This window comes from Shinella sp. M31 (assembly GCF_049199205.1).
GTDB lineage: Bacteria > Pseudomonadota > Alphaproteobacteria > Rhizobiales > Rhizobiaceae > Shinella.
On record NZ_JBLZPH010000049.1, the window covers coordinates 1 to 56134 of the forward strand.

55 protein-coding genes and 1 pseudogene (1 of these 56 cut by a window edge) are annotated in these 56134 nt (G+C 64.1%); 39 read left to right on the plus strand and 17 right to left on the minus strand.

Annotated features, from left to right (window positions below):
* The 4 genes from rpoN to lptC all read right to left on the minus strand — a co-directional run.
* Nucleotides 1-1542: RNA polymerase factor sigma-54 (gene rpoN, locus ACOZKU_RS07840; protein WP_421578403.1), on the minus strand; the 1542-nt coding region annotated here is incomplete at its 3' end.
* A 140-nt stretch (nt 1543-1682) separates the two neighbouring features.
* Nucleotides 1683-2468 carry an LPS export ABC transporter ATP-binding protein gene (gene lptB, locus ACOZKU_RS07845; protein WP_421578444.1) on the minus strand — a complete coding sequence of 262 codons (786 nt, stop codon included), beginning with the start codon at nt 2466-2468 and terminating at the stop codon, nt 1683-1685.
* Nucleotides 2469-2502: 34 nt separating this feature from the next.
* Complete coding sequence (locus tag ACOZKU_RS07850; protein WP_314090450.1) at nt 2503-3060, minus strand: LptA/OstA family protein; 558 nt, start codon at nt 3058-3060, stop codon at nt 2503-2505.
* A 7-nt stretch (nt 3061-3067) separates the two neighbouring features.
* Nucleotides 3068-3736 carry an LPS export ABC transporter periplasmic protein LptC gene (gene lptC / locus ACOZKU_RS07855; RefSeq protein WP_421578404.1) on the minus strand — a complete coding sequence of 223 codons (669 nt, stop codon included), beginning with the start codon at nt 3734-3736 and terminating at the stop codon, nt 3068-3070.
* Nucleotides 3737-3946: 210 nt separating this feature from the next.
* On the opposite strand from lptC, the gene sppA reads away from it, so the two are divergent.
* The 3 genes from sppA to ACOZKU_RS07870 are packed head-to-tail and all read left to right on the plus strand — an operon-like array spanning nt 3947 to nt 5589.
* Nucleotides 3947-4897 (plus strand): signal peptide peptidase SppA, encoded by a 951-nt coding sequence (sppA, locus tag ACOZKU_RS07860; protein WP_421578405.1) that lies wholly within the window; start codon nt 3947-3949, stop codon nt 4895-4897.
* Nucleotides 4898-4906: 9 nt separating this feature from the next.
* On the plus strand, nt 4907-5224 hold the full coding sequence (locus tag ACOZKU_RS07865; RefSeq protein WP_158565422.1) for an integration host factor subunit beta: 318 nt from the start codon (nt 4907-4909) through the stop codon (nt 5222-5224).
* 26 nt (nt 5225-5250) lie between these two features.
* Nucleotides 5251-5589 carry a DUF1049 domain-containing protein gene (locus tag ACOZKU_RS07870; protein ID WP_314090441.1) on the plus strand — a complete coding sequence of 113 codons (339 nt, stop codon included), beginning with the start codon at nt 5251-5253 and terminating at the stop codon, nt 5587-5589.
* A 1-nt stretch (nt 5590) separates the two neighbouring features.
* Here the strand turns inward: ACOZKU_RS07870 and ACOZKU_RS07875 are convergent, their stop codons facing one another.
* On the minus strand, nt 5591-6037 hold the full coding sequence (locus ACOZKU_RS07875) for an SRPBCC family protein (protein ID WP_421578406.1): 447 nt from the start codon (nt 6035-6037) through the stop codon (nt 5591-5593).
* A 133-nt stretch (nt 6038-6170) separates the two neighbouring features.
* Here ACOZKU_RS07875 and ACOZKU_RS07880 point away from each other — a divergent pair, with 133 nt between their 5' ends.
* From ACOZKU_RS07880 to ACOZKU_RS07900, 5 genes are all read left to right on the plus strand, one after another.
* On the plus strand, nt 6171-7268 hold the full coding sequence (locus tag ACOZKU_RS07880) for a class I SAM-dependent methyltransferase (protein WP_421578407.1): 1098 nt from the start codon (nt 6171-6173) through the stop codon (nt 7266-7268).
* Complete coding sequence (locus ACOZKU_RS07885; RefSeq protein WP_421578408.1) at nt 7265-8119, plus strand: TrmH family RNA methyltransferase; 855 nt, start codon at nt 7265-7267, stop codon at nt 8117-8119. The genes ACOZKU_RS07880 and ACOZKU_RS07885 overlap by 4 nt, the downstream gene beginning before the upstream one ends.
* Entirely contained in the window at nt 8116-8607 is a 492-nt protein-coding gene (gene lspA / locus ACOZKU_RS07890; protein ID WP_421578409.1) for a signal peptidase II, read from the plus strand. The genes ACOZKU_RS07885 and lspA overlap by 4 nt, the downstream gene beginning before the upstream one ends.
* 56 nt (nt 8608-8663) lie before the next feature.
* Nucleotides 8664-10940 (plus strand): ATP-binding protein, encoded by a 2277-nt coding sequence (locus ACOZKU_RS07895; RefSeq protein WP_421578410.1) that lies wholly within the window; start codon nt 8664-8666, stop codon nt 10938-10940.
* An 84-nt stretch (nt 10941-11024) separates the two neighbouring features.
* The gene (locus ACOZKU_RS07900) at nt 11025-11903 is read left to right on the plus strand and encodes a GNAT family N-acetyltransferase (RefSeq protein WP_421578411.1); all 879 of its coding nucleotides are present in this window, start codon (nt 11025-11027) and stop codon (nt 11901-11903) included.
* Nucleotides 11904-12043: 140 nt separating this feature from the next.
* On the opposite strand, the gene ACOZKU_RS07905 is transcribed toward ACOZKU_RS07900, so the two are convergent.
* A complete protein-coding gene (locus tag ACOZKU_RS07905) occupies nt 12044-14326 on the minus strand; it encodes an NADP-dependent malic enzyme (RefSeq protein ID WP_421578412.1) in 2283 nt (760 codons plus the stop codon).
* A 137-nt stretch (nt 14327-14463) separates the two neighbouring features.
* On the opposite strand from ACOZKU_RS07905, the gene mutS reads away from it, so the two are divergent.
* From mutS to trmB, 18 genes are all read left to right on the plus strand, one after another.
* Complete coding sequence (mutS, locus tag ACOZKU_RS07910) at nt 14464-17202, plus strand: DNA mismatch repair protein MutS (RefSeq protein ID WP_421578413.1); 2739 nt, start codon at nt 14464-14466, stop codon at nt 17200-17202.
* A gap of 95 nt (nt 17203-17297) precedes the next feature.
* The gene (locus ACOZKU_RS07915; protein WP_421578414.1) at nt 17298-20141 is read left to right on the plus strand and encodes a [protein-PII] uridylyltransferase; all 2844 of its coding nucleotides are present in this window, start codon (nt 17298-17300) and stop codon (nt 20139-20141) included.
* Entirely contained in the window at nt 20138-21730 is a 1593-nt protein-coding gene (gene murJ, locus ACOZKU_RS07920) for a murein biosynthesis integral membrane protein MurJ (protein WP_421578415.1), read from the plus strand. The genes ACOZKU_RS07915 and murJ overlap by 4 nt, the downstream gene beginning before the upstream one ends.
* Nucleotides 21731-21817: 87 nt before the next feature.
* Nucleotides 21818-22885, plus strand: a complete 1068-nt coding sequence (trpS, locus tag ACOZKU_RS07925) for a tryptophan--tRNA ligase (RefSeq protein WP_298100541.1) — start codon at nt 21818-21820, stop codon at nt 22883-22885.
* Between the two features lie 36 nt (nt 22886-22921).
* A complete protein-coding gene (locus ACOZKU_RS07930; protein ID WP_314090414.1) occupies nt 22922-23413 on the plus strand; it encodes a universal stress protein in 492 nt (163 codons plus the stop codon).
* 96 nt (nt 23414-23509) lie between these two features.
* Complete coding sequence (locus tag ACOZKU_RS07935) at nt 23510-24079, plus strand: NifU family protein (RefSeq protein ID WP_421578416.1); 570 nt, start codon at nt 23510-23512, stop codon at nt 24077-24079.
* A 30-nt stretch (nt 24080-24109) separates the two neighbouring features.
* Entirely contained in the window at nt 24110-24751 is a 642-nt protein-coding gene (gene tsaB, locus ACOZKU_RS07940; RefSeq protein ID WP_421578417.1) for a tRNA (adenosine(37)-N6)-threonylcarbamoyltransferase complex dimerization subunit type 1 TsaB, read from the plus strand.
* Nucleotides 24752-24755: 4 nt separating this feature from the next.
* Nucleotides 24756-25250, plus strand: coding sequence for a GNAT family N-acetyltransferase (locus tag ACOZKU_RS07945; RefSeq protein ID WP_421578418.1), 495 nt, complete (start codon nt 24756-24758; stop codon nt 25248-25250).
* A gap of 37 nt (nt 25251-25287) precedes the next feature.
* Nucleotides 25288-25713, plus strand: coding sequence for a Fur family transcriptional regulator (locus ACOZKU_RS07950; RefSeq protein WP_421578419.1), 426 nt, complete (start codon nt 25288-25290; stop codon nt 25711-25713).
* A gap of 42 nt (nt 25714-25755) precedes the next feature.
* Nucleotides 25756-26544: a lysophospholipid acyltransferase family protein gene (locus tag ACOZKU_RS07955; protein ID WP_314090398.1), complete on the plus strand. Its 789-nt coding sequence runs from the start codon at nt 25756-25758 to the stop codon at nt 26542-26544.
* A gap of 80 nt (nt 26545-26624) precedes the next feature.
* Nucleotides 26625-28016 carry a tRNA (N6-isopentenyl adenosine(37)-C2)-methylthiotransferase MiaB gene (gene miaB, locus ACOZKU_RS07960; protein ID WP_421578420.1) on the plus strand — a complete coding sequence of 464 codons (1392 nt, stop codon included), beginning with the start codon at nt 26625-26627 and terminating at the stop codon, nt 28014-28016.
* Nucleotides 28017-28043: 27 nt separating this feature from the next.
* Entirely contained in the window at nt 28044-29096 is a 1053-nt protein-coding gene (locus ACOZKU_RS07965) for a PhoH family protein (RefSeq protein ID WP_314090393.1), read from the plus strand.
* 13 nt (nt 29097-29109) lie between these two features.
* Nucleotides 29110-29616 (plus strand): rRNA maturation RNase YbeY, encoded by a 507-nt coding sequence (gene ybeY, locus ACOZKU_RS07970; RefSeq protein ID WP_421578421.1) that lies wholly within the window; start codon nt 29110-29112, stop codon nt 29614-29616.
* A 13-nt stretch (nt 29617-29629) separates the two neighbouring features.
* Nucleotides 29630-30784 (plus strand): hemolysin family protein, encoded by a 1155-nt coding sequence (locus tag ACOZKU_RS07975; RefSeq protein WP_421578422.1) that lies wholly within the window; start codon nt 29630-29632, stop codon nt 30782-30784.
* Nucleotides 30785-30904: 120 nt separating this feature from the next.
* Nucleotides 30905-32491, plus strand: a complete 1587-nt coding sequence (gene lnt, locus ACOZKU_RS07980; protein WP_421578423.1) for an apolipoprotein N-acyltransferase — start codon at nt 30905-30907, stop codon at nt 32489-32491.
* A gap of 147 nt (nt 32492-32638) precedes the next feature.
* Nucleotides 32639-33058, plus strand: coding sequence for a helix-turn-helix domain-containing protein (locus tag ACOZKU_RS07985; RefSeq protein ID WP_314090381.1), 420 nt, complete (start codon nt 32639-32641; stop codon nt 33056-33058).
* 193 nt (nt 33059-33251) lie between these two features.
* Complete coding sequence (metK, locus tag ACOZKU_RS07990) at nt 33252-34490, plus strand: methionine adenosyltransferase (RefSeq protein WP_314090378.1); 1239 nt, start codon at nt 33252-33254, stop codon at nt 34488-34490.
* Between the two features lie 8 nt (nt 34491-34498).
* Nucleotides 34499-35200, plus strand: coding sequence for a tRNA (guanosine(46)-N7)-methyltransferase TrmB (gene trmB / locus ACOZKU_RS07995; protein ID WP_421578424.1), 702 nt, complete (start codon nt 34499-34501; stop codon nt 35198-35200).
* Between the two features lie 21 nt (nt 35201-35221).
* Here trmB and ACOZKU_RS08000 read toward each other — a convergent pair whose 3' ends face one another.
* Together ACOZKU_RS08000 and ACOZKU_RS08005 are read right to left on the minus strand one after the other, a co-directional pair.
* Entirely contained in the window at nt 35222-35482 is a 261-nt protein-coding gene (locus ACOZKU_RS08000; protein WP_314090372.1) for a DUF1150 family protein, read from the minus strand.
* Nucleotides 35483-35613: 131 nt separating this feature from the next.
* A complete protein-coding gene (locus tag ACOZKU_RS08005; RefSeq protein WP_117367731.1) occupies nt 35614-36045 on the minus strand; it encodes an Hsp20 family protein in 432 nt (143 codons plus the stop codon).
* 183 nt (nt 36046-36228) lie between these two features.
* Between ACOZKU_RS08005 and ACOZKU_RS08010 the strand changes: the two genes are divergently transcribed.
* Nucleotides 36229-37170 carry a nucleoside hydrolase gene (locus ACOZKU_RS08010; RefSeq protein ID WP_421578425.1) on the plus strand — a complete coding sequence of 314 codons (942 nt, stop codon included), beginning with the start codon at nt 36229-36231 and terminating at the stop codon, nt 37168-37170.
* Nucleotides 37170-37529, plus strand: coding sequence for a hypothetical protein (locus ACOZKU_RS08015; RefSeq protein ID WP_314090363.1), 360 nt, complete (start codon nt 37170-37172; stop codon nt 37527-37529). Before ACOZKU_RS08010 ends, ACOZKU_RS08015 begins: the two co-directional genes overlap by 1 nt.
* A 16-nt stretch (nt 37530-37545) precedes the next feature.
* On the opposite strand, the gene ACOZKU_RS08020 is transcribed toward ACOZKU_RS08015, so the two are convergent.
* Nucleotides 37546-38439 (minus strand): LOG family protein, encoded by an 894-nt coding sequence (locus ACOZKU_RS08020; RefSeq protein ID WP_314090361.1) that lies wholly within the window; start codon nt 38437-38439, stop codon nt 37546-37548.
* Nucleotides 38440-38613: 174 nt separating this feature from the next.
* Between ACOZKU_RS08020 and dapD the strand changes: the two genes are divergently transcribed.
* The 4 genes and pseudogenes from dapD to ACOZKU_RS08040 all read left to right on the plus strand — a co-directional run bounded on the left by dapD (nt 38614) and on the right by ACOZKU_RS08040 (nt 41726).
* Nucleotides 38614-39471 carry a 2,3,4,5-tetrahydropyridine-2,6-dicarboxylate N-succinyltransferase gene (dapD, locus tag ACOZKU_RS08025; protein WP_421578426.1) on the plus strand — a complete coding sequence of 286 codons (858 nt, stop codon included), beginning with the start codon at nt 38614-38616 and terminating at the stop codon, nt 39469-39471.
* Between the two features lie 3 nt (nt 39472-39474).
* Nucleotides 39475-39711 (plus strand): annotated as a pseudogene (locus tag ACOZKU_RS08030) (DUF805 domain-containing protein); the annotation flags it as partial.
* Nucleotides 39712-39949: 238 nt separating this feature from the next.
* Entirely contained in the window at nt 39950-41143 is a 1194-nt protein-coding gene (gene dapE, locus ACOZKU_RS08035) for a succinyl-diaminopimelate desuccinylase (protein ID WP_421578427.1), read from the plus strand.
* A complete protein-coding gene (locus tag ACOZKU_RS08040; RefSeq protein WP_421578428.1) occupies nt 41130-41726 on the plus strand; it encodes a hypothetical protein in 597 nt (198 codons plus the stop codon). The genes dapE and ACOZKU_RS08040 overlap by 14 nt, the downstream gene beginning before the upstream one ends.
* On the opposite strand, the gene truA is transcribed toward ACOZKU_RS08040, so the two are convergent.
* From truA to def, 3 genes are read right to left on the minus strand one after another with little or no spacing between them, the layout of a single operon-like run.
* The gene (truA, locus tag ACOZKU_RS08045; RefSeq protein ID WP_421578429.1) at nt 41723-42466 is read right to left on the minus strand and encodes a tRNA pseudouridine(38-40) synthase TruA; all 744 of its coding nucleotides are present in this window, start codon (nt 42464-42466) and stop codon (nt 41723-41725) included. The genes ACOZKU_RS08040 and truA overlap by 4 nt on opposite strands.
* Complete coding sequence (fmt, locus tag ACOZKU_RS08050) at nt 42466-43410, minus strand: methionyl-tRNA formyltransferase (RefSeq protein ID WP_421578430.1); 945 nt, start codon at nt 43408-43410, stop codon at nt 42466-42468. The genes truA and fmt overlap by 1 nt, the downstream gene beginning before the upstream one ends.
* Before the next feature lie 29 nt (nt 43411-43439).
* On the minus strand, nt 43440-43964 hold the full coding sequence (gene def / locus ACOZKU_RS08055; RefSeq protein WP_421578431.1) for a peptide deformylase: 525 nt from the start codon (nt 43962-43964) through the stop codon (nt 43440-43442).
* Nucleotides 43965-44086: 122 nt separating this feature from the next.
* Between def and ACOZKU_RS08060 the strand changes: the two genes are divergently transcribed.
* The 3 genes from ACOZKU_RS08060 to ACOZKU_RS08070 all read left to right on the plus strand — a co-directional run bounded on the left by ACOZKU_RS08060 (nt 44087) and on the right by ACOZKU_RS08070 (nt 48845).
* Nucleotides 44087-45280 carry a DNA recombination protein RmuC gene (locus tag ACOZKU_RS08060; RefSeq protein WP_421578432.1) on the plus strand — a complete coding sequence of 398 codons (1194 nt, stop codon included), beginning with the start codon at nt 44087-44089 and terminating at the stop codon, nt 45278-45280.
* A gap of 43 nt (nt 45281-45323) precedes the next feature.
* Nucleotides 45324-46226: a ribokinase gene (locus ACOZKU_RS08065; protein WP_314090335.1), complete on the plus strand. Its 903-nt coding sequence runs from the start codon at nt 45324-45326 to the stop codon at nt 46224-46226.
* 288 nt (nt 46227-46514) lie between these two features.
* Nucleotides 46515-48845, plus strand: coding sequence for a methyl-accepting chemotaxis protein (locus ACOZKU_RS08070; protein ID WP_421578434.1), 2331 nt, complete (start codon nt 46515-46517; stop codon nt 48843-48845).
* Between the two features lie 130 nt (nt 48846-48975).
* Here ACOZKU_RS08070 and ACOZKU_RS08075 read toward each other — a convergent pair whose 3' ends face one another.
* Both ACOZKU_RS08075 and ACOZKU_RS08080 read right to left on the minus strand, forming a co-directional pair.
* Entirely contained in the window at nt 48976-49941 is a 966-nt protein-coding gene (locus ACOZKU_RS08075; RefSeq protein WP_421578435.1) for an EF-hand domain-containing protein, read from the minus strand.
* Nucleotides 49942-50075: 134 nt separating this feature from the next.
* Nucleotides 50076-50771, minus strand: a complete 696-nt coding sequence (locus tag ACOZKU_RS08080) for a pyrimidine 5'-nucleotidase (RefSeq protein ID WP_421578436.1) — start codon at nt 50769-50771, stop codon at nt 50076-50078.
* A 102-nt stretch (nt 50772-50873) separates the two neighbouring features.
* On the opposite strand from ACOZKU_RS08080, the gene ACOZKU_RS08085 reads away from it, so the two are divergent.
* The gene (locus ACOZKU_RS08085) at nt 50874-51776 is read left to right on the plus strand and encodes an EamA family transporter (RefSeq protein WP_421578437.1); all 903 of its coding nucleotides are present in this window, start codon (nt 50874-50876) and stop codon (nt 51774-51776) included.
* 34 nt (nt 51777-51810) lie between these two features.
* Here ACOZKU_RS08085 and argB read toward each other — a convergent pair whose 3' ends face one another.
* Nucleotides 51811-52698, minus strand: coding sequence for an acetylglutamate kinase (gene argB / locus ACOZKU_RS08090; RefSeq protein WP_421578438.1), 888 nt, complete (start codon nt 52696-52698; stop codon nt 51811-51813).
* A gap of 124 nt (nt 52699-52822) precedes the next feature.
* Between argB and ACOZKU_RS08095 the strand changes: the two genes are divergently transcribed.
* From ACOZKU_RS08095 to ACOZKU_RS08105, 3 genes are all read left to right on the plus strand, one after another.
* Entirely contained in the window at nt 52823-53362 is a 540-nt protein-coding gene (locus ACOZKU_RS08095) for a sigma-70 family RNA polymerase sigma factor (RefSeq protein WP_421578439.1), read from the plus strand.
* Nucleotides 53359-54093 (plus strand): anti-sigma factor, encoded by a 735-nt coding sequence (locus ACOZKU_RS08100; RefSeq protein WP_421578440.1) that lies wholly within the window; start codon nt 53359-53361, stop codon nt 54091-54093. The genes ACOZKU_RS08095 and ACOZKU_RS08100 overlap by 4 nt, the downstream gene beginning before the upstream one ends.
* Nucleotides 54094-54285: 192 nt before the next feature.
* Entirely contained in the window at nt 54286-54843 is a 558-nt protein-coding gene (locus ACOZKU_RS08105; RefSeq protein ID WP_314091037.1) for a fasciclin domain-containing protein, read from the plus strand.
* A 102-nt stretch (nt 54844-54945) separates the two neighbouring features.
* On the opposite strand, the gene yihA is transcribed toward ACOZKU_RS08105, so the two are convergent.
* Together yihA and ACOZKU_RS08115 are read right to left on the minus strand one after the other, a co-directional pair.
* Nucleotides 54946-55599 (minus strand): ribosome biogenesis GTP-binding protein YihA/YsxC, encoded by a 654-nt coding sequence (gene yihA / locus ACOZKU_RS08110; protein WP_421578441.1) that lies wholly within the window; start codon nt 55597-55599, stop codon nt 54946-54948.
* Nucleotides 55600-55651: 52 nt separating this feature from the next.
* A protein-coding gene (locus ACOZKU_RS08115; protein WP_421578442.1) for a DMT family transporter crosses the window boundary here: on the minus strand, nt 55652-56134 show its 3' portion. It continues 432 nt past the right edge of the window; only the last 483 of its 915 coding nucleotides appear in the window; its start codon lies off the right edge, out of view — the gene reads right to left on this strand; it ends in the stop codon at nt 55652-55654.

Consider the following 56134-nt stretch of genomic DNA (forward strand, 5'->3'; position numbering starts at 1 on the left):
CGCCCGTTTTTCGCGCCGACGCTGCACGGAGGAGGGGATGTTCATCGCCTCGCGGTATTTCGCGACCGTGCGGCGGGCGAGCTCCACGCCACCCTTGCGAAGAATGTCGACGATATCGTCGTCCGAAAGCACGGCGTCAGGTAATTCTTGCGTGATCATGGCGCGAATGCGGTGACGCACGCTCTCCGCCGAGTGGGAATCACCACCCTCCGCCGAGCCGATCGAAACGGTGAAGAAATATTTGAGTTCGAACAGGCCGCGCGGTGTCAGCATGTATTTGTTGGAGGTGACGCGGCTCACCGTCGATTCATGCATCTTGATCGCCTCGGCGACCGTTTTCAGGTTCAGCGGGCGCAGATGGTCGACGCCGTGCATCAGGAAGGCGTCCTGCTGGCGCACGATTTCGGTCGCCACCTTCATGATGGTGCGGGCACGCTGGTCGAGGCTGCGGGTCAGCCAGTTGGCGGTCTGCAGGCACTCGTTGAGGAAGGCGTAGTCCTCGCTGTTGCGGTCCGTGTGGCGTGACACGGCGGCATAATAGTCTCGGTGGACGAGAACGCGCGGCAGCGTATCGGGATTGAGTTCCACCTGCCAGCTGCCGTCGGGCGCGGCGCGCACCACGATGTCGGGCATCACCGCTTCGGACGCGCTGGTCTCGTAGCGCGTGCCGGGTTTGGGGTCGAGCTTGCGAATCTCCGCGAGCATATCGAGCAGATCCTCCTCGCCGACGCCGCAGAGCTTTTTCAGCGTCGCAAAATCGCGCCGGGCGAGCAGTTCGAGATTGTCGATGAGGACGGCCATGGCCGGGTCGAGCCGGTCGCGCGCCCTGAGTTGGATCGCGAGGCATTCGCTGAGCGAACGGGCGAAGACGCCGGGCGGGTCGAGCTCCTGCAGGCGGGCCAGCACGCGCTCGATCTCGACGACGGGCTTGCCGAGCCTCAGCGCCGTCTCCGCCGTGCTGCCCTGGAGATAGCCGGCATCGTCGAGCTGGTCGACGAGATGCTGGGCGATCAGTCGGTCTATGGCGTCGGGGAGCACGAAGGGGATCTGCTCGTTGAGCACGTCGGCGAGCGTCTTGCGGCTCGCCACGAAGTCGTCGAGGTCGTAGCCCTCGCCATCCTCGCCGCCGCCGGGCATGGATTTCCATTGACCGAGCAGTTCCGGCGCATCCGCACTGCGCGGGCCGGCATCATCTGGGAAGACATTATCGAGCCCGCCATCGAAGGCGTCCGGCGCGCTGTCGGCGCCTCCCGTCGTGGCACTGTCGTAGAGGTCCGGTTGGAAGGCTTCGTCGCTGCCCAGGTTTTCGGCATGCCGGTGATCGTCGCTGCCATTGGAATAATCGTCGCTGCCGCGTTCGAGGTCCCGCACGCCGTCCTCGCTCGGGGCGATTTCCAGCAGAGGATTTTTTTCGACTTCCTGCTCGATGAACTGGTTCAGTTCGAAATGCGTCATCTGCAGCAGCTGAATCGACTGCATCAGCTGCGGTGTCATCACCAGCGACTGACTTTGGCGCAGGAAGAGGCTTGCGGCGAGGGCCATGCGGACGCACTACTCCTGGAAAAATCCGCCCGGAACCATGATGGTCCGGCGGCTAAACTCCAACTGGCCCAAAAATTGCTTTTTTGAAGAGTTTGGTCAAGCGTCGGCCGCCAACTTGGTGAAGATGGCGGCGATGGGTCTCAGAGGCTGAAATTATCCCCGAGATAGAGGCGGCGCACATCGGCATTGCTGACGATGTCGTTCGCCCTTCCATGCGTCAGCACTTCGCCGGCGTGGATGATGTAGGCGCGGTCGATCAGGCCGAGCGTTTCGCGCACATTGTGGTCGGTGATCAGCACGCCGATACCGCGCGAGGTGAGATGGCGCACCAGTGCCTGGATGTCGGCGACGGAGATCGGATCAACGCCGGCAAAGGGCTCGTCGAGCAGCATAAAGGTCGGGTCGGTCGCCAGCGCGCGCGCGATTTCGAGACGGCGGCGCTCGCCGCCCGACAGCGCGATGGCCGCGGACTTGCGCAGATGCGAGATCGAGAATTCGGCGAGCAGGCTGTCGAGCTTCTGCTCGCGCCGCGCCTTGTCCTTGTCGTGCACTTCCAGCACGGCGCGGATGTTGTCCTCGACCGTCAGGCCGCGGAAGATCGAGGCTTCCTGCGGCAGGTAGCCGACACCGAGGCGGGCGCGCCGATACATCGGCATCGTCGTCACGTCGTTGCCGTTGATCTCGATCGAGCCTTCATCGACCGGCACAAGGCCGGTGATCATGTAGAAGCAGGTCGTCTTGCCCGCACCGTTGGGGCCGAGCAGGCCGACGGCCTCGCCCCGGCGCACCACGAGCGACACGCCGTTGACGACGCGACGGTCTCGATAGGTCTTGGTCAGACCGCGCGCGATCAGCGTTCCCTCGTAGCGGGAGAGATCGACGGTGTGATGGGCTTCCTGCACACCCTTTTTCGGGCGGTGCTTCAGCCGGGAGAGGAGGGGCAACGACACGGGATGGCTATCAGTTGGTCGTCTTGCGCGACTTCGGGTCGAGCTGGATCATGACGCGGCCGCCGCAGGCATCGAGCTTGGCTTCGCCCGTGCGCATGGTGACGGCGAGCTGGCAGCCGACGAAGACGTTCTTGCCCTCCGACAGCACGACCTTGTCGCCCTTCAGCAGCAGCGTCTCGTTGACGAGGTTGAACGTGCCGGTATCGGCGGTCGCTTCCTGCGTGCCGGACTTGAGGTAAACCTTGCCGGAGACGTCGATCTTCTCGATATCCGCGTCGCCGCTCGCCACCGAGCCGCCGCCCGACTTGTAGAAGACGACCATCTTGCCGGCCTGCAGCGTCGTCGTGCCCTGCACGACCTTCACATTTCCGGTGAATTCCGCCTTGTTCTGCTGATCCTGAATCTCGAGCTTGTCGCTCTGGATCTGGATCGGCTGGTCGTTCGAAAGCTGCATGCCCTTCATGCGGCTCGTGGTCTGCTGCGCGCCCGCGGGGGCCGAAGCCAGCGCGAGGCCGGCGGCAAGAGCGAAAAGGCTGGCGGCCCGGAGGGGGGAGAGACTGGCGAACATGGCGCTCTTACTTTTCTCGGTTGCGGATGGCGGCGGGATCGACGTCGACGACGACCTTGCCTTCAAAGACGACGGTCCGGCCTTTATCCGTCATTCGCAGCGACTGCGCAACAATGGATGCTTCCGGGGAACGGATGGAAACCGGCTCTGTCGTCTGCATGCTGCCGCCGTTGATATCGAGATGGGCGGAGCGGAAGGCGGCTTCGAGACCGGTGTTGAGCGTGATGGTGAAGGGCGCGACCATGTCGAGCAGGTTCTTGCCGCGGTCGTAGATGCCGGTGGCGGCCACCACTTCGGCGATCGTCTTCTCGTTGACAGGCATCTTCGCCTTGATGTTCTCAAGCGTGATGACGTCGGGCTGCTTCATGTCCTGCAGCGCCCGCTCGGCCTTCATGGAGTAGCTGATGCCGGCATCGTTGCGGCCCGAGATCGCCGGATTGCGCATGACGATCTTGCCGTCCTCGATGGAGGCGCTTTCGACCTGCAGGTCGGCGGGGATCCAGGTGCGCACGATCGAGACGGCAACAAAAATGGCGCCGATGAAAAGGGCTGCGACCGGCAGCGCGACCTTCAGGAAGCGCACGCGCGAAGAATGCCGCTTGGCAAGGCGATACGCCTCGGCGGAAACATTCATGCCCGGTGCACCTGCCGGTGCCTCTGCCACGCTGTTGAGCATTCTGCCTGCTTGGTTCGAGCCGTCCGGCCTTCACTCGCGGAAGCGACGGGCCCAATGCATAACGGGGCCCATATGGCGATTATTCCTGAACAAACAATGGATGCGCAAGAAACTTCAGCGATGAATTGCCATTTGCGCCGGGAATGCCATATCGATAGGGCTGTCGGCAAGCCACGTTTTGCGGCAAAGCCAGCATATTGAGGACAGGGAATGGATCACGCCACCATCGCCGACCGCCGGCAATTGCGCCGCAAGCTGACCTTCTGGCGCATCGCGGCTGTTGTTATCGCGCTCATCGGCATCTTCATCGCCGCAAACTGGGGCCGCAAGGACATGGGCGTGGTCGATCACATCGCCCGCGTCAAGATTTCCGGCATCATCCAGGACGACACCGAGCTTCTCGAACGGCTTGACGGCATCGCCAAGAACGATCGCGTCAAGGCGCTCGTCGTGACGATCTCCTCGCCCGGCGGCACGACCTATGGCGGCGAGGTCATCTACAAGGCGCTGCGCAAGGTGGCGGAAAAGAAGCCCGTCGTCTCCGACGTGCGCACGCTCGCCGCTTCCGCCGGCTACATGATCGCGACGGCCGGCGACACGATCATCGCCGGCGAAAGCTCGATCACCGGCTCGATCGGCGTGCTCTTCCAGTATCCGCAGATGAAGGACCTGATGGACAAGATCGGGGTGTCGCTGGAGGAGATCAAGTCCGCGCCGCTGAAGGCCGAGCCCTCGCCCTTCCATCCGGCGAGCGAGGATGCCAAGGCAATGATCCGCGCCATGGTGATGGACAGCTACGATTGGTTCGTCGATCTCGTCGCCGAGCGCCGCAAGCTGCCGCGCGCCGAGGTGGTGCGTCTGGCCGACGGCAGCATCTTCACCGGCCGGCAGGCGCTGAAGAACAAGCTGGTCGATACGCTCGGCGGGCCGGAGGCGATCCGCGCCTATCTCGACGGGCGCAAGGTAGCGGCCGACCTTCCCTTCGTCGATTACGACGCGCCGAGCCGGTCCGGCTTCCCCTTTCTCGGCGGCAGCATTCACGAGTTTGCGCGCTCCATCCTCGGCCTGCCGCTCGATCTTCAACCGACGATCGAAAAGCTGACCGGCGAAAAGTTGTTTCTTGACGGTCTGGTCTCGGTTTGGCAGGTTGATCATGATTGAAAAACAAGAATTTTTGAGGGGGATACAGTGATCAAGTCGGAACTGGTTCAGATTGTCGCCGCGCGCAATCCCCACCTCTATCACCGCGACGTCGAGAATATCGTCAACGCGGTGCTCGACGAGATCACCGATGCGCTGGCCGCCGGAAACCGCGTCGAGTTGCGCGGCTTCGGCGCCTTCTCCGTCAAGAACCGTCCGTCGCGCTCCGGCCGCAACCCGCGCACGGGCGATGCCGTCTTCGTCGAGGAGAAGTGGGTCCCCTTCTTCAAGACCGGCAAGGAACTGCGCGAACGCCTCAATCCCGGTCAGGCCGACCAGGACGATTGAGGACTTCGCGCCAGACAGGTGACGCCATGATCAAGAGAATAGTCAACGTCCTCGTGCTTCTGCCGATCGCCATCGTGCTGATCGTGCTGTCGGTGGCAAACCGCCAGGCCGTGACGCTGGCGCTCAATCCCTTCCGCCCTGAGGATAGCGTGCTCTCGGTGACCGCACCGTTCTTCGTCTATCTCTTCCTCGCCGTGATCTTCGGCCTCGTCGTCGGCTCGCTCGCCACCTGGTTTGCCCAGGGCAAGCACCGCAAGCGCGCCCGCGTCGAGGCGGTCGAGGCGGTGAAGTGGCAGACGGAGGCGGAAAAGCACCGTACCCGCGCCGAGGCGATCGCTTCGCAGGCTGTCCTGCCCGCGAAATAAATCAGGGCGCGCCGTTCAGCCGCGCGCCGAAATCGGCAAAGAACTGGGTGGCGAGTTTCTTCGATGAGGAATCGATGAGGCGTGAGCCGAGCTGGGCGAGCTTGCCGCCGATCTGCGCTTTCACGTCATAGGCGAGGATCGTGCCGTCGCCGTCTTCGGTCAGCCGCACATCCGCGCCGCCCTTGGCAAAGCCGGCAATGCCGCCCTTGCCTTCGCCCGAGATCGTGTAGCTCTCGGGCGGGTTGAGGTTGGAGAGCGTCACTGCGCCGCTGAAGCTCGCCGAAACAGGCCCGATCTTGATCTTCACAGTCGCTTCCAGCTCGGTCGGCGATTTCATGGTCAGCGACTGACAGCCGGGGATACAGGCTTTCAGGATCTCCGGGTCGTTGAGCGCTGCCCAGACGGCGTCGCGCGGAGCGGCAATACGTTCTTCGCCGGTCATGTCCATGATCGATCCTCCCTTGGCGGTTCAATTTATCGCAATCGGAAAGCGCTTTGCCAAGTGGGGGAGGGATGGTATGGGAGCCGCTTGTTTTCCGGCACTGCCGGCACCCCATCCAACCGACGACGGACGACCCATCGTGAAGGACAGACCCCGCCGGCCGAAGAGCGGCCCCGCCGCGCCCGTGAAAGCCCGTACGCCTTCCAGCGCGCAGGCCTATAGACCGCCGGCCACCAAAACCCCTGCCTCGAAGCCCGCCTCTAGCAAGGAGACGCGCCCGGCCCCTGAGCTGCCTTCCCGTGCTTTGCTGCGCCGCGAGGGCGCAAAGCCGGCCGAACGCCTGCCGGTTATTCTGGAGACCGCCGGCTCCGACCAGTACCGCCTCATCGACAGCGGCGCCGGCGAGAAACTGGAGCAATACGGCCCCTATCGCATCGTGCGTCCCGAGGCCCAGGCGCTCTGGCAGCGCAGCCTGCCGGACAGCATCTGGGACAAGGCCGATGCGCTCTTCACCGGCGACACGGACGAGGACGGCATGGGGCGCTGGAAATTTCCGAGGGCCGCACTCGGCGAGACCTGGCCGATGCAGTTGCTCGGCGTCGATTTCCACGGCCGCTTCACCGCCTTCCGCCATGTCGGCGTCTTTCCTGAACAGCTCGCCCACTGGAGCTGGATGAAGGAGAAGGTCGAGACAGCGGGCCGGCCGGTCAAGGTGCTGAACCTCTTCGGCTATACCGGCGTCGCCTCGCTGGTCGCCGCCTCCGCCGGCGCGGAAGTGACCCATGTCGATGCCTCGAAAAAGGCGATCGGCTGGGCGCGCGAAAACCAGACTCTGGGCCGCATGGACAAACTGCCGATCCGCTGGATCTGCGAGGATGCGATGAAGTTCATCCAGCGCGAGGAGCGCCGCGGCAGCAAATACGACATCATCCTCACCGACCCGCCGAAATTCGGTCGTGGTCCCAATGGGGAAGTCTGGCATCTGTTCGATCACCTGCCGCTGATGCTCGACATCTGCCGCGAGATCCTGTCGCCCAAGGCGATCGGTCTGGTGCTGACGGCCTATTCGATCCGGGCGAGCTTTTATTCCATCCACGAGCTGATGCGCGAAACGATGCGCGGCGCCGGCGGCACGGTGGAATCGGGTGAACTCGTCATCCGCGAGAGCGGCACGGACGGCAAGGAAGCCGGCCGCGCGCTCTCCACCTCCCTCTTCAGCCGATGGATCAGCGCATGAGCCAGGAACACCAAGGGAGCCGCCGCGTCGGTCAGGTGAAGGAGGTCACGAGCCTTTCGAACCCCATCGTCAAGGACATCAAGGCGCTCGCCAACAAAAAGGACCGCGACGAGACCAGGAGCTTCATGGCCGAAGGCCTGAAGCTCGTCATCGACGCACTCGAACTCGGCTTCGAGATCAGGACGCTGGTCTATGCCAAGAACGTCAAGGACAAGCCGCAGGTCGTGCAATGCGCGACGAAGACGGTGGCGCGCGGCGGTCTGGTGCTGGAAGTCAGCGAAAAGGTGTTGGCCTCGATCACCCGTCGCGACAATCCGCAGATGGTCGTCGGCATCTTTTCGCAGCGCTGGACGAACCTGCGCGATCTCAGGCCCGGAAACGGCGAGACCTATGTGGCGCTCGACCGCGTGCGCGACCCCGGCAATCTCGGCACGATCATCCGCACGGCCGATGCGGCGGGCGCGAGCGGCGTCATCCTCGTCGGCGAAAGCACCGATCCGTTCTCGATGGAAACCGTGCGCGCCACTATGGGCTCGGTCTTCGCCGTGCCGCTGGTGAAGACCAGCGTGGCCGATTTCCTCGGCTGGAAGAAGGGCGCCGGCGTCTCTGTCGTCGCGACGCATCTCGCCGGTGCCGTCGACTACCGCACCATCGATTACAGGAAAAAGCCGATCGTGCTGCTGATGGGCAACGAACAGTCCGGTCTGCCGGAAGAGCTTGCCCGCGAGGCCGATGCGCTCGCCCGCATCCCGCAGGTGGGCCTGGCGGATTCGCTCAATCTCGCCATCGCCACGGGCGTCATGCTGTTCGAGGCGCGCCGTCATCTGCTGACGCTGGATGCGCGCGCATGAACGACCGCATTCCCCTGATGTCGCGGCCGCTGCCGGTCGTCGTCTTCATCCTGCTCGCGCTTCTCCTCGATCAGGCCGTGAAATTCGCCGTCGAGATGTGGCTGCCCTTCCAGGAAGCGGTGCATGTCATGCCGATGCTGGCGCTCTACCGTACCTACAATTACGGCGTCGCCTTCTCCATGCTGTCGGGCATGGAGGGATGGGTCATCGTCACGCTCCGGCTCTTCGTCGTCGGCTTCGTCATTTGGCTGTGGCGGCAGACGCCGAAGCAGCGCGGCCTTGCCCATGCCGGCTATGCCTTCATCATCGCCGGCGCCTTCGGCAATCTCATCGACCGCGCGCTGTTCGGCTACGTCATCGACTATGTGCTGTTCTACACCGAGACCTGGTCGTTTGCCGTCTTCAATCTCGCTGATAGCTTCATCACCATCGGCGCCGGCCTCGTCATCCTCGACGAACTGCTTCTGCTGCGCCGCCGGGATCGCTAAAATCTTAGCGACTTGCTGAAGCCGATTTGAACGGTCCGCATGATAAGCGGATCGTCATGAGCGAACCCGTCAAGCTACAGAACCGGCTCCAGGCCGAATTTGCGGAAGCGCCGCGCGGTTACACCCGCGCCCGGTCCGGGGAGGACGCGCCCGTCTCCCTCGACGGGGAGGCCGATATCGTCGTGCCGCGTCCGGAGCCGGAAAACCACGCGACGATCCGCAGCGTGATTGCCGGCGTCGGCTTGCTTTCGGCGGCCCTCGTGCTGGCGACCGGCATGGCGACGGGGTTCTATATCGCAGCCGCGATGCTTGGTCTCACGGGCCTTGCGGGCGCCGTTTTCCTCTATCGCACCCGACGCCCGGCCGCCGCCGAGACGGATCATGACCAGTCCTGGGAGCGCAGCGAGACCTCGCAAATCCTCTCGGCCATTCACGATGTTCTCGGCGATATCGTCGTCATGCGCGCGCTCGATGGCCGCATCCTGCGCGCCAATGCCGTGTTGTCCGATCTCACCGGCCTCACCGATATCCAAGGAAAGACCTGCGAAGCCATCGGGCTCACGTTCCGCTCGCAGACGATCGCCCATCGTTACGATGTCGATGTGAACGGCCCCGCCGGTAAACGCATCTATTCCTGGCACGACGTCACCGTTCGCGATCCTTCGTCCGGCGATCTTGTCGTGCATTCCATCGCCCGCGATGTGACGGAAGAGCGTCGGGCGGAAGGCGAGCGCGAGCGCGCCCGCCAGCGCGCCGAGGAGGCGAGTGCGGCGAAGTCCCGACTGCTTGCCACCGTCAGCCACGAGATCCGCACGCCCCTGTCCGGCATTCTCGGCATGTCGCACCTGATCGGCCAGACCCGCCTGACGGCCGAGCAGAAGAACTATCTCGCCGGCATCCGCCAGTCCGGCCATGCGCTGGTACAGCTCGTCGACGATCTGCTCGATTTCTCGACCATCGAGGCCGGCCGCTTCCAGCTGCGTCCTTCGGAAGAACCGGTGCGGCCGATGCTGGAAAGCGTCGTCGAAATGCTGTCGCACCGCGCCCATGAAAAGGGCATCGAGATCGGCTCCTTCGTCTCGCCCGAGGTGCCGGGCCTCTTGACCTACGACGCGCCGCGCCTGCGCCAGGTGCTTTACAATGTCGTCGGCAATGCCGTGAAGTTCACCCATACCGGCGGCGTCTCGCTGGAAACCACGCTGGAGCGCGGCGCGGCCGTCATCCGCGTCACCGATACCGGCCCCGGCATGAATGCCGAGGAACAGGCGCGTATCTTCGAGGAGTTCGAGCAGACCGGAAGTGCTGCCCAGCGCAGCGGCGGCACCGGCCTCGGTCTTGCCATCTCGGCCCGCATCCTCAACGAGGCCGGTGGTGCACTGACGCTCGAAAGCACGCCCGGCAAGGGCTCGACCTTCACCATCCGCATGCCCGTCGATGTGAAGAAGATGCCCGGCGTCTCGCGCAAGGGCGCGCTGAAGGGCAGTCTCGTCTTCCTGTTCGCTCCTGCCGGTCCGGCCTCCAAGGCGCTGGTGCGCACCATCGATGCGCTCGGCGGCGCCTGCCATCTCGCCAGTTCCATCGACGAGGCCTTTGATCTGTTGCAGGGCCTTGCCGGCCGCAAGGCGGCGCTGACCGATATCATCGTTGATAACAGGCTTGCCGGCGCCTTCCGCCGCGAGCTCGCCGATCTCGATGTGATCAAGGACAGCCGCGCGCGCCGCATTTATCTCGTCAATCCGGAGGAGCGCACCGGCCGCGCCATCGGCAATGGCGAGGGCTACGATTCCTGGCTCATCCGGCCGCTGCGCGAGCGGTCGCTCGTCGAGGTGCTGCGCGGCCGCATGAAGGGCATCGAGGTGCGCGATGCGATCAACGACAACCGCCCGATCCTGAAAGACCTGCCGCTTGAGGCCGATCCGATACCGGCGCCCGCGACCGGCGCGCGCATTCTGCTTGCCGAAGACGATCCGGTGAATGCCATGCTGGTGCGCTCGGTGCTCGAGCGGGCGGGCCATCAGGTGCGCCACGTGCCGGATTACCCTGCACTCGTCTCCGCCCTTGCCGGCGCCACCGATGCCGGCCCGTTCGCGGCCGATCTCATCGTCACCGACCTCGGCATGCCCGGCGGCGACGGCAGGGAGATGATCGCCCGCATCGTGCAGCGCGACTATGGCAATGCCCGTCTGCCGGTCATCGTGCTCACCGCCGACAGCCGCGCCGGGCTGGCCGAGGAGCTGCTGGCCGTCGGTGCCGAGGCGGTGCTCGCAAAGCCCGCCGATCCGCTGCAGCTGATTGCCGAAATCGCCCGTCTTAGCCGTTCTGTGACAGTCTGATCTTCTCAAGCCGGATTTGCGTCATTATCTTGTTGCAGAATCGTGGTTAAACCCCACGAAGTTCCTGACAACGGGTATACTGCCATGACGCTCGACCTTGCCCAGACCATCGCCCCGGTGGAGATCGCCCAGAAGACCGTCCCGGTCGCGGGGCGTTCGGGAACGGACGTGCTCGGCCGCATCGGCAACCTGGAAACCCGCATCGCCCGCTCGGTCTCCGAGATCGACGCCGCCCAGGCCGTGCGCTATCGCGTGTTCGCCGAGGAAATGAACGCTCGCCTGTCCTCCGACGCCGTGCGCCGAAAGCGCGACATCGACGCCTGGGACATGGTCTGCGATCACCTTCTCGTGCTCGATACGTCCATCGAGGGCGACGCTGAGGAGCAGATTGTCGGCACCTATCGCCTGTTGCGCCAGGACGTGGCGGCGGTCTCCGGCGGCTTCTATTCGCAGTCGGAATTCGACGTCGACGCGCTGATCGCCCAGCATCCGGAAAAGCGCTTCATGGAGCTCGGCCGTTCCTGTGTGCTGCCGGCCTATCGCACCAAGCGCACCGTCGAGCTGCTCTGGCAGGGCAACTGGGCCTATGCGCTGAAGCACGGCATCGACGTGATGTTCGGCTGCGCCTCCTTCCATGGCATCGTGCCGGAGGAGCATGCGCTGGCGTTGTCTTTCCTGCATCACAATGTGCAGGCCAAGGACGAATGGAGCGTTTCGGCCCGCCCGGAACTTTTCCGCACCATGGATCTGATGCCGCCGGAAGGCATTGACGCGCGCAAGGCGCTCTCCGCCATGCCGCCGCTCATCAAGGGTTATCTGCGCCTCGGCGCGACCGTCGGCACCGGTGCCGTCGTCGATCACGGCTTCAACACGACGGACGTGCTGATCGTTCTGCCGATCGGCAAGATCTCCGGCCGCTACCTCAACTATTACGGCGCGGACGCCGGTCGTTTCGCCAGCTAATCATTTTATGAAGGCCAGCACAGTTTGATTTGCCGCCCGTTCCCGATTTCGGGGACGGGCGGTTTTCTATGTCATAAACGTTCAAAGCCCTGTCGCCGCGGCGACAGGGCTTTGAAAACGCTGGGCTGGTCGCTGAGAGATCAGCCGGAATTGTAGGCGGCGAGCGTCGCCATGTTGACGATGTCGCTGTCCTTGGCACCCATCGAGACGATCTGCACCGATTTGTCGAGGCCGACGAGCAGCGGGCCGATGACCGTCGAGCCGCCGAGTTCCTGCAGCATTTTTGTCGAGATCGAGGCCGAGTGGAACGCCGGCATGACCAGCACGTTGCCGGGAGCGGAGAGGCGGCAGAACGGATATTGCTCCATGAGCCGCGGATTGAGCGCCACATCAGCCGCCATCTCGCCGTCATATTCGAAATCGACGCGGCGGCGGTCGAGGATCTTCACCGCTTCGCGCACGCGCTCCGAGCGTTCGCCCGAGGGATGGCCGAAGGTCGAATAGGCAAGCATCGCCACGCGCGGCTCGTAGCCGAGACGCCTGGCGAGGCCGGCGGCTTCCTCCGCGATGTCGGCCAGTTCTTCCGAGGACGGCATGTCATGCACGGCCGTATCGGCGACCAGCACCGCGCGGCCGCGGCAGAGCGCCAGCGAGGCGCCGATGACCCGGTGGCCGGGCTTGGCATCGATGCAGCGGCGCACGTCTTCCAGCGCTGTGGAATAGTTGCGCGTCAGGCCCGTCACCATGCCGTCGGCATCGCCAAGCGCCACCATGCAGGCCGCGAAGTGGTTGCGGTCGTTGTGGATCAGGCGCTGGGCATCGCGGTAGAGGAAACCCTTCCGCTGCAGGCGGGCATAGAGATAGTCGATATAAACGTTGTTGCGCTTGGAAATACGGGCGTTGACCAGCTCGATGCCGGGCCGGTCGAGGTCGATGCCGGCGCGTTCGGCCGTCTCGCGCATATGGTCCTCGCGGCCGAGCAGGAGGGCGGTGCCGAGCTGCTCGTTCACATAGGAGATGGCGGCGCGCATCATCTGCTCTTCCTCGCCCTCGGCGAAGACCACGCGCTTCGGCTGGCGGCGCACGCGGGCGTAGATCTGCTGCAGCGTCGAGGCGATCGGATCGCGGCGGGCGCGCAGGTCGCGGGCATAGGCGTCGAGGTCGGGAATGTCCTTGCGCGCGACGCTCGTCTCCATCGCGGCCTTGGCGACGGCGACCGGAATGGCAGAGATGAGGCGCGGATCGAACGGCACGGGGATGATGTATTGCGCGCCAAAACGCGGGCGAACGCCCTGATAGGCGGCGGCGACATCATCCGGCACGTCTTCTTTGGCGAGCTTGGCGAGCGCTTCGGCGGCGGCGATCTTCATCGCGTCGTTGATCGTCGAGGCGCGAACATCAAGCGCGCCGCGGAAGATATAGGGGAAGCCGAGCACGTTGTTGACCTGGTTCGGATAGTCCGAACGGCCGGTCGCGACGATCGCGTCGTCACGGATGCGGGCGACCTCTTCCGGCGTGATTTCCGGATCCGGATTGGCCATAGCGAAGATGATCGGGCGCGGCGCCATCGAGCGGATCATCTCTTCGGAGAACGCGCCCTTGGCGGAGAGGCCGAACACCACGTCGGCGCCGACCATGGCTTCCGCGAGCGAGCGGCGGTCGGTCTTGACGGCGTGGGCGGACTTCCACTGGTTCATGCCGTCTTCGCGGCCCTGGTAGATGACGCCCTTAGTGTCACAGAGGATGACGTTGTCGGGGGCGAAGCCCATCGACTTGATGAGTTCGATGCAGGCGATGGCGGCGGCGCCCGCGCCGTTGCAGACGAGCTTGGTCGTCTTGAAGTCGCGACCGGTCAGCGCCAGCGCGTTGATCAGTCCGGCGGCGGCGATGATGGCGGTGCCGTGCTGGTCGTCGTGGAAGACCGGGATGTCCATCAGCTCGCGCAGGCGCTGCTCGATGATGAAACAGTCAGGCGCCTTGATGTCTTCGAGGTTGATGCCGCCGAAGGAGGGGCCGAGATAGCGCACGCAGTTGATGAATTCGTCGACATTTTCCGTGTCGACTTCCAGGTCGATGGAATCGACATCGGCGAAGCGCTTGAAGAGGACGGACTTGCCTTCCATGACCGGCTTTGAGGCGAGCGCGCCGAGATTGCCCAGCCCGAGGATGGCGGTGCCGTTGGAGATGACGGCGACCATGTTGCCGCGCGTCGTGTAGTCATAGGCGGTTGCCGGATCCTCGGCGATGGCCTTCACCGGAACGGCGACGCCGGGCGAATAGGCGAGCGACAGGTCGCGCTGCGTGGCCATCGGCTTGGTCGGCGTGATCTCGAGCTTGCCGGGACGGCCGTTGGCGTGGAAATCCAGCGCTTCCTTGTCCGTGACGGTTGCCCTCTGGCGATCGGTCTTATCGGTTCCCGGCATAGTCCCCCCTTCACACTCTTGTGGGCGATAGGCCCATAGCTGCGGACAGCTGTTGTTTTCTATATCGCCGCGTGGCTAGGGTGACACCTCTTTTTTGGGAAGAACAGACCCCTCGTTTTAGAAGAAACAGAATCTCCGTGAACGATCAGATCGTGCGCCAGACCGATATCCTTTCAACATCAGAGCTTGCCAGCGACGAAAGCCGCGCCACGGCGACGCCGATGATGGAGCAATATATCGAGATCAAGGCGAACAACCCCGACAGCATGCTGTTCTATCGCATGGGGGATTTCTACGAGCTGTTCTTCCAGGATGCGGTGGATGCGTCGCGGGCACTCGGCATCACGCTGACCAAGCGCGGCCAGCATATGGGCCTCGACATTCCCATGTGCGGCGTGCCGGTGCATGCGGCGGACGATTATCTCCAGCGGCTGATTTCCGTCGGCTTCCGCGTCGCCGTCTGCGAGCAGGTGGAGGACCCGGCCGAAGCGAAGAAGCGCGGCTCCAAGTCCGTCGTGCGGCGCGATGTCGTGCGCCTGGTCACGCCCGGCACGCTGACAGAGGAAAAGCTGCTGTCGCCGTCGGACGCCAATTACCTGATGGCCGTCTCGCGCATTCGCGGCGGGGCCGAGCCGTCGATGGCGCTCGCCTGGATCGACATTTCCACCGGCATCTTCCGTCTGTCGGAGACGGCGCAAGGCCAGCTTCTCGCCGATATCCTGCGCATCGAGCCGCGTGAACTGATCGTGCCGGATACGCTGTTCTACGATCCCGAATTCCGCCCCGTGCTCGACGTGCTCGGCCGCGTCGCGGTGCCCCAGCCGTCCGTGCTCTTCGACAGCGCGACGGCGGAGGGCCGCATCGCGCGGTATTTCGGCGTCTCGACGCTCGACGGTTTCGGCACGTTTTCACGCGCGGAGTTTGCCGCCGCTTCCGCTGCCGTCGCCTATGTCGAAAAGACCCAGATCGCCGAGCGTCCCCCGCTCGGACGTCCGGAGCGCGAAAGCTCGGCCTCGACTTTGTTCATCGATCCGGCGACCCGCGCCAATCTTGAACTGGTGCGCACCCAGTCGGGTGAGCGTAGCGGCACGCTCTTGAAGGCCATCGACCGCACCGTCACGAGCGGCGGCGCGCGGCTTTTGGCCGAGCGCCTGATGTCGCCGCTGACCGATCCGGAGGCGATCAACGCCCGCCTCGATTCCATCTCGACGCTGGCCGACCGCCCATCGTTCTGCGAGGACCTGCGCCGGGCACTGAAACGTCTGCCCGATATGCCGCGCGCCCTGTCGCGCATCGCGCTCGGTCGCGGCGGCCCGCGCGATCTCGGCGCGATCCTGCAGGGCCTGTCCGCTTCCGCCGAGATCGCAGCACTGATGGCTGGCGAAAATCTCGATGGCGAGCTTGCGAGCGCCCGCACGGCGATTGCCGCGCTGCCCGTCGATCTATCGCACCGCCTGTCCTTCATGCTGGCCGATGAGTTGCCACTCCTGAAGCGCGACGGCGGCTTCATCCGCGCGGCGGCGGATGCGGAGCTGGACGAGGTGCGTGCGCTACGCGACCAGTCCCGCCGCGTCATCGCCGGCCTGCAGCTGCAATATGCCGAAGAGACCGGCGTCAAATCGCTGAAGATCAAGCACAACAACGTGCTCGGCTATTTCATCGAGGTCTCCGCCGGCAATGCCTCGGCCTTGACGGATGGCGATGAAGCGAAGGCCCGCTTCATCCACCGCCAGACCATGGCGGGCGCCATGCGCTTCACGACCACGGTGCTGTCGGAACTCGAAACCAAGATCGCCAATGCCGCGGACCGTGCGCTTGCCATCGAGCTTGCGGCCTTCGAGGGCCTGGTCGAGGCCGTCGTCTCAGAGGCGGAGGCCATCAAGGCGGCAGCCCGTGCGCTCGGCGTCGTCGATGTCTCGGTCGGTCTGGCGGCGCTCGCCGAGGAACAGGCCTATTGTCGCCCGGTGGTCGACAATTCCACCATGTTCGCCATCGTCGGCGGCCGTCATCCGGTCGTCGAGCAGGCGCTGCGCCGCCAGAACGCAGCGGCCTTCGTCGCCAATTCCTGCGACCTGTCGCCGACGGACAGCAAGGGCCACGGCGCGATCTGGCTGCTCACCGGCCCGAATATGGGCGGTAAATCGACCTTCCTGCGCCAGAATGCCCTCATTGCCATCCTGGCGCAGATGGGGTCCTACGTGCCAGCCGAAAGCGCCCATATCGGCATCGTCGACCGCCTGTTCTCGCGCGTCGGCGCATCGGACGATCTGGCGCGCGGCCGCTCGACCTTCATGGTGGAAATGGTCGAGACGGCAGCGATCCTCAACCAGGCGACCGAGCGCTCGCTGGTCATTCTCGACGAGATAGGCCGCGGCACCGCGACCTTCGACGGCCTGTCCATCGCCTGGGCCTCCGTCGAGCATCTGCATGAGGGCAACCGCTGCCGCGGTCTCTTCGCCACGCATTTCCACGAGCTGACGGTTCTCTCGGAAAAGCTCGGCCGCCTGTCCAACGCCACGATGCGCGTCAAGGAATGGGACGGCGACGTGATCTTCCTGCACGAGGTCGGCCCCGGTGCGGCGGATCGTTCCTACGGCATCCAGGTCGCGCGTCTTGCCGGCCTGCCGGCTTCTGTCGTGGCGCGGGCCAAGGATGTGCTTGCCAAGCTGGAGGATGCCGACCGCAAGAACCCGGCAAGCCAGCTCATCGACGATCTGCCGCTGTTCCAGGTCGCGGTGCGCCGAGAAGAGGCCAAGCGCGACGCCGGCCCCTCGAAGATCGAGACGCTCGTGAAGGGCCTCAATCCCGACGACATGACGCCGCGCGAGGCGCTGGATGCGCTCTATGTGCTGAAGAAAGAACTTGGCAATCGGTAACGGCTAGAATCATTGTCCTCGCATGCCGAAAGGGTCTATAGGCATGCGAACCTTACGGGCGATGGACGAGAAGCAGGACTCAAGGCCGGCATCTGATGGAACACAAGCTCTTGGCACCGGCTGAGTCCGGCCTTCTCGACGTGCCGGCGCTGCGCGCCAAATGCGAATTCATCGCCAGCACCAATGCAGAATATCGCGACCACATGCGCAGCGCGCTGCTCGCCGAGTTCAAGGCGGCCAATGCCGCCGGCCGCGCCCGCGCCCGCGAACTGCTTTTCGTGGACGGCAGCGGCCTGCAATGCGCTGCGCGCATTTCCTGGCTGCAGGACCAGCTGATCTCGGTGCTGCATGATTTCGCGCTGAACCACGTCTTCAGCGCCGGCCAGGCGCCGCCCGCGACCCGCATCACGGTGACGGCCGTCGGCGGCTATGGCCGCGGCACGCTCGCGCCGGGCTCGGATATCGACCTGCTCTTCCTCCTGCCGGCCAAGCCCGCCGCCTGGAGCGAGCCGGCCATCGAGTTCATGCTCTATATCCTGTGGGATCTCGGCTTCAAGGTCGGCCATGCCACGCGCACTATCGAGGAGTGCATCCAGCTCTCCAAGGGCGACATGACGATCCGCACGGCGATCCTCGAAGCCCGCTATATCGGCGGCTCGGCCGCGCTGTTCGAGGAGCTGGCGGTACGGTTCGACCGCGAGATCGTGCGCGGCACCGGCCCGGAATTCATCGCGGCAAAGCTTGCCGAGCGCGACGAGCGCCACCGCAAGGCGGGCGACACGCGCTACCTCGTCGAGCCGAACGTCAAGGAAGGCAAGGGCGGTCTGCGCGATCTGCACACGCTGTTCTGGATCGCCAAATATTTCTACCACATCAAGGATCCGGCCGAACTGGTGAAGCTCGGCGTGCTCTCCAGGCAGGAATACAAGCTCTTCCAGAAGGCGGACGATTTCCTCTGGGCGGTGCGCTGCCACATGCATTTCCTGACGGGCAAGGCGGAGGAAAGGCTATCCTTCGACATCCAGCGCGAGATCGCCGAATGCCTGGGCTACCAGCCGCATCCCGGTCTCTCGGCCGTCGAACGCTTCATGAAGCACTATTTCCTCGTGGCGAAGGACGTCGGCGACTTGACGCGCATCTTCTGCGCCACGCTGGAGGACCAGCAGGCCAAGGAAGCGCCCGGTATCACCGCCGTCATCAGCCGCTTCACGCGCCGCACGCGCAAAATTGCGGGAACGCTGGATTTTCTGGAAGACCGCGGCCGCATCACGATCGCCGATCCCGAGGTCTTCAAGCGCGACCCGGTCAACATCATCAGGCTCTTCCACATCGCCGATCTCAACGGCCTGGAATTCCACCCGGACGCGCTGAAGCTGGTGACGCGCTCGCTCGGGCTGATCAACGGCGCGGTGCGTGAGAATGACGAGGCCAACCGCCTCTTCCTGTCCATCCTTACCTCGCCGCGCGATCCCGCCCTTCTGCTGCGCCGCATGAACGAGGCCGGGGTGCTCGGCAGGTTCATCCCGGAATTCGGCAAGATCGTCGCGATGATGCAGTTCAACATGTATCATCACTATACGGTCGACGAACATCTGATCCGCGCGGTCGGCGTTCTTGCCAATATCGACCAGGGCCGCGAGAAGGAAGCGCATCCGCTGAGCTATCAGGTGATGCCCTCGATCGAGGATCGCATCCCGCTCTATGTCGCGGTGCTGTTGCACGATATCGCAAAGGGCCGCCCGGAGGACCATTCCGAAGCCGGCGCCAAGGTCGCGCGCAAACTTTGCCCGCGCTTCGGCTTGACGCCGAAGCAGACGGAACTGGTCGTCTGGCTGATCGAGGAGCATCTGACGATGTCGATGGTCGCGCAGACCCGCGATCTGAACGACCGCAAGACCATCGTCGATTTTGCCGAGAAGGTGCAGTCGATGGAGCGGCTGAAGATGCTGCTGGTCCTGACGGTTTGCGATATCCGCGCCGTCGGCCCGGGCGTGTGGAACGGCTGGAAGGGCCAGCTTCTGCGCACGCTCTATTATGAAACGGAACTCTTGATCTCCGGCGGCTTCTCCGAGCTGTCGCGCAAGGAACGCGCTCACGCGGCCCGTGAAATCCTCTCCGAGGCGCTGCCGGCCGAATGGAGCCAGAAGGACCGCAAGACCTATACGAAGCTGCATTACGATCCCTATCTGCTGACGGTGTCGCTGGAGGATCAGGTGCGCCATGCCGCTTTCATCCGCGAAACCGACAAGGCGGGCCAGACGCTGGCAACCATGGTGCGCACGCATTCCTTCCACGCCATCACGGAAATCACCGTGCTGTCGCCCGACCATCCGCGCTTGCTGACGGTCATTGCCGGCGCTTGTGCGGCGGCGGGCGCCAACATCGTCGACGCACAGATCTTCACGACTTCGGACGGGCGGGCGCTGGACACGATCCTCGTCAACCGCGAGTTCCCCAACGATGCCGACGAGACGCGCCGCGGCGGCACGATCGGGCGGATGATCGAAGACGTGCTGTCGGGCCGCAAGCGCCTGCCGGAGGTGATCGCGACGCGCACCAGGAGCCGCAAGCGCAGCCGCACCTTCACGGTCTCGCCGGCGGTGACGATCTCCAACACGCTGTCGAACAAGTTCACCGTCATCGAGATCGAGTGCCTCGACCGTCCGGGCCTGCTGTCCGAGGTGACGGCGGTGCTGTCCGATCTCTCGCTCGACATCGCCTCCGCGCATATCACCACCTTCGGCGAGAAGGTCATCGATACCTTCTACGTCACCGACCTCGTCGGACAGAAGGTCACCAACGACAACCGACAGGCCAATATCGTCGCCCGTCTGAAGGCCGTGATGGCCGATGAAGTGGATGAGCTGCGCGACCGCATGCCGTCCGGCATGATCGCGCCGGTTCCCGCCACACCGAAAAGGGTCAAGGCACAACAATGAGTCTGGTGAAAAAATTCGCGACGGTCGGCGGCGCGACGCTCGGCAGCCGCGTGCTCGGTTTCGCGCGCGAGACGCTGATGGCCGCCGCCCTCGGCACCGGCCCGATGGCTGATGCCTTCTACGCCGCCTTCCGCTTCCCCAATCTGTTCCGCCGTCTCTTCGCCGAGGGCGCGTTCAACGCCGCCTTCGTGCCGCTCTTTGCCAAGGAGATCGAGGCGGGCGGTCTCGACGGGGCGAAACGTTTTTCCGAAGAGGTCTTCGGCGTCCTGTTCTCCGTGCTGCTGATGCTGACCATCGCGATGGAGCTGCTCATGCCGCTCATCGTCGCCTGGGTCATCGCGCCGGGCTTCGTGGATGACGCGGAAAAGTTCGATGTGACGGTCAAGCTCGCCGTCGTCATGTTCCCCTATCTCATGTGCATGTCGCTGACGGCGATGCTGTCGGGCATGCTGAACTCGCTGCACCACTATTTCGCCGCCGCTGTTGCGCCCGTCTTCCTCAATGTCGTGCTGATCGGCGCGCTGGGCTATGGCCTCTGGCAGGGTGCATCGCCGCTCCAGGTAGCCTGGTATCTTTCTTGGGGCGTGCTGGTTGCCGGTCTTTTGCAGATGGCGGTGCTTTACGCCGGCGTGCGCCAGGCCGGCATGAAGATCGGCTTTCGCCGCCCACGCATGACGCCGAACGTCAAGCGCTTGCTGTGGCTTGCCTTCCCGGCGGCGATCACCGGCGGCATCACCCAGATCAACCAGCTGATCGGCCAGATGATCGCCTCCACCAAGGACGGCGCGATTTCCGCCCTGCAATATGCCGACCGCGTCTATCAGCTGCCGCTCGGTGTCGTCGGCATCGCCGTCGGCGTGGTGCTCCTGCCGGAGCTGGCGCGCGCCCTGAAGGGCGGCCATGAGCGCGAGGCCGGCAATCTCCAGAACCGCTCGATGGAATTCGTGCTCTTCCTGACGCTGCCGGCTGCGGGCGCTCTCTGGGTCATTTCCGACGAGATCGTGCGCGTGCTCTACGAGCGCGGCGCCTTCAGCCCGGAAACCACCTCCGTCGTCGCCGGCACGCTCGCCATCTACGGCCTCGGCCTGCCGGGCTTCGTGATGATCAAGGCGCTCAATCCCGGCTTCTTCGCCCGCGAGGATACCAAGACGCCGATGCGCATCACCATGCTCTCGGTCGTCATCAACTGCGTGCTCGCCGTCTCGCTCTTTCCGCTGTTTTACGAGCGCGGCATCGCGACCGCCGAAACCGTCTCCGGCTGGATTACCGCGCTGCTGCTCTTCGTGACGCTGGTGCGCCGCGGTCACTGGCCGCTGGAAAAGGCGCTTGCCTGGCGCGTCGCGCGGCTGCTGATCGCTACAGTCGTCATGGCCGTCTCGCTGGAATATGCCTCCGGCTATCTCGCGCATCGTCTGGCGCCCACCTCGTCGCTCTTCGAACAGCTGTCGGCGCTCGGCCTGCTGATCGGCCTTGCCATGGTGGTTTATTTCTCGGTCGCGTTCCTGATCGGCGGTGCCGATCTCGGCATGCTCATGCGCAACCTGAAGCGCGGTCGCGGCAAGCCACCGCCATCGGACCCGGCCACTTGATCGCCGCCCCGGCGGCGTGCATAAGCGCGTCCTATCGTTTTACTTAGAACAGGGTCAGGCCCTCCACCCGCCTGAAGGAACACCGTCATGAGCGCATTCAAGCCTCTCGTCTTCTCCGGCGTCCAGCCGACCGGCAATCTTCACCTCGGCAACTATCTCGGCGCGATCCGCAAATTCGTCGCCCTGCAGGCCGACAATGACTGCATCTATTGCGTCGTCGACCTGCATGCGCTGACCGCGCAGCTGGTGCATGAGGACATGCGCAACCAAATCCGCTCGATCGCCGCGGCCTTCATCGCCTCGGGCATCGATCCGAAGAAGCACATCGTCTTCAACCAGTCCGCCGTGCCGCAGCATTCGGAGCTCGCCTGGATTTTCAACTGCGTGGCGCGCATCGGCTGGATGGAGCGCATGACCCAGTTCAAGGACAAGACCGGCGGCAAGAATGCCGAACAGGTCTCGCTCGGCCTGCTCGCCTATCCGAGCCTGATGGCCGCCGATATCCTCGTGTATCGCGCGACGCATGTGCCCGTCGGCGACGACCAGAAGCAGCATCTCGAACTGACCCGCGACATCGCCCAGAAGTTCAACATCGACTTCGGCAATCACATCCGCAATGCCGGCACGGGCGTCGATATCGTCGTCGGCGAAGAGCCTGTCCATGCCTATTTCCCGATGGTCGAGCCGCTGATCGGCGGCCCGGCACCGCGCGTCATGTCGCTGCGCGACGGCACGAAGAAGATGTCGAAGTCGGACGCGTCGGACCTCTCGCGCATCAACCTGCTCGATGATGCCGACACGATCTCCAAGAAGATCCGCAAGGCCAAGACCGATCCGGATGCATTGCCGAGCGAAGTCGAGGGACTGAAGGGCCGCCCGGAAGCAGAAAACCTCGTCGGCATCTATGCCGCGCTCTCGGACAAGACCAAGGCGGAGGTGCTCTCGGAGTTCGGCGGCCAGCAGTTTTCGGCCTTCAAGCCGGCGCTGGTCGATCTCTCGGTCAACGTGCTCTCGCCGATCACCGACGAGATGCGCCGCCTGATGGACGACACGACCCATATCGACGCGATCCTCAGGGACGGCGGCGAGAGAGCGCGGGCGCGGGCTGAAAAAACCATGAAGGAAGTCCGCGACATCATCGGTTTTGTGCAGTAAGGTCGCCTCGAAACGTCTTTGAGAGAAGGGGGCCGTATGGTTTCTCGACGACTTTCCCGTATGGAGGGCCACCGCCGGAAATTTCTGGCTGTTATCGACGACACGCCGGAATGCCAGCGCGCCGTCCACTATGCGGGGATGCGGGCGAAGAACTCCAACGGCGCCGTCGTCCTGCTCTATGTGATCGCCAATGGCGATTTCCAGCAATGGCTGGGCGTCGAGGAGATCATGCGGGCGGAAGCGCGCGAAGCGGCGGAAGCCGTGCTCGCCAAGGCGGGCCAGGCGCTGCGCGAGGCGATCGGCATCGAGCCGGAAACGGTGATCCGCGAGGGGGTCGCCAGCGAGGCGATCAACGAGCTGATCGAGGAGGACCGCGACATTGCGATCCTCGTTCTGGCCGCCGGTTCCTCCAAGGAAGGGCCGGGGCCGCTGGTCAGTTCGCTCGCCAGCCGCGCGCAGGCGTTTCCGATCCCCGTCACGGTCATTCCGGACCAGCTGAGCGACGAGGAACTGGACGCGCTGAGCTGACCCCGCGGTCTTGAAGAGCGGCGGCAAAAGGCTTATCTTCTTTTGAATTATTCTAAGATTTTGGCCGCGAAGACGCCTGGCCGGACGGAGAAGACCATGTTCATCCAGACCGAATCGACGCCGAACCCGTCGACCCTGAAGTTCCTGCCCGGCAAGGTCGTGCTGGAAACCGGCACCGCCGAATTCCGCGACGAGACGGAAGCGCGCGCCGCTTCGCCGCTTGCCGCCCGCCTGTTCGGCGTTCCCGGTGTCACCGGCGTGTTCCTCGGCTATGACTTCATCACCGTCACCAAGGACAATGCCGACTGGCAGCATATGAAGCCGGCGATCCTCGGCAACATCATGGAACACTTCATGTCGGGCCAGCCGATCCTCGCCAGCGGCGCGCTCGGCGGCAGCGACGAGGATGAGGGCGAGTTCTTCGAAGCGGGCGACGAGACCATCGTCGCCACCATCAAGGAGCTGCTCGACAGCCGCGTGCGCCCGGCCGTGGCGCAGGACGGCGGCGACATCACCTTCAAGGGCTTCCGCGACGGCGTCGTCTATCTCAACATGAAGGGCGCATGCTCCGGCTGCCCGTCCTCCACGGCGACGCTGAAGCATGGCGTGCAGAACCTTCTTCGCCATTTCGTACCGGAAGTGCAGGAAGTTGAAGCCGTCGCATAAGGCCCGCTCCGCACATCGCAGGTGCCCGGCATGATCGTCCTTGCGATCGATACGGCGGGCACCGGCTGTTCGGCTGCCCTCTATGATTCCAATCGGGATGTCGTGCTCGGCGCTGCCGGCGCGGATATCGGCCGCGGCCATGCCGAACGGCTGATGGAATTCGTCGACGGCGCGCTCGCCGCTGCCGGCCTCGATCTTCCCGCAATCGACCGCATCGCCGTCACCATCGGCCCCGGCTCCTTCACCGGCATCCGCGTCGGCGTCGCCGCCGCGCGCGGTCTGGCGCTGGCGCTCGGCATTCCCGCCGTCGGCGTCAGCACGCTTTCGGCGCTGGCCGCCGCCCGGAGCGGTCCATTGCTGGTGGCGATCGATGCCAAGCGCGACGAGGTCTATTGGCAGGCGTTTACGGCCGATGGCAGCGAGGCCACGCAGCCGGCCATCGCCACCGTTGAAGAGGCACGCGCCATCGCGCAGGCGCATGATGGCGATATCGCCGGCTCGGCTTCGGCCCTGTTGCGCGAAGGCGCGGTTGCTGAGACGGACGGGGTTGATATCGCCACCGTCGCGCGCCTCGGTGCCCGCCTCGATCCGCAAAACCATCTGCCGAAGCCGCTCTATCTGCGCGGTCCCGATGCCAAGCCGCAGGCGGGTTTCGCAATCCGCCGAGCCTGATGCCATGTCCCTGAGCGACTATTTCACCCGCAAGCCTATCTTCGAGATATTTCCGCTCGAGACCGCCGATGCCGGCCTGGCCGCAGCGCTTCACCAGATGCGCTTTCCCCAGCCGTGGAACGACGGCGAATTCCATTCCCTGCTGTCACAGGAGCCGGTGTTCGGCTTTCTGGCGCTGAAGCAGGGCGTGACAGGCCGCACCGCCGGCGGCTTCGTGCTGGCGCGTGCCACCGCAGGCGAGGCGGAAATCCTGACGATCAGCGTCGATCCGCGTTTCGGCCGCTCCGGCCTCGGCTGGCGGCTGATGCTGGCGGCGCTCCGCGAGGCCAAGATGCGCGGTGCGGAAGATATTTTCCTCGAGGTCGATGAGGTCAACCACGCCGCGCGCGGTCTCTATGGCAAGCTCGGCTTCACCAAGGCCGGCGAGCGCAAAGCCTATTATGCCGCCGCCGATGGCAGCCGCTCCGCGGCGCTTGTCATGCGGCGCGATCTTCGCTAGTCCCCTATCAGGGGGCGACAAGAGAAGGGCAGACCGGATGGCGGACGCGGAAAAATCGCTGGAAGAGCTTTGTGTCGAGCGCGGCATGCGCATGACCGAGCAGCGCCGCGTGATCGCGCGCGTGCTGGAATCCTCCGCCGATCATCCCGATGTAGAAGAACTCTACCGCCGTTCGTCGGCGGTCGATGCGCGCATTTCCATCTCCACGGTCTATCGCACCGTCAAACTCTTCGAGGATGCCGGCATCATCGAGCGCCACGATTTCCGCGATGGCCGCTCGCGCTACGAGACGGTGCCGGATGAACATCACGACCATCTGATCGACCTGAAACACGGCAACGTCATCGAGTTCCATTCGCCCGAAATCGAGGCCCTGCAGGAGCGCATTGCCCGCGAGCATGGTTTCAAGCTCGTCGGCCACCGGCTGGAGCTTTACGGCATTCCGCTCAAGGAGGGCGAGTGAGGCGCGTCGCCACTCTCATCCTAAGTTTGGACCGGTGAGCGCTTGATCACCTGGCTGCGCATTGCCATCGCCCTCACCGTGCTTGTCGCGGTCACGCTCGTCTTGCTGCCGATCCAGCTTATCGGCCTGCGCTTCAACCTGAAAATTCGCCGCCGCCTTCCACGTCTCTGGCATCGCGTCGCCTGCTGGGCGCTCGGGCTGCGCGTGCGCGTGCATGGCACGCTCGAACCGAAGCGGCCACTGCTGCTTGCCGCCAACCACGCCTCCTGGAAGGATATCCTGGTGCTCGGCTCGGTGGCCGATGTTGCCTATATCGCCAAGGCCGAGGTGCGCGGCTGGCCGGTCTTCGGCCTGCTCGCCCGCCTGCAGGCGACGATCTTCGTCGAGCGCGAGCAGCGCCAGAAGACGGGCGATCAGGTGAACGAGATCGCCGAGCGTCTGACGGCCGGCGAGATCATCGTGCTCTTCCCGGAGGGCACCACCTCCGACGGCAACCGGCTGATGGAGATCAAGACCTCGCTGTTCGGCGCCGCCGCCTCGGCCGTGCCGCATGCGCCCGATGGCGTCGTGTTCATCCAACCCGTTTCGATCGCCTATACAGGCGTGCACGGCATGGCGATGGGCCGCTTCCACCGGCCGCTTGCCGCCTGGCCGGGGGATATCGAGCTCGGCCCCCACCTCTTGGGGGTGATGCGCGAAGGCGCGGTCGACGTGGATGTCGATTTCGGCGAGCGGGTGGATTATTCGCGGGCCAGCAACCGCAAGCAGGTGAGCCGCGACGTCGAGACGCGCATCCGCGCCATGCTGGGCGCACGGCTGCGCGGCAGGTAAGCGCGCAGCGATTTTGCGTCCGGGCTTGCAAAACAAAGAGACACTTCAAATTCCAGGACTTTTCCACTATGGAAGCGGCCATGAGCGAACAGTCCCTTTCCATGCCCGAAGCCCCCACGGCCACGTCGAACACGCGAAAAGTCTTTGTGAAGACCTATGGCTGTCAGATGAACGTCTATGACAGCGAGCGCATGACCGACGCCCTGTCGAAGGACGGTTATGAGGCTACGGACGTGCTGGAGGAGGCCGACCTCGTTCTCCTGAACACCTGTCATATCCGCGAGAAGGCGGCGGAAAAGGTCTATTCCGAACTTGGCCGCCTGCGCGACATGAAGAAGGCCCGCGCCAAGGACGGACGCGACATGGTGATCGGCGTCACCGGCTGCGTCGCCCAGGCCGAGGGCAAGGAAATCCTGCGCCGCGCGCCCGCCGTCGATCTCGTCATCGGCCCGCAGACCTATCACCGCCTGCCGGAGGCGCTGCGCCGCGCCAAGGGCGGCGAGCGTGTCGTCGAGACAGACTATGCGATCGAGGACAAGTTCGAGCATCTTCCCGCGCCGGAAAAGGCCAAGACACGCGCCCGCGGCGTCACCGCCTTTCTCACCGTGCAGGAAGGCTGCGACAAGTTCTGCACCTTCTGCGTGGTGCCCTATACGCGCGGCTCGGAAGTCTCCCGCCCCGTCGCGCAGATCGTTTCCGAGGCCGAGCGCCTCGTCGAGGGCGGCGTGCGCGAAATCACGCTGCTCGGTCAGAACGTCAATGCCTGGCACGGCCTCGGTCCCGATGGTGCCGAATGGAGCCTCGGCGACCTGCTCTGTCGCCTCGCGGAGATCGAAGGTCTGGCGCGCCTGCGTTATACGACCAGCCATCCGCGCGACATGGACGACAAGCTGATCGCGGCGCATCGCGACCTGCCCAAGCTGATGCCCTACCTGCATCTGCCGGTGCAATCCGGCTCCAACCGCATCCTCAAGGCCATGAACCGGCGCCACACGGCCGCCGAATATATCGCGCTGATCGAGCGCATCCGCGCCGTCCAGCCGGACCTCGCGATATCAGGCGATTTCATCGTCGGCTTCCCAGGCGAGACCGACCAGGACTTCCAAGACACGATGCGCCTCATCGAGGCGGTGGGTTATGCACAGGCATTTTCGTTCAAATATTCCATCCGCCCCGGCACGCCGGGGGCCGAGATGGACGGCCATGTCGAAGAAAGCGTGAAAGCCGAACGCCTTGAAAGATTGCAGGCTTTGCTGTTTCGCCAGCAGCGCGAATTCGCGAAAGGCTGCATCGGCAAGGAGATCGACCTGCTTCTGGAAAAGCCCGGCCGCATGCCCGGCCAGCTCGTCGGCCGCTCGCCCTGGCTCCAGCCTGTGAATGTTGATGCAAAAACGTCGGAAATCGGTGACATTATACGGGTACGAATCACCGATGCCGGGCCCAACAGCCTCTTCGCGGAAGCGATCGGGTGACGGGCGGATCGCAAGGAGCTTGACCGCTTGAACGGACACGAACTGATGACGTCCTCGCCGCGCCAGTCGAAGAACCAGACCGACGTAAATCAATTCGTGCTCACGTTCGAAAACAATCGATACGCAAGCGAGCTCTTCGGCCAGTTCGACCAGCATCTGAAGCTGCTCGAACAGCGCCTGCATATCGATGCGCGCGCGCGCGGCAATTCCGTTTCCATTTCCGGCGATGTGGTCGCGACCAGCCAGGCCCGCCGGGCACTGGATTATCTCTACGATCGCCTTCAGAAGGGCGGCTCGATCGAGCTGTCCGACGTGGAGGGCGCCATCCGCATGGCTATTGCCGCCGACGACCAGCTTTCGCTGCCCACCATGGAGCGCAAGGCCAAGCTCTCCATGTCGCAGATCTCCACCCGCAAGAAGACCATCGCCGCCCGCACGCCGACGCAGGATACCTATATCCGTGCACTGGAGCGGTCCGAACTGGTCTTCGGCGTCGGCCCGGCCGGCACGGGCAAGACCTATCTCGCCGTCGCCTATGCCGCCCAGCTTCTGGAGCGCGGCGCGGTCGATCGCATCATCCTGTCGCGCCCGGCCGTGGAAGCCGGTGAGCGCCTGGGCTTCCTGCCCGGCGACATGAAGGAAAAGGTCGATCCCTATCTGCGCCCGCTCTATGACGCGCTCTACGACATGATGCCGGGCGACAAGGTCGAACGGGCAATTGCCGCCAATGTCATCGAAATCGCGCCCCTTGCCTTCATGCGCGGCCGCACGCTCGCCAACGCCGCCGTCATTCTCGACGAGGCGCAAAACACGACGTCGATGCAGATGAAGATGTTCCTGACGCGTCTCGGCGAAAACGGCCGCATGATCGTCACCGGCGATCCGAGCCAGGTCGATCTGCCGCGCGGCGTCAAATCCGGCCTTGTCGAGGCGCTGCAGATCCTCAAGGGGGTCGAGGGCGTCTCGGTCGTGCGCTTCAAGGATGTCGACGTGGTGCGCCACCCGATGGTTGCCCGCATCGTCCGGGCCTATGAGGCGACAACCGCCGTACAGGACGAAAGCGAGCAGACCGACCGCTAGCGGTCCTGAAATCATGACCACGCTCGATATCCAGATTTCCATAGAGGAGGGCGCATGGCCCTCCGAAGAACGCCTTGCCGACATGAGCGCGCGCGTGCTCGGTTCCGCCGCGGACTATCTGCGCAAGACGGAAAAGCAGCCCTTTCCGAAAACCGGCGCGCCCGAAGTCTCCCTCGTCTTCACCAATGACGCGGAAATCCGCGGCATCAATGCCGAATGGCGCAGCCAGGACAAGCCGACCAACGTTCTGTCCTTCCCGGCCTTCCCGCTGACGCCCGGAAAAATGCCGGGGCCGATGCTCGGCGATATCATCTTCGCAGAGGAAACGCTGACCCGCGAGGCGGGCGAACTCGGCAAGTCCTTCGACGACCATCTCACGCATCTGATGGTGCATGGATTTCTGCATCTCTTCGGCTATGATCACATGGAAGACGAGGAAGCGGAAAAAATGGAGGGGCTCGAGACTCGCATTCTTGTCGGGCTTGGCCTATCTGACCCCTATGGGGATGACCCCGATTAACCAGTTTGGACCAATGAGCGACTTCAGACATCAGTCGGCAACGACGGAAAAGCACGAGGCGGACGCCTCCAGTCAGGACGAGGCGGGCAGTAGTAGCAGCGCGCCGAAGCAGGAAAGCGGGGGGCGGACATCGCTCTGGTCCCGCGCAGCCCGGCTCTGGCGCATGACGGGTGCCTCCACGCTCCGAAGGGACCTTGCCGAGGCATTGATGACGGAAGACACCGGCGGCGAGCCGGCCTTCCTGCCCGAAGAACGGGCGATGCTGCACAACATTCTCCGCTTCCGCGAAGTGCGGGTCGAGGATGTCATGGTGCCGCGCGCCGATATCGAGGCCGTCGACCAGGACATCACGATTGCCGAATTGATGGTGATCTTCGAGGATTCCGGCCGCTCGCGCATGCCGGTCTATAATGAAAGCCTCGATGACCCGCGCGGCATGGTGCACATCCGCGACCTGCTCGCCTATGTCACCAAGCAGGCGCGCAACAAGCGCCGCACCGGCGCCAAGGCCGCCACCGCCAATGGCGGCGAAAAACCCGCCCGCGCGCCAAAAGCTGAATTCGACCTCGGCCGCGTCGATCTGTCGAAGACTGTCGCGGAAGCCGGCATCATCCGCCAGGTTCTCTTCGTGCCGCCGTCCATGCTCGCCGCCGATTTGATGGCGCGCATGCAGGCCGACCGCACGCAGATGGCGCTCGTTATCGACGAGTATGGTGGCACGGATGGCCTTGCCTCGCTGGAAGACATCGTCGAGATGGTCGTCGGCAATATCGAGGACGAGCACGACGACGAAGAAGCGATGATTCAGCGTGTCAGCGACGACGTGTTCATCGCCGATGCGCGTGTCGAGCTGGAAGAGCTGGCCGAAGCCATCGGCCCGGATTTCGACATCCGTGAACAGCTCGAGGATGCCGATACGCTCGGCGGTCTGATCTTCGCCTCGCTCGGCCGTATTCCTGCGCGTGGCGAGGTCGTTCAGGCTGTGCCGGGCTTTGAATTCCACGTGCTCGATGCCGATCCGCGCCGCGTCAAGCGCGTGCGCGTCACCCGCAAGCGCGCGAGCTCGGTGCGCCGCCGCGAGCGCCGGCCGGAAGGTGAGGGGGCAAACGGTGCCGCCGATCGCGACAAGGCGCCGGAACAGCAGGCCGGCAAGGCGAGCGCCGACTGACGCCATCTGCCTGATCCCCAAAATGATCTACGCCTTGTCCTGTGTTACGGCAGGACAAGGCGTTGGTTTTTTGGAAGACTGGCGCGGCTGATTCGGGGATGGCAAAACAAAGGGGACGGCATGGAGCGGCTCGCGGGCACGGTCATGCTCCTGTCTGGAACGAGACGGGCGCTGGTGGCATTTCTTGCGGGTCTGATCGGGGTGCTGGCGCTGCCGCCCTTCGGCTTTTTCGCGGCTCTTTTTGTGTCCTTCACCCTGCTCGTCTGGCTGCTGGATGGCGCAAGTGCGGCACCGGAAGCCGGCTTCATCCGGCGTCTCGCGCCTGCCTTCCGTATCGGCTGGTTCTTCGGCTTCGGCTATTTCGTCGGCGGGCTCTGGTGGCTCGGCAATGCGCTGCTGATAGAGGCCGACGAATATGCCTGGGCGCTGCCGCTTGCCATTCTCGGCCTGCCCGCCTTTCTCGCGCTTTACTACGGTCTCGCCGCCGCCATCGCCCGCCTTCTCTGGTCGGACGGCATGGGCCGTATCGCCGCCCTTGCCTTCGCTTTCGGTGTGGGGGAGTGGCTGCGCGGCACGCTCTTCACTGGCTTCCCGTGGAATGCGGTCGGTTATGGTGCCATGCCGGTGCCGCTCCTCATGCAGTCGTCCGGCATTCTCGGCATCGCCACGATCAACGCACTCGCCGTCTTCGTCTTCGCCGCCCCGGCGCTGATCGGCACGCGGCGCGGCCGTGTTTCCGGGCTGACGCTCGCCGTCTTGCTGTTCGCGGCCCATGTCGGCTACGGCTATTATGCACTCAACATCGTGCCGCCGCCGCAGAGCGAGGCGACCGTCGTCCGCCTCATCCAGCCGGTCATCGACCAGGCGCTGAAGCTCGACGATTCCGCCCGCGTCGAGATTTTTGAGAAGCATCTGAAGCTGAGCGCCGAAAAACCGGCGGATGGCGGCAAACGGCCCGATATCGTCGTCTGGCCGGAGACCTCCATCCCCTTCATCCTCACGGACAATCCCGACGCGCTGGTGCGCATCGCCGATGTGCTGGAGGATGACCAGGTGCTGATCGCCGGCGCGGTGCGCACGGAAAGTGCCGGCTCCGGCAAGGCGCCGCGCTACTACAATTCCATCTATGTCATCGACGGCAAGGGCCAGATCATCGCCGCCGCCGACAAGGTGCATCTCGTGCCCTTCGGCGAATACATGCCCTTCGAGGAAATCTTCGAAAGCCTCGGCGTCTCGGCCGTCGCCGCCATGCCCGGCGGCTTTTCCGCTGCCCGCGAGCATCAGCTTCTGACCGCCGCCGGCAAGGGCTTCTATCCGCTGATCTGCTACGAGGCGATCTTCCCGTCGGAGATCAACGATACGGCGGAGCAGGCCGCCGCCTTGCTCAACGTGACCAATGATGCATGGTTCGGCAACACGCCCGGACCCTACCAACACTTCCTGCAGGCACGCCTGCGTGCCGTCGAACGCGGCCTGCCACTGATTCGCGCCGCCAACAACGGCATTTCGGCCGTGGTGGACGGCCGGGGGTCTATCGTGACGGGTATGTCGTATGATACGCCCGGATTTGTCGATGCAACTCTTCCGGGAAGAATTCGGGTCGATGACAGAGTAAAACGGCAGGGATGGTCGTTTCTAGCCGTGCTTGCTGTTCTCTTTGCGGCAGCGGCGTTTTCTCGCATTGGTTTTAGAAACAGGATGAATTGACCCAAAACCCCTAAAATAGCATAGTGCAACCCGCCGGCCGTTCTCCTGTATTGTGGTAGCCCTTAAGGGGTTGCGCATACAACGTGACGTTAAGTCTTCGTTGAGGCTGCCGGAAGGGTGGGGCCATTCCGCGTTAGGACGAAAGTGATGATGGAAAACAAAAAGAAGCCGAATCCGATAGATATTCATGTCGGCAGCCGGATCCGGCTTCGCAGGACCATGCTTGGCATGAGCCAGGAGAAGCTGGGCGAAAGTCTCGGCATCACCTTTCAGCAGATTCAGAAATACGAGAAGGGCACGAACCGCGTCGGCGCCAGCCGTCTGCAGAACATTTCGAGCATTCTCAACGTACCCGTCTCCTTCTTCTTCGAGGACGCGCCGGGCGAGCAGGCGGATGCTCAGGCCGGTCTCGCCGAAGCGTCGAGCTCCAATTACGTGGTCGATTTCCTGTCCTCCTCCGAGGGCCTGCAGCTCAACCGCGCCTTCGTGAAGATCAACGACCCCAAGGTCCGCCGCAAGCTTGTCGATCTCGTCAAGGCGCTGGCTGCCGAAATGGAAGTCGAGTGATCCTTCCAGCTTCGGCATGAATGAAAGGGCGGCGGGCAGGCCGCCCTTTTTTGTTGCGCATCGTGATTTTCGACAGGGCGGATCGCCCGGAAAACCGGGACATAAAGACATTCTTATGTCCTTGTGTGCTTGTCTTTCCCCGACGAACTGAATAACAACGTCGAAGTCATTTTTCTTTGAGGGGAATTCCCGCATGCGCAGCAGCTATCTCTTCACCAGCGAGTCCGTCGCCGAAGGCCATCCGGACAAGGTTTGCGATCGTATCTCCGACGAGATCGTCGATCTGGTCTATCGCGAAGCCGTGAAGTCGAAGGTCGATCCGTGGTCGGTCCGTATTGCCTGCGAGACGCTTGCGACGACCAACCGCGTCGTCATTGCCGGTGAAGTGCGCCTGCCGCCGAGTCTCCTGAAGAAAGACAAGGACGGCAAGGACGTCATCAACCCCTCCAAGTTCAAGTCGGCCGCCCGCAAGGCGATCCGCGACATCGGCTACGAGCAGGACGGCTTCCATTGGAAGACGGCGAAGATCGACGTGCTCCTGCATTCGCAGTCCGCCGATATCGCCCAGGGCGTCGACAACGCCGCCGACAAACAGGGCGACGAGGGTGCCGGCGACCAGGGCATCATGTTCGGTTACGCCTGCCGCGAAACGTCGGAACTCATGCCGGCGCCGCTCTACTATTCGCACCGCATCCTCCAGCTGCTCGCTGCTGCCCGCAAGAAGGGCGAAGGCGATGCCGGCAAGCTCGGTCCCGACGCCAAGAGCCAGGTGACCGTGCGCTATGTCGACGGCAAGCCGGCCGATGTGGCCTCGATCGTTCTGTCCACCCAGCATCTCGATGACAGCTGGGATTCCAAGAAGGTGCGCGAGGTCGTCGAGCCCTATATCCGCGAAGCCCTGCATGACATCAAGATCGCCGACGATTGCGTCTGGTACATCAACCCGACCGGCAAGTTCGTCATCGGCGGTCCCGATGGCGACGCCGGCCTCACCGGCCGCAAGATCATCGTCGACACCTATGGCGGCGCGGCCCCCCACGGCGGCGGCGCCTTCTCCGGCAAGGATACGACAAAGGTCGACCGTTCGGCCGCCTATGCCGCGCGCTATCTGGCCAAGAATGTCGTCGCCGCCGGTCTTGCCGACCGCTGCACCATCCAGCTGTCCTACGCCATCGGCGTCGCCCAGCCGCTCTCGGTTTATGTCGATCTGCACGGCACGGGCAAGGTCAGCGAAGACGCCGTCGAGGATGCGATCCGCAAGGTGATGGACCTCTCGCCGTCGGGCATCCGTCGCCATCTCGACCTCAACAAGCCGATCTATGCGAAGACCGCTGCTTACGGCCATTTCGGCCGCAAGGCCGGCCGTGACGGCTCGTTCTCGTGGGAGCGCGTCGATCTCGCCAAGGCCCTCAAGGACGCCGTAAAGAACTGAGACCCGATATGAGCGATGCCGAGCACCCCACCCGCGCAAGCGAGGCCTTTTTCGGCCGGCGCAAGGGCAAACCCCTGCGCGATCGGCAGGTGCAGCATCTCGAAACCCTGCTGCCGGAGCTGAAGGTCGACCTGTCGACCGAGGCTCCGGCAGACATCACCACGCTTTACGGCTTCAAGCCGGAGCGCATGCGCCTCGAAATCGGTTTCGGCGGCGGCGAGCATCTCATCCACCGCGCGCTGGAAACGCCCAAGACCGCCTTCATCGGCGTCGAGCCCTTCGTCAATTCCATGGCGAAGCTGGTCGGCCGCGTCGAGGAAACGGGCGCGAAGAACATCCGGCTCTATGATGACGATGCAACGGAGTTGCTCGACTGGCTGCCTGCCAATTCGATCGATCAGATCGACCTGCTCTATCCTGATCCGTGGCCGAAGAAGAAGCACTGGAAGAGGCGGTTCGTCTCCAGGGTTAACCTGGACCGCTTTGCCCGGGTGCTGAAGCCGGGCGGGCTCTTCTGCTTCGCGTCCGACATCGACACCTATGTCAACTGGACGCTGATGCACTGCGGGGCTCATCCCGCTTTCGTGTGGACCGCGGAAAACGCGGCCGATTGGCTGACGCCCTATGCCGGCTGGCCGGGCACGCGCTACGAGGCCAAGGCCAAGCGCGAAGGCCGCAAGTCGGCCTATCTCACCTTCCGCCGTCTCTGACGGAAGGTCCGGTCTTCAAGCTTAGTGCAGGCTGACGGTGCGCAGCTCGTCCTCGGCAGCCTTGTAGAAGGTGCTGGAACGGTTGTCGGTCAGCAGGATCGGTGTGCCGTCGGCGCCGAACAGGGCCCAGAGGTCCAGGCTCGGATCGATTTCCGGGGCTTCCGGGAAGACGCGCGACACTTCGTCGGCCTTTATCTTCCTGATGTAACCGACTTCGCCGGCGCCGAGATGCGCAAGGTCTGCCTTCGAGACGGTGGTCGGGGTTGCGATTTTCAGTCCCATCTTTGCCTCCATGGCAATGCCGGCAAATGCCGGCCGCTGGGCGCCCGCGGCCACAATGGCGCTCGGTGCGTCAGCGATCAGGTTACGCTCGAGACGGTCCGGCGGTTGTTCCCGCAGGAACGGCTCATGATCTAGTCTGATACGGAAATGTTAATTTTCTTTACCATTCGCACCGGCTCGGGCCGGACGAGATCCACCGAGAGGAGACCGTTCTTCAGCTCGGCGCCTTGAACGCGCATGCCGTCGGCAAGCACGAAGGTGCGCTGGAACTGGCGGGCGGCGATACCGCGGTAAAGATAATCCCGTTCGCCATTGTCGACCTGGCGGCCGCGAATGACGAGCTGGTTTTCCTCCGTCGTCACGTCGAGTTCCTCCTCGGAGAAACCCGCGACGGCGAGCGTGATGCGCAGGCGCTCGGGCGCGCCGGTATCGCCGTTGGGACGCAGACGTTCGATATTGTAGGGGGGATAGCCATCATTGCCCTTGGCGATGCGCTCGAGGGTCTTTTCCATGGCGTCAAAGCCCAGCATCAGCGGGCTGGCAAAAGGGGTCATGCGTGTCATCGTCTAGTCCTTGGCTTTCAAGCGACTGTGGCGGGACCCGGTCTCGGCATCCCGATGGCTGCAATATGGTGATTGCGCGTCGGCGGCGCAAGACGCTTGCGAACGGCGATTTCGCAAATATAGTCGCCGCTTCGCCCGCGCGAGGCGCGCCACGAATCATAAGAAACACGGGATGGAAACGGCATGTCCGAGCCACGGAAAATCATCATCGACACGGATCCGGGGCAGGACGATGCCGCCGCGATCATGCTGGCGCTCGGCAGCCCGGAACTCGAAATCCTCGGCATCACCACGGTGGCCGGCAACGTGCCGCTGTCGCGCACCTCGACCAATGCCCGCATCATCTTGGAATTCTGCACCCGAACAGACGTGAAAGTCTTTGCCGGCGCCGACAAGCCGATCGCCCGTCCGCTCGTCACCGCCGAGCATGTGCACGGCAAGACCGGCCTCGACGGTCCGGAACTGCACGAGCCGCAGATGCCGTTGGAGGAGCAGCATGCCGTCGATTTCATCATCGAGACGCTGCGCAGCGAGCCGGAGGGCACTGTGACCCTCTGCACGCTCGGCCCGCTCACCAATATCGCGACCGCCCTCCAGAAAGCGCCCGACATTGCCGGCCGCGTGCGCGAACTCGTCATGATGGGCGGCGGCTTCTTCGAGGGCGGCAACATCACGCCGACCGCCGAATTCAACATCTATGTCGATCCGGAAGCCGCCGCCGTCGTCTTCCAGTCCGGCATCCCCATCGTCATGATGCCGCTCGACGTCACCCACAAGGTGCTGACCCTGAAGAGCCGTGTCGCCAGGCTGCGCGACATCGGCAATCGCCCGGCGACGGCCCTTGTCGAGATGCTCGAATTCTTCGAGCGTTTCGACGTGGAGAAATACGGCTCCGACGGCGGCCCGTTGCATGACCCGACGGTCATCGCCTATCTCCTGAAGCCGGAGCTTTTTGCCGGTCGCGATTGCAATGTCGAGGTCGAGACGACCTCGCCGCTGACGGTGGGCATGACCGTCGTCGACTGGTGGCAGGTCACCGGTCGCAGGCACAATGCGCGTGTCATGAAGGATGTCGACGCCGACGGCTTCTTCGCGCTGCTCACCGAGCGCGTCGGCCGCCTGTGATGCGCGGCCCGCGCAGCGCCGGCCCCGCTGTGGAGGCCCGTTTCCACAAGGAGATGATGGGTCTCTACGACCGTTTCGCCGAACTCGGCTTCCGCCCGGTGCTGCTGCGTCGCTTCGTGCTCTTGAACGGCGGCGTGGCTGCCGCGAAAGATCTCGTCTTCAAGCCCGGCACGACGGGGCTTGAGCGCCTGCTCGACGCGGGCAAGGCCGAGCTTTCCATGGAAGCGCTGATGCTGCGGCCGGAATACCAGCCGCTTTTTACCGAGCTGGAGCTGAAGGAGGCGACGCAGCGCCTCGCCAGTGCGGCGCGCTCACGGTCGCGCGGCCGGCTGCAGGCACAGCCGACCGAACGCAAGTAGGCACGGGCGGAGCGCCTCAGCCGTGCGCGGCAGCCGCCTGCTCGGCTTCCATCTTTTCGTAGAATTTGACGATGATGTCCCAGGCCTCGTCGGCGGTCTCGACGAACTGCATCAGCTCGACATCGCCGGGCGCGATCGTTCCGAAAGCAGCGAGCGCGTCGAAATCGATGATCTTGTGCCAGAACTCCTTGCCGAACAGGATGAGCGGCACCAGCGCCATGCGGCCGGTCTGCATCAAGGTCACCGTCTCGAACAATTCGTCCAGCGTGCCGAAGCCGCCCGGAAACACCGTGACCGCCTTGGCGCGCAGCAGGAAATGCATCTTGCGGATCGCGAAATAGTGGAAATTGAAGCTGAGCTCCGGCGTCACATAGGGGTTCGGCGCCTGCTCGTGCGGCAGGACGATATTGAGGCCGATCGAAGGCGCGCCGACATCGGCCGCCCCGCGGTTGCCCGCCTCCATCACGCCCGGTCCGCCGCCGGTGACGACGACATATTCCTTGTAATCGAGCTCCGCCGACTTTTCCGAGCAGAGCCGGGCGAACTTCTGGGCTTCCGTATAATAGACCGAGGCGGCCTCGAGATTGGCGCGCTGCGTTTCGTTGCGTGCGGCCCAAGCTTCCTGGCCGGGCGCGGGGATGCGCGCGCCGCCGAACATCACGACGGTCGATTTGATGCCGCGCTCGGCGAGCATCATCTCGACCTTCAGGAGTTCGAGTTGGAGGCGCACCGGGCGCAGCTCCTCGCGGCAGAGGAAATCGTCGTCGACATAGGCAAGCCGGTAGGCGGGATGGGCCGATTGCGGCGTCTGCGGCACCACGGCGGCGCGGTGCTTGTCCTGCGCGCTGTCGGCCAACGGATCCCACACGCCGTCCTTGCGGCGCAGGCTCTTCTTCTTCAGTCTTGCCATGTCATGTCCTGCTTTCTTCGCCCACGGGATTACCATTTCGCCCGTGCGACAGTATCTGCCGGAAAGGGGCTTCATCTTTCCCGACACTTGCTCTAGAGCATCTTGCAGATTGATGAAATCGACCTTCCGGTATCCCGACAATCAAAAATAAGTGTCGAAGTTTAAGGAATTCCGATGAGCACGTCCAACCTGTCCGCATTGTCCGCAACCATCGACCGCGCCTTCGAGGAACGGGACGGCATCAATACCGGAACGCGCGGCGAAGTCCGCGATGCGGTGGAGACGGCGTTGAACCTGCTGGACACCGGCAAGGTACGCGTCGCCGAGCGAGGCGAGGACGGCAACTGGACGGTCAACCAATGGCTCAAGAAGGCCGTGCTGCTCTCCTTCCGCCTGAACCCGATGGAAATCGTCAAGGGCGGCCCGGGCGAATCCTCCTGGTGGGACAAGGTACCCTCCAAGTTCGACGGCTGGAGCGTCAACGAATTCGAGAAGGCCGGTTTCCGCGCTGTGCCGAATTGCGTGGTGCGCCGCTCGGCCTATATCGCGCCGAATGCCATCCTGATGCCCTCCTTCGTCAATCTCGGCGCCTATGTCGGCGAGGGCACGATGGTCGATACCTGGGCGACGGTCGGCTCCTGCGCGCAGATCGGCAAGCATGTGCATCTCTCGGGCGGTGTGGGCATCGGCGGCGTGCTGGAGCCCATGCAGGCCGGCCCGACCATCATCGAGGACAATTGCTTCATCGGCGCCCGTTCGGAAGTCGTCGAAGGCTGCATCGTTCGTGAGGGCTCCGTGCTCGGTATGGGCGTCTTCATCGGCAAGTCGACCAAGATCGTCGACCGCGCCACCGGCGAAGTGACCTACGGCGAAGTGCCGGCCTATTCGGTCGTCGTCGCCGGCTCCATGCCCTCCGACAAGACCATGCCGAACGGCCTGCCCGCGCCCGGCCTCTACTGCGCCGTCATCGTCAAGCGCGTCGATGCCCAGACTCGCTCGAAGACCGGCATCAACGAACTGTTGCGAGACTAAGCCATGGCCGCCGTCGAGGAGCAGGGGCCGAGCCTCACCTGGCTCTTCTTCGGTTGGTCCGGCCGCCTCAGCCGTGCGCCCTTCGCGCTCGGCTGGGCCTTCTGGCTGATGCTGCTTTCGGCCGCGCTGACGCAGATCGTCATGGTGCCCAAGGAAGACCCGACCTTCCTGTTCTGGTCCTTCGTCTTCGTCGGCGTCGGCCTCGTGTCGACGGTCTCCTCCATCCTTTTGACGATCAAGCGGCTGCACGACATGAACCTGCCGGTGCCGCTGATCATTTGCCTGTTCATTCCCGCCATCTCATCTTCGCGCTCATCGCCTTCCTCGTCTGGCCCGGCACCAACGGCCCGAACGATTACGGGCGCGCGGCCAATCGTCCGAAGGACTGACGCTCGCTGTCCCTGGCTGCGCGTGACAAATCCCCGGCTGATCGCTACATCTCGATTCTCCCTGTTCTCATGCCGTGACCGCGTGCCTCATGACCTCTGCCGATCCGATCCAGAACCTTGCAACGCTTATCCGTTGCCCCTCCGTGACGCCGGCCGAGGGCGGCGCGCTGACGGCGCTTGCCGCCATGCTGGAGCCGCTCGGCTTCACGGTGGAGCGCATGGTCGCGGCGGAGCCCGGCATGCCCGATATCGAGAACCTCTATGCCCGCATCGGCACCGAGGGGCCGCACCTGATGTTCGCCGGCCATACGGATGTCGTGCCCGTCGGCGATGCGGCCGCCTGGACGCATGATCCGTTCGCCGCCGAGATCGCCAATGGCGAGATGTTCGGCCGCGGCGCCGTCGACATGAAGGGCGGCATCGCCTGCTTCGTCGCCGCCGTCGCACGCCATATCGAGAAAAACGGCCCGCCGAAGGGCTCTGTGTCCTTCCTCATCACCGGCGATGAGGAAGGTCCCGCCGTCAACGGCACGATCAAGCTCCTGCAATGGGCCGCCGAGCGCGGCGAGCGCTGGGATGCCTGCCTCGTCGGCGAGCCCACCAATCCCGACCAGCTTGGCGACATGATCAAGATCGGCCGGCGCGGCTCCGTCTCCGGCACCATCACCGTTCACGGCGTGCAGGGCCACGCCGCCTATCCGCATCTCGCCGACAATGCCGTGCGCGGCATCGTCACGCTGACGGATGCCTTGATGTATCCGCCCTTCGACGCCGGAACGGAAAGTTTCCAGCCGTCGAACCTCGAAGTGACGACCATCGACGTCGGCAACCGGGCGACCAATGTCGTGCCGGGCAAGGCGACGGCTAGCTTCAACATTCGCTTCAACGACACCTGGACCGCCGACACCGTGATGGGCGAGATCGTGCGCCGGCTCGATGCCGCGGCCGCCGACGAGAAGCTGCGCCCCGGCCGCGCGCCGCTCTCCTACGACATCACCTGGGCCGAGCGCCCAAGCCATGTCTTCCTGACGCGCAACAACGGCCTGATCGCCTCCATGTCGGGTGCCGTCGAAGCCGTCACCGGCCGGGCGCCGAAACTCTCGACGACGGGCGGTACGTCCGATGCGCGCTTCATCAAGGACTATTGCCCTGTGCTGGAATTCGGCCTCGTCGGCCAGACCATGCATATGGTGGACGAGCGCGTGGCGGTCGCCGATCTGGAAACGCTGACCGTGATCTACGAAACGTTCATCGAACGCTGGTTCGGCGATGCCCGGGCTTGATGAGGTCCTGTATTATCTGACCGGTGTCTACCTGCTCCTGAAACAGAAGCAGGAAGGCTTCGGCTGGCTGGACCTGACGATGCGCGGGCTGACGCGGTCCTTCTGGGCTGTGCTCTGGTGCCTGCCCGCCTTCGCCGTCATCTGGGCCTCGTGGCGGCTCTATTACCTCGCCGGCATGCCGGCGGAAACGCATGCCGGTGTCACCTTCCTCGTGAAGCTCGCTTTCATTGATCTCGTCGGCTGGCTGCTGCCCCTGGCGCTGCTGGCCGCGCTCGCCCGACCGCTCGGTTACGGCCAATATCTCGCGACCGTCGTGACGGCGAGCAACTGGATTGCCGTGCCCTTCGCCTATGCCGCGGCCATTCCCTTCGCGCTGACCTTGGTCCTGCCCGCCAGCGCGCCCTTTGCCAGCCTGCTGCTTTATGCGATCTTCGGCGCAAGCGTCGTGCTTCAGTTCCGGCTGGTCTGGATGTGTGTCGGCAAGCAGACGCTGCTCGCTTCCGCCATCACGGCGATTTTCGTGCTGTCGCCGATGATCGCCGGGCAGGAATTGCAGGGGCTGCTTGGCACGCTGCCGGCTTAGTAATCCACAGCCATGAAGTAGAGCCCGTCCGGCGGCGCTACCGGTCCACAGGCCTTGCGGTCCTGGGCTTCCAGCGCCTTGCGCACATCGTCCGCCGTCCATTTGCCTTCGCCGGCGAGCTTCAGCGTGCCGGCAAAGGAGCGGATCTGGTTGTGCAGGAAGCTTTGTGCGGACACCCTCATCTCGATGAGATCGCCGCTGCGCGTCACCTCCAGCCGGTCGATCGTCCGGATCGGGCTGTTCGCCTGGCACTGGGCGGCACGGAAGGTCGTGAAATCATGCCGGCCGACCAGCATCTGCCCGGCTTCATGCATGGCCTCATGGTCGAGTTCCTTCGTGACGAACCAGGCACGGTTCGCCTCCAGCGCCAGCGGCGCCTTGCGCGAGATGATGCGGTAGAGATAGTGCCGCTTCTTCGCGGAAAACCGCGCGTCGAAATCGTCGGGCACTTCGGCCGCATCGAGAATGGCGACACGTTCTCCCGCCATGCCGAGATGGGCGTTCAGCGCATTGCGCAGCGTGTGGTCTTGCCAGCTGCGCATGAGATCGGCATGCGCGACCTGTCCCATGGCATGCACGCCGGAATCCGTGCGTCCCGCGCCGCGAATGGACACGGTCTCCCCCGTCAGCGACAAGATCGCCGCCTCGACGGCGCCCTGCACGGAGGGACCGTTGTCCTGCCGCTGCCAGCCGACATAGGGCGTGCCGTCATATTCAATGCGCAGGCGATAGCGCGGCATCAGGAAAGGACCTGGCCGGCCGCGACGGGCGTGCCGCGCAGGAAATCGCCGGCCTCGAGCGGCTTGCCGCCGGCCTTCTGCAAGCGCACGAGCCGCACTGTGCCGCCATCGCCGCAGGCGATGGTCATGATGTCATCGACCACCGTACCGGCTGGCTTGCGGGTCGTTTCAGCGGCAAGGGCGCTGGCCAGAACCTTCACGCGCTCCGGCTTGCCGGCAATCGGCAACTCGAACCACGCGCCGGGGAAGGGCGAGAGGCCGCGGATATGGTTATGCACATCCCTGGCCGAACGGGAGAAGTCGATGCGTGTCTCCGCCTTGTCGATCTTGGCGGCATAGACGACACCGTCATCGGCCTGCGGCGTCAGAGACAGTTCGCCGGCCTCGAGCTTCGCCATGGCGTCCGCCATCAGCCTGCCGCCCACTTGCATCAGCTTGTCGTGCAGTTCGCCTGCCGTCATGCTGTCGGTGATCGCGACACGGCTGGTCATCGCGACGGGGCCTGTGTCAAGCCCCTTGTCCATTTTCATGACCATCATGCCCGTCTCGGAATCGCCCGCCATGATCGCCCGCTGGATGGGGGCGGCCCCGCGCCAGCGCGGCAGGAGCGAGGCATGGCCATTGTAGCAGCCGAGACGCGTGCCCGAGAGGATCGCCTCCGGCAGCAGCAGCCCATAGGCGACGACGACCGCTACGTCCGCATCCAGTTCGCGAAACGCCTCGCGCTCGGCGTCGTCGCGGAAGTTGACGGGCGTGCGGACGGGAATGCCGAGCAGCTCGGCGGCCTGATGCACCGGCGATTTCACCAGTTCCAGGCCGCGCCGCCCGGCGGGGCGGGGCGGCTGCGAATAGACGGCAACGATCTCGTGGCCGGCCTGCTTGAGGGCCGCTAGCGTGGGAACGGAGAAATCCGGCGTGCCCATGAAAATAATGCGAAGGGCCATCGGTCAGCCTCCGTGAGGTTAAGGTGGCTTCAGAGCGCCTTGCTGCCGCGCATCTTCGCGGCTTTGGTGAATTTGCGGATCACCATTTCGCGCTTCAGCTTGGAAATATGATCGATGAACAGCACGCCGTTCAGATGGTCGATCTCGTGCTGCAGGCAGGTGGCGAGCAGGCCGTCGGCCTGCGTCAGCTGTTCCTTGCCGTCGCGGTCCAGATGCTTGACGGTGATGCCGGCCGGGCGCTCGACCTCGGCATAATAATCCGGGATCGACAGGCAGCCTTCCTCATAGACAGACCGCGCATCCGTGGCGGCGACGATTTCGGGATTGATGAAGACGAGCGGCTGCTTGTCCTCGCCGTCCTTCGACACGTCGAGCACGAGCATGCGGCGGGGCACACCGATCTGGATGGCGGCAAGGCCGATACCGGGGGCATCGTACATGGTTTCCAGCATGTCGTCGGCGAGCGTCTTCACCTCGCTGTCAATGGTCTCGATTGGGTTCGAAACCTGGCGAAGGATCGGATCGGGAAGGATAATCAGCGGCTTGATGGTCATGCGCCTCCTTAGCGCGGTTTTTTTGCGCTTTCAATCGGCTTGGCCGTTCCGAGGCGGTCGGTACATCGAATTTGTTCACGTTATGATCTGTTTTCCGCGGCAAACCATGGTATGGTCGCCGAATGATTGATCCTTCCTTCGATAGTCTCGTCGCCTCTCTGCTCGCGCGGTTCGGTGGTCCCGGCCCGGTGCTGGTGCTGCTTATGGCCGTGCTTCTCGGCATATTTGCTCTGCTGTCGGCACGCCGCAGCCAGGCACGCCGGCGCGAAGAGGCCGCGATGGCGGAGCTGCGGTTCACCGCGCTTCTGAAGGCGCAGACGGAAATGCAGGGGCGTGTCGCCGCCATGGCCGAGGTCTTCGGTGCCAAGCAGTCGGAGACCAACCAGGCGATCAACACGCGGCTCGACGGGCTGACCCAGCGGCTCGGCCAGTCGATTTCCGAACAGACCCGCGCCACACATGAGAACCTGCGCCGCCTGCAGGAGCGTCTTGCCGTCATCGACACGGCCCAGACCAATATCCAGTCGCTGGCCAAGGACGTTGTCGGCTTGCAGGCGATCCTCTCCAACAAGCAGACGCGGGGCGCCTTCGGCCAGTCGCGCATGGAGACGATCATCGCCGATGCCCTGCCGTCGGGCGCCTACCAGTTCCAGGCGCAGCTTTCCAACGGTGTGCGCCCCGACTGCACCATCCGCATGCCGAACGGCCAGCCGCCACTGGTCGTCGACGCGAAGTTTCCGCTGGAGGCCTGGAACGCCATGTCGGACGGGCGCTCGCCGGAGGCGGCCAAGGCCGCCGCCCAGCAGTTTCGCCGCGACATGGAAATCCATATCCGTGACATCTCGGAAAAATACCTCCTGACCGGCGAGACGCAGGACACCGCTTTCCTCTTCGTGCCCTCGGAATCGATCTTCGCCAGTATTCACGAGAATTTCGAAGCCGTCGTGCAGAAGGCGCACCGCGCCCGCATCGTCATCGTCTCGCCCTCGCTCTTGATGCTCTCCGTGCAGGTGCTGCAGGCGCTCCTGAAGGATCAGCGCATGCGCGAGCAGGCCCATGTCATCCAGGGCGAGGTCGTCAGGCTGATGGACGATTTGACGCGGCTCGATGACCGGGTGCGCAAGCTGCACGGCCATTTTACCTCCGCCCAGAAGGACGTGGACCTGATTCTCACATCGACGGAAAAGCTTGCGCGCCGCGGCGCGCGCATCGGCGAACTGGAATTCGAGACAGTTTCGGCGCCTTCTCCACAGGCGGAAACAACAGTTGAAAGCCGGTCGGGCCAGTTGCGCTTGAGGATAGTTGACGAGGACTGACCGCCTCAGGCAGTGTCCGTCGGAAACAACAGGGGCAACTCTCATGATCACCGTCTTAGGCTCCATCAACATGGACCTCATCGCCACGCCTAAACGCCTGCCGAAGCCCGGTGAAACCGTCATGGGCACAAGCTTCACAACTGCTGCCGGCGGCAAGGGTGCCAACCAGGCGCTCGCCGCCCGTCGTGCCGGCGCGATGGTGCGCATGGCCGGCGCCGTCGGCGATGATCGTCTCGGCAGCCAGGCGCTCGCGCTGCTCGCCGATGCGGCTGTCGATCTCAACGGCGTACGCTATGCCGCCGAGGCCACGGGCACCGCCCATATCCTCGTTGCCGAAGATGACGGTGAGAATGTCATCGTCGTCGTGCCCGGCGCCAACGCCACCGTTACCGGGGAGGATGCCCGCCGCACGGTCGGCGCCATGACGCGCGGCGACTATCTGATGCTGCAGTTCGAGATATTGAACAGCTCTATCGAGGCGGCCCTTGTCGCCGCCAAACAGAAGGGCGTGACCTCGATCGTCAACATCGCGCCCTTCGGCGCGGACGCCCGCCGTCTCGGCGCTATGGCCGATATCCTCGTCGCCAACGAGACGGAATTCGATCTCTATGTCGGCAAGGGCGAATTGACCGACGAGGCGCGCGAGGCGACCCTGCGGGCGCTGCATGCCGAAAGCAGCCAGACGATCATCGTGACGCTCGGCGCCGATGGCGTCATCGCCATCCGCAAGGGCGAGATCTTCCGCGCTGCCGGCCTTGCCATCGAGCCGGTCGATACGGTGGGGGCGGGCGATACGTTCTGCGGTTATCTCGCCGCCTCGCTCGATGCCGGCCTCGCTTTCAAGGATGCGTTGCGGCGTGCCTCCGTCGCAGGCTCGCTTGCCTGCCTCAAGCCGGGCGCCCAGCCGTCGATCCCCTTCGCCGCAACCGTCGATGCGAATATCTAGGGACGAAATACAACTGCGGCGTCACCAGGATTTCACAGATGGCAAATCAGGCGTCGCATTGCGCGCGACGCCTGAGAATTCAACCGGTTGAGCCGGTTCATAGCATCGACGCTTGGTTATTTATTAATATTTTATGGGTTACTGAAGTCTTCAGACGCCGCGCCTTCGAGGAAGCGGCCGTCTCTGGCGCTGGTCCTGCGCCCCGCCCTCCATGATGGAGATCCCCTGCCCAGTGAATGTGCTTCTTCGCGGCCGTCCGCCGCGGACGTCTATCATCGTGAGGATTTCATGTTCAAGTTCAAGGCCAAGTCGCTCGCGACGAAGCTTATCGTGGTCACCGGCGGCACGATCGCCCTGGTGCTGCTCGCTTCCAATACCGTCCTGATCGGCCAGACCCAGAGCCGCGTTTCCGATCTCGTCTATACGCAGGCCGATACCGAAGCGAAGGCGATCGCCTCTGACATCGCCGCCGATATCGGCGCGCTTGCCGGCGCCGCGCGCGCCATGGGCGGCGTCATCGAGCAGGGTCACACGGCTGGCTTCCTGGACCGCAAGGACGTCGTCGCCATCCTCAAGGCGAACACCGAGAAGAACAGCTTCGCGCTCGGCAGCTGGTTTGCCGAAGAGCCGAACGCCTTCGACGGCAAGTCGCGCGAGACGGCGGAACAGCTGGAGACCGGCACCCACAAGGACGGCTCGTTCAACCCCTACTGGACGAAGCGCAAGGACGGTAACATCACGCTGTCGACCTTCGAATCCGATTACAAGGCCGAATGGTATTCGCTCGCCGCCAAGAGCGGCAAGGGCGCCATGAGCCAGCCCTACCAGGAAACCTCCACCGGCGACGGCCTGACGATGGCTTCCATCGCCTATCCGGTCAATGTCAACGGCAAGATGATCGGCGTCACCGGCGTCGACGTATCGCTGAAGACCCTCTACGAGAAACTCAGCCAGCTGAAGCCCTTCGGCGAAGGCCGCGTCATGCTGGTCTCCCAGGGCGCCAAGTGGATCGTCGCCCCGACGGTCGAGCTGCTGATGAAGGAATATGACGGCGAAGGCAACGAGGTGGTGAAGGACTCGCTGGCGACCGGAAAGATCGGCCATATCGCCAACCTCACCTTCGGCGAACTCGCCTCCTTCGACCGCGTCGTCTATCCGTTCGCGCTGCCCGACATCAACACGACCTGGGCCGTCATTGTCGACGTGCCGCGCGCCGCGATCAACGCGCCGGTGCAAGATCAGACCTTTATGATGATCGTCGGCGGCCTGATCGTTCTGGGTGCCGTGCTCGCTGGCCTCTATTTCGCGGTGCGCACCTTCGTGCAGAAGCCGCTCGCCGGTCTCGTCGCCGACGTCGCGACACTGAGCAACGGCGTCTATACCCAGCCCATCGCCGGCCAGGATCGTTCGGACGAGACGGGCTCGGTCGCCAAGGCGCTGGAAGGCTTCCGTCATCAGCTGGCCGATACCAAGCGCCTGGAAGCCGAAGCCAACAGCCAGCGCCAGCTGACGGAGGCCGAACGCGGCCGTTCGGAAGCCGAGCGCGCCGAATCGAGCGCCCTGCAGCGCGATATCGTCGCCCGCCTCGGCGACGGCCTTGCACAGCTGTCGTCCGGCAACCTGACCTTCCGTCTGTCGGGCGATTTCCCCGGCGAATACGGCAAGCTCAAGACCGATTTCAACTCGGCCATCGCCAGCCTCGAAGAGACGATCCAGACGGTCAACACCTCGGTCGGCAATATCGGCGGCGGCACGGGTGAAATCTCCCGCGGCGCAGCCGACCTGTCGCACCGCACCGAACAGCAGGCCGCAAGCCTGGAAGAAACCGCAGCCGCCCTCGACGAACTGACCTCGCAGGTCAATTCGAGCGCCGACAATGCCCGCGTTGCCGCCAAATCCGTGGAAACGGCCAGCAGCGATGCCAGCAAGTCCGGCGAGGTCGTGCAGAAGGCGATCGCCGCCATGCATGGCATCGAGCATTCCTCGGGCGAAATTTCCAACATCATCGGCGTCATCGACGAGATTGCCTTCCAGACCAACCTTCTGGCGCTGAATGCCGGCGTCGAGGCGGCCCGCGCCGGTGAAGCCGGCAAGGGCTTTGCGGTCGTCGCACAGGAAGTGCGCGAGCTCGCCCAGCGCTCGGCCAAGGCGGCCAAGGAGATCAAGGCGCTGATCAACACCTCGGAAGTGCAGGTGCGTGAAGGTGTGGATCTCGTCGGCAAGGCCGGCGAGGCGCTGGAAAACATCGCCGACCAGGTCATCCAGATCAACGGCCTGATCCGCCAGATCTCGCAGTCGGCCTCCGAACAGGCCGTCGGCCTCAAGGAGATCAACTCTGCCGTCAATCAGATGGACCAGGTGACACAGCAGAACGCCGCGATGGTGGAGGAAACCACTGCCGCCTCGATGGCGCTGAACGACGAAGCGCAGACGCTGAAGTCGCTGGTTGCCCGCTTCCGCGCCGGCGCCGCTGCGGCAGCTGCCCAGCCGACGCAGCAGGCGGCGCGTCCGCAGGCTGCCGCGCGCAGCAGCTACCAGGCACCGCGCACCACCGCCCGCGCCATCCCGCAGGTCGCCGGCAACACCGCACTTGCCCAGGACAACTGGGAAGAGTTCTGAGGCGAAGCCGAGCGAACCAAACAGAAAGGCCGGCTGAAACGCCGGCCTTTTTCGTTTGCGATGCCGGCGTAAAAAGACGCCCCGGTTTTGAGGCCGGGGCGTTCAGTCGGACGTGCTGTTGCGAGGAGGATTACCGCTTGGGGCGCTTGCCGAGTTCGTCCTGCGTGAGGAAGCCGTCGCCGTTGCGGTCGCGCTGCTTGAACAGCGCGGCGGTAGCGGGTTCCATTTCGGCCTTGGTCATCGAACCGTTCTTGTCCGCGTCGGCGCGCTCGAACATGCGGGCGCCCATACGGTCCATGCGGGCTTCGCCAAGCGCTTCACGGGCGGCCTTGCGGGCTTCCTCGTCGGTCGATTTCACCGCGCGGAAAGCCTTGCGGGCGTCGCGGAACGCGTCCCGTTTGGCATCGACTTCCGCCTTGGAGACTTCGCCGTTCTTGTCGGTATCGAAGCGCTCGAAGGTCTTGGTGGCCTGGGCCAGCATCTCGGCCTGGGAGACCTTGCCGTCGCCATCGGTGTCGAGACGCTTCAGCATGCGCTCGGCGCGCTCTTCGCCGCCCTTGCCGTGGCCCTTTCCGTGATGGCCCTTGCCCTTCATCGCGCCGGCATCCGCCGTATCGAGGGCGCCATCCTTGTTGCCGTCGCGATGCGCGAAAATCGTCTCCGCCGCGGCAAGCACTTCGGTTTGCGAGAGCGAGCCGTTCTTGTCCGTATCGGTCCGGTCGAACATCTTTCCGGCACCCGGCAGCATGAAGGGACCTGCAGCCTGGAGCGCCTGGCGGGCCTTGTCCTTGTCTGCATCCGCAGCATTGCGAACGGCCTTGCGGGCCTCCTTGAAGGCCGCATGGCGTGCCTTGATTTCGTCCTTCGTTACCTGGCCATTGCCATCGGCATCGAAGGTCTTGAAGGCGGCGGAGGCATTGGCCTTGAACTCGTCGAGCGAGACCTTGCCGTCCTTGTTGGTATAGAGGCGTTCGATCATCGCGGCATGGCGCTGATGATGTTTGCCTTCGCCCTTGGCGGCGAAAGCGGGTGCCGCGGCACCGGAGAGAAGAAGGCCGGCGGCGACGGCGCCGAGAAGAAGTTCCTTTTTAGCCATGGTCGTTCCTTTCATCCATCATGTCCCTTGAAAGACAGGATAGAGGGAACGCTGGCGGGTGCCAGTTACAAATTGGTAATTCAACCCTTTGGCCGAAAAGGGTTTTTTCCGTGTCCGGAATGTGTCGGGCTTAATTAGAGAAGCGCGTTGAGGAAGGCCGTGAGGTTCGACGTCGCATAGTCGATATGCCGGTCGTCGTCGCTGCGCTTTTCCCAGGCATCGACGAATTCGTGATCCGCATCCTGCGGCACGAGCAGCACGGTCTTCATGCCGAGCGCCTTGGGCACCACGAGATTGCGCGGCAGGTCCTCGAACATCACGGCATGCGGCGTATCCACCCGGTGCAGCGCCATGAACTTGTCATAGGTGGCACCCGCCGGCTTCGGCACATATTCGGCCGCCACGATGTCGAAGACGTCGTCGAAATGGTGGAAGATGCCAAGCGCCCTGGCGGCCATCTCCGCATGTTTCACACTGCCGTTGGTGAAGATGAACTTGCGGCCGGGCAGCGCCTGGATCGCCTCGCCGAGCGAAAGATCGGGCGACAGCACGTCGTAATTGATGGCGTGCGCCTTCTCCAAAAAGTCGGCCGGATCGATCTTGTGGTGGATCATCAGCCCGTTCAGCGTCGTGCCGTGATCGTAGTAATACTGCTTCTGCAGGGCGCGCGCGTCTTCGCGCGACAGGCCGAGCAGGGCCGAGACATAGGCCGTCATGTTCTTGTCGATCTGGGCGAAGAGATCGATGTGATGCGGGTACAGCGTGTTGTCGAGGTCGAAGACCCAGTCACGCACGGCGGAAAAGTCGGCTTTGTTCGGAAGATCGCTCATAGGGCGTCTTATGGCACGGGGGACCGTCGAGGAAAACGGAATTTTCGCGGCCGGGCCTTGCAGATGATGGATTTGCGGCAACCCGCATGCTAGCGGCAGGGCATGGAACTCTGGATCCCCATCACCATCGCCGCCGCCTTCCTGCAGAACCTGCGTTCGGCCCTGCAAAAACATCTTCAGGGCAAGCTCGGCACGCGCGGCGCGAGCTTCGTGCGCTTCGGCTACGGCTTTCCGCTGGCCATTCTCTACGTGGTCGTGCTGCACTGGGGTGTCGGGCTTGCTTTCCCCACGCTCAATTGGAACTTCGCCTTCTGGGCGGTGGTCGGCGGTCTGGCGCAGATCTTCGCGACCATGCTGCTGGTCTATCTCTTTTCGCTCCGGAATTTCGCGGTCGGCACGGCCTATTCTAAGACCGAGCCGGTGCAGGCGGCGATCTTCGGCTTCGTGCTGCTCGGCGAGCGCATCACGCCGGGTGCCATCGTTGCCATCGTGGTCGGCGTCATCGGCGTAATGCTGATTTCCGTTGCCCGCGCGCCGCTCTCCTGGCGCAACACATTCGCGGCGCTCACCAGCCGCACCGCGCTGATCGGCATCGCCTCCGGCGCGGTCTTCGGCGTCTCGGCCGTTGCCTATCGCAGCGCGTCGCTATCGCTGGACGGTCCCGGCCCGATCATGAATGCGGCCGTGACGCTCGCCTGCGTCACCACCTTCCAGACGGCCTTCATGCTGGTCTGGATGCTGTGGAAGGATAAAAACGAGATCGTGCAGGTCTTGAGGAGCTGGCGCTCGTCGGCGCTGGTCGGCATTGCCGGGGTGCTGGGCTCGGCCTGCTGGTTCACGGCGATGAGCCTGCAGCAGGTCGCCTATGTGCGCGCGCTCGGCCAGATCGAGCTCGTCTTCACCTTCATGGCCTCCTACTTCCTGTTCCATGAGCGGGTGAACCGTACGGAAGTGGTGGGGTGCCTCTTGATCGTCTGCGGCATCCTCGGCCTGCTCTTTTGGTGAGGTACCGGCGGCGCGAGGCCGCCGGCGGAGCGTCTCAGGGCACGATGAGCGTGCCCGCGCCGTGTTCGGTGAAAATTTCCAGCAGCACGGAATGGGCGGTCTTGCCATTCAGGATGACGACGCCCTGCACGCCGGCCTTGATGGCGCCGATGCAGGTCTCGACCTTCGGGATCATGCCGCCGGAGATCGTGCCGTCCTTGATGAGTTCGCGCGCCTGGGCGACCGACAATTCCTTGATGAGCTGACCGTTTTTGTCGAGCACGCCGGGAACATCCGTCAGGAACAGCAGGCGCGTGGCGTTCAGCGCGCCGGCGATGGCGCCGGCGAAGGTGTCGGCATTGATGTTGTAGGTATGGCCGTCGCGGCCGGGCGCGACCGGGGCAATGACCGGGATCATCTCGGACTTGGCGAGCAGGTCGATCAGCGTGCGGTCGACTTCCACCACCTCGCCGACGAAGCCCAGGTCGAGGATGCGCTCTATATTGCTGTCGGGATCGACGACGGTCTTCTTGGCCTTTTCGGCGAAGACCATGTTGCCGTCCTTGCCGCACAGGCCGATCGCCCATTCGCCCGTCTGGTTGATCAGCGCGACGATCTCCTTGTTGATCGAACCGGCCAGCACCATCTCGACGATCTCGACCGTCTTCTGGTCGGTGACGCGCAGGCCCCCTTCGAACTTCGATTCGATGCCCATCTTGCTCAGCATCGCGCCGATCTGCGGGCCGCCGCCATGCACGACGATCGGGTTGACGCCCGACTGCTTCAAAAGCGCGATATCGCTGGCGAAAGCCTTGCCGAGTTCCGGATTGCCCATGGCGTGGCCGCCGTATTTCACCACGATTGTCTTGTTCTCGTAGCGCTGCATATAGGGCAGGGCCTGGGCGAGAAGGCGGGCTTGGGTTTCGCTTTCGGATAGGGACATGGCGGCCTCGTCGGATTGGATGGGCGCCTGTTTAACGCATGTTTTGTGACGATGGAATGATCCGCCGGCCACATTGCTGCGTAGGGCCAGAAAAAGACTTCGCCCCAAGCAACGGGAGCCGCATGTGGCCGGCAATGACATATCCTACCTGATCGGCCGCGTGTCCCTGAAGGACCGCAAGGCGTTTTCCGTGCTCTATGAAAAAAGCGCGTCGAAACTTTTCGGCATCTGTTTCCGTATCCTCAGGGATAGAAGCGAGGCGGAAGAGGCATTGCAGGACGTCTATGTGAAAATCTGGCAGCGCGCCGACCGCTATGTGGAAAGCGAGACCAACCCGATGGCATGGCTCGCGGCGATTGCGCGAAATCAGGCAATCGATCTCGTCAGGGCGCGAAGACCGGTGGCATCGGATATCGATGCGGCCTATGATATCGCCGACCCGCTCATGACGCCGGAGGAGGCGGTTGTGCTGAGGTCGGAGGGCCGCCGGATCGATGGCTGCATGGAAACGCTGGAGCCCGACCGGGCATTGGCGGTTCGGCGTGCCTATATAGAGGGTCTGAGCTACGAAGAGCTTGCCGACATCCATGGCGTGCCCTTGAACACGATGCGAACCTGGCTTCGTCGAAGCCTGTTGAAACTGAGAGAGTGCATGAGCCGATGACGGCGTCCGACAAAGAGATGAGAGACCCCCGCCGTGACGAGGTGATCGCCGGCGAATATGTGCTCGGGGTGCTTTCGGCCGAAGACCGCCGCAAGGTGGAGGCGCGGCTTGCCAAGGACCGCCAGTTTGCCGCCATGGTGAACCGCTGGGAGGAAAACCTCTCGACCTTCAACGACGATTACGAGGCGCTGCAACCGCCGCCGCGCGCCTATTCCGCCATCGAGCAGCGTATCCTGGGCACCGCGCCGCCGGATGCGGCCTTTTCCGGCAAGGTGGCCGGCGGCTTCTGGAATTCGTTGGCGTTGTGGCGTTCACTTGCCCTTGCCTCGCTGGTGACGTCCGTCGGCCTCGCACTGTCGATGAGCACGCTGATGGCGCCGCGCCCGATGAGCAGCGGCCGGCTGGTGGCGGACCTCGCGGGCGAGAACGCGGCCATCAATCTCGTCGCCCGCTACGACGAGGCCAATGGCGCGCTGCGCATCACGCCCGTCGCCGCCGGCAAGCAGAAGGAAAAGTCGCTGGAGCTGTGGCTCGTCGAGGAGGGCAAATCGCCGGTCTCGCTCGGGGTGCTGCCGCAGACGGGCGAGGGGGAACTGGCCGTTCCCGCCGTTATGCGCGGCCGTCTCGTGCAGGGGGCCGTGCTGGCCGTCAGCGTCGAGCCTTTCGGCGGTTCGCCGACGGGAAGCGCGACCGGCCCGGTCATCGCCTCGGGGGCCGCCCGGTTCGAGTGAGATCCTAAAGGATTGTCTCACGCAAGCCGCGCTCTGCGCGGCTTTTTTGTTGTAAAATCAGGTCTCTATAAAAAAGATCGTCCCGCCTGAAACTCTTTTTCGAAAGGTCCCGTTGCTCGCAAGGATTGCCCCATGGGCATCGCAACAGGGAGGTCCCGCATGTCGCGGGCCGAAAAGAAGGACAATCCCGCCATGATCCGTTTCACGCTCCGCACCGCCGCCCTCGCCACGGTCTTCACGCTCGGTGCTTTTGCCGCCCATGCCGAAAACCCGATGGTCGGCGGGGCGCCGATGTATGCCGAAAAGAACATCGTCGAAAACGCCGTCAATTCGAAGGATCACACGACGCTGGTCGCTGCCGTTAAGGCTGCTGGCCTCGTCGAAACGCTTTCCGGCAAGGGCCCGTTCACGGTCTTCGCGCCGACCAATGAAGCCTTCGAGGCGCTGCCGGCGGGTACGGTCGATACGTTGCTGAAGCCGGAGAACAAGGACCAGCTCACCAAGGTGCTGACCTGCCATGTCGTGGCGGCCGATGCGATGTCGGATGCGATCGGCAAGATGATCAAGGACGATGGCGGTGCGCACCCGGTCAAGACGGTCGGCGGCTGCACGCTGACGGCGAAGATGGATGGTGACAAGATCACGCTGACCGACGAGACGGGCGGTGTCGCGACCGTGACGATTGCCGACGTCAAGCAGTCGAACGGCGTCATCCATGTCATCGACAAGGTTCTGCTGCCGAAGGCCTGAGCCTCAAGGTCCCGCGTCGTTCATGAACCCGCGCGGGATACCAGCCCCTCGCCAGCCCTGGCCGCCGGTCTTCCGGCGGCCTTTTTCCTGTGCGCCGTCTTTTTAACGTTCAATGGCCGTCAGGATGGCGTTGCGCAGTTCGTCGAGGCCGCGCCCCTTTTCCGAGGAGGTGGACAGCACCTCCGGGTAGGCGGCAGGGCGCTTGACGATCTTCAGCCGGGTTTCTTCGATCAGGCGCGGCACGCCGGCATCCTTGATCTTGTCGGTCTTGGTCAGCACGACCTGATAGGAGACGGCGGCCTTGTCGAGCAGGGTCAGCACTTCTTCGTCGTTCTTCTTGATGCCGTGGCGGCTATCGATCAGCACATAGACGCGCTTCAGCGTGGAGCGGCCACGCAGATAATCGAAGACCAGCTTGGTCCAGGCATCGACATGGTCCTTTGGTGCCTGCGCATAGCCGTAGCCGGGCATGTCGACGAGCGCCATCGGTGGCATGTCGTCCTCTGCACCGGAATAGCCGTCGGGCACGAAATAGTTGAGTTCCTGCGTGCGGCCGGGCGTGTTGGAGGTGCGGGCGAGGCCCTTGTGGCCGACCAGCGCATTGATCAGCGACGACTTGCCGACATTCGAGCGGCCGGCAAAGGCGATCTCCGGCGGGCCCTCGGGCGGCAGGAATTTCATGGCCGGCACGCCGCGGATGAAGATCCACGGCCTGCCGAACAGCGGCTTGTCGCCCGGTGAGGTCGTCTCGGTCATGGTTTCGGCCTTTTTTGTCAGGCCCCCGGCTTCCGGGTTTTGGCCGCGAAAGTCAAGCGCGGCGCTGCCGCCAGAGTTCGACGCCGAGATAGCAGATGAGGGCCGTCAGCACGATGATGCCGCCGATGACCGTATAGGGGCTCGGGATTTCGCCATGGATGAGTGCCACCCAGAGCGGCCCCAGCACCGTCTCGGCGGTGCCGAGCAGGGCGGCGAGCGCGGACGGGATGAGGCGCGCGCCGGTGACGAAGAGCGCGAGGCCGAGGCCGAAATTCAGTGCACCGAAGACGACGAGGATGCCGAGTTCGCCGGCCGTGATGGCAAAGCCGGAAGCCTGGCTTGCCGCCGTCGTGCCGGCGATGACGGTGCCGAGGAAGACCGCCGGCGTCATGCGCACATGGGCGAAGCGGCGGGTGATGATCGTCGCGGTGGCAAAGGCGAAGGCGATGAGGAGGGCGAGAGCATCACCGATCATCGAGCTGCCGCCGCCCAGCGATTCCGACACCATGATCGCGACGCCGCCGATCACGGCGGC

Bases quoted from the DNA above. Each gene is read 5' to 3' on its own strand.
- yihA (WP_421578441.1), bottom strand. From the start codon at position 55,599: ATGACCGAGACGACCTCACCGGGCGACAAGCCGCTGTTCGGCAGGCCG.
- sppA (WP_421578405.1), top strand. From the start codon at position 3,947: ATGGATCACGCCACCATCGCCGACCGCCGGCAATTGCGCCGCAAGCTG.
- ACOZKU_RS08075 (WP_421578435.1), bottom strand. From the start codon at position 49,941: ATGGCTAAAAAGGAACTTCTTCTCGGCGCCGTCGCCGCCGGCCTTCTT.
- trpS (WP_298100541.1), top strand. From the start codon at position 21,818: ATGAGCGCATTCAAGCCTCTCGTCTTCTCCGGCGTCCAGCCGACCGGC.
- ACOZKU_RS07945 (WP_421578418.1), top strand. From the start codon at position 24,756: ATGTCCCTGAGCGACTATTTCACCCGCAAGCCTATCTTCGAGATATTT.
- ACOZKU_RS08000 (WP_314090372.1), bottom strand. From the start codon at position 35,482: ATGGGACTGAAAATCGCAACCCCGACCACCGTCTCGAAGGCAGACCTT.
- ACOZKU_RS08105 (WP_314091037.1), top strand. From the start codon at position 54,286: ATGATCCGTTTCACGCTCCGCACCGCCGCCCTCGCCACGGTCTTCACG.
- ACOZKU_RS07950 (WP_421578419.1), top strand. From the start codon at position 25,288: ATGGCGGACGCGGAAAAATCGCTGGAAGAGCTTTGTGTCGAGCGCGGC.
- ACOZKU_RS08065 (WP_314090335.1), top strand. From the start codon at position 45,324: ATGATCACCGTCTTAGGCTCCATCAACATGGACCTCATCGCCACGCCT.
- fmt (WP_421578430.1), bottom strand. From the start codon at position 43,410: ATGGCCCTTCGCATTATTTTCATGGGCACGCCGGATTTCTCCGTTCCC.
- ACOZKU_RS08100 (WP_421578440.1), top strand. From the start codon at position 53,359: ATGACGGCGTCCGACAAAGAGATGAGAGACCCCCGCCGTGACGAGGTG.
- ACOZKU_RS07975 (WP_421578422.1), top strand. From the start codon at position 29,630: ATGAGCGACTTCAGACATCAGTCGGCAACGACGGAAAAGCACGAGGCG.
- ACOZKU_RS07935 (WP_421578416.1), top strand. From the start codon at position 23,510: ATGTTCATCCAGACCGAATCGACGCCGAACCCGTCGACCCTGAAGTTC.
- miaB (WP_421578420.1), top strand. From the start codon at position 26,625: ATGAGCGAACAGTCCCTTTCCATGCCCGAAGCCCCCACGGCCACGTCG.
- ACOZKU_RS08060 (WP_421578432.1), top strand. From the start codon at position 44,087: ATGATTGATCCTTCCTTCGATAGTCTCGTCGCCTCTCTGCTCGCGCGG.
- ACOZKU_RS08080 (WP_421578436.1), bottom strand. From the start codon at position 50,771: ATGAGCGATCTTCCGAACAAAGCCGACTTTTCCGCCGTGCGTGACTGG.
- metK (WP_314090378.1), top strand. From the start codon at position 33,252: ATGCGCAGCAGCTATCTCTTCACCAGCGAGTCCGTCGCCGAAGGCCAT.
- ACOZKU_RS07885 (WP_421578408.1), top strand. From the start codon at position 7,265: ATGAGCCAGGAACACCAAGGGAGCCGCCGCGTCGGTCAGGTGAAGGAG.
- ACOZKU_RS08005 (WP_117367731.1), bottom strand. From the start codon at position 36,045: ATGACACGCATGACCCCTTTTGCCAGCCCGCTGATGCTGGGCTTTGAC.
- tsaB (WP_421578417.1), top strand. From the start codon at position 24,110: ATGATCGTCCTTGCGATCGATACGGCGGGCACCGGCTGTTCGGCTGCC.
- ACOZKU_RS07870 (WP_314090441.1), top strand. From the start codon at position 5,251: ATGATCAAGAGAATAGTCAACGTCCTCGTGCTTCTGCCGATCGCCATC.
- ACOZKU_RS08040 (WP_421578428.1), top strand. From the start codon at position 41,130: ATGCCCGGGCTTGATGAGGTCCTGTATTATCTGACCGGTGTCTACCTG.
- ACOZKU_RS07850 (WP_314090450.1), bottom strand. From the start codon at position 3,060: ATGTTCGCCAGTCTCTCCCCCCTCCGGGCCGCCAGCCTTTTCGCTCTT.
- ACOZKU_RS07900 (WP_421578411.1), top strand. From the start codon at position 11,025: ATGACGCTCGACCTTGCCCAGACCATCGCCCCGGTGGAGATCGCCCAG.
- murJ (WP_421578415.1), top strand. From the start codon at position 20,138: ATGAGTCTGGTGAAAAAATTCGCGACGGTCGGCGGCGCGACGCTCGGC.
- def (WP_421578431.1), bottom strand. From the start codon at position 43,964: ATGACCATCAAGCCGCTGATTATCCTTCCCGATCCGATCCTTCGCCAG.
- ACOZKU_RS07895 (WP_421578410.1), top strand. From the start codon at position 8,664: ATGAGCGAACCCGTCAAGCTACAGAACCGGCTCCAGGCCGAATTTGCG.
- lptC (WP_421578404.1), bottom strand. From the start codon at position 3,736: ATGCTCAACAGCGTGGCAGAGGCACCGGCAGGTGCACCGGGCATGAAT.
- trmB (WP_421578424.1), top strand. From the start codon at position 34,499: ATGAGCGATGCCGAGCACCCCACCCGCGCAAGCGAGGCCTTTTTCGGC.
- ACOZKU_RS08010 (WP_421578425.1), top strand. From the start codon at position 36,229: ATGTCCGAGCCACGGAAAATCATCATCGACACGGATCCGGGGCAGGAC.
- lnt (WP_421578423.1), top strand. From the start codon at position 30,905: ATGGAGCGGCTCGCGGGCACGGTCATGCTCCTGTCTGGAACGAGACGG.
- ACOZKU_RS07915 (WP_421578414.1), top strand. From the start codon at position 17,298: ATGGAACACAAGCTCTTGGCACCGGCTGAGTCCGGCCTTCTCGACGTG.
- truA (WP_421578429.1), bottom strand. From the start codon at position 42,466: ATGCCGCGCTATCGCCTGCGCATTGAATATGACGGCACGCCCTATGTC.
- ACOZKU_RS07930 (WP_314090414.1), top strand. From the start codon at position 22,922: ATGGTTTCTCGACGACTTTCCCGTATGGAGGGCCACCGCCGGAAATTT.
- ACOZKU_RS07905 (WP_421578412.1), bottom strand. From the start codon at position 14,326: ATGCCGGGAACCGATAAGACCGATCGCCAGAGGGCAACCGTCACGGAC.
- dapD (WP_421578426.1), top strand. From the start codon at position 38,614: ATGAGCACGTCCAACCTGTCCGCATTGTCCGCAACCATCGACCGCGCC.
- ACOZKU_RS08020 (WP_314090361.1), bottom strand. From the start codon at position 38,439: ATGGCAAGACTGAAGAAGAAGAGCCTGCGCCGCAAGGACGGCGTGTGG.
- ybeY (WP_421578421.1), top strand. From the start codon at position 29,110: ATGACCACGCTCGATATCCAGATTTCCATAGAGGAGGGCGCATGGCCC.
- lspA (WP_421578409.1), top strand. From the start codon at position 8,116: ATGAACGACCGCATTCCCCTGATGTCGCGGCCGCTGCCGGTCGTCGTC.
- ACOZKU_RS08015 (WP_314090363.1), top strand. From the start codon at position 37,170: ATGCGCGGCCCGCGCAGCGCCGGCCCCGCTGTGGAGGCCCGTTTCCAC.
- ACOZKU_RS08070 (WP_421578434.1), top strand. From the start codon at position 46,515: ATGTTCAAGTTCAAGGCCAAGTCGCTCGCGACGAAGCTTATCGTGGTC.
- ACOZKU_RS07985 (WP_314090381.1), top strand. From the start codon at position 32,639: ATGATGGAAAACAAAAAGAAGCCGAATCCGATAGATATTCATGTCGGC.
- ACOZKU_RS07875 (WP_421578406.1), bottom strand. From the start codon at position 6,037: ATGGACATGACCGGCGAAGAACGTATTGCCGCTCCGCGCGACGCCGTC.
- dapE (WP_421578427.1), top strand. From the start codon at position 39,950: ATGACCTCTGCCGATCCGATCCAGAACCTTGCAACGCTTATCCGTTGC.
- ACOZKU_RS08085 (WP_421578437.1), top strand. From the start codon at position 50,874: ATGGAACTCTGGATCCCCATCACCATCGCCGCCGCCTTCCTGCAGAAC.
- argB (WP_421578438.1), bottom strand. From the start codon at position 52,698: ATGTCCCTATCCGAAAGCGAAACCCAAGCCCGCCTTCTCGCCCAGGCC.